52 protein-coding genes (1 of these 52 only partly in view) are annotated in these 55,905 nt (G+C 68.3%); 25 read left to right on the top strand and 27 right to left on the bottom strand.

The window, feature by feature from the left end; translation table 11 throughout:
- The 5 genes from AB0I81_RS60280 to AB0I81_RS60260 all read left to right on the top strand — a co-directional run.
- Nucleotides 1-1,913, top strand: partial view of a lantibiotic dehydratase family protein gene (locus AB0I81_RS60280; protein WP_360678760.1) — the 3' portion only. Its footprint begins 124 nt before the window's first position; 1,913 of the gene's 2,037 nt are visible here — the last part of the coding sequence; its start codon lies off the left edge, out of view; it ends in the stop codon at nt 1,911-1,913.
- On the top strand, nt 1,910-2,974 hold the full coding sequence (locus tag AB0I81_RS60275) for a lanthionine synthetase C family protein (protein ID WP_360678757.1): 1,065 nt from the start codon (nt 1,910-1,912) through the stop codon (nt 2,972-2,974). The genes AB0I81_RS60280 and AB0I81_RS60275 overlap by 4 nt, the downstream gene beginning before the upstream one ends.
- Before the next feature lie 40 nt (nt 2,975-3,014).
- Entirely contained in the window at nt 3,015-5,066 is a 2,052-nt protein-coding gene (gene fxlM / locus AB0I81_RS60270) for a methyltransferase, FxLD system (protein ID WP_360678755.1), read from the top strand.
- 20 nt (nt 5,067-5,086) lie between these two features.
- Complete coding sequence (locus tag AB0I81_RS60265; protein WP_360678752.1) at nt 5,087-6,208, top strand: hypothetical protein; 1,122 nt, start codon at nt 5,087-5,089, stop codon at nt 6,206-6,208.
- Between the two features lie 1,031 nt (nt 6,209-7,239).
- Nucleotides 7,240-8,037 carry a hypothetical protein gene (locus AB0I81_RS60260; protein WP_360678750.1) on the top strand — a complete coding sequence of 266 codons (798 nt, stop codon included), beginning with the start codon at nt 7,240-7,242 and terminating at the stop codon, nt 8,035-8,037.
- A 186-nt stretch (nt 8,038-8,223) separates the two neighbouring features.
- Here the strand turns inward: AB0I81_RS60260 and AB0I81_RS60255 are convergent, their stop codons facing one another.
- Complete coding sequence (locus tag AB0I81_RS60255) at nt 8,224-10,056, bottom strand: S9 family peptidase (protein WP_360678749.1); 1,833 nt, start codon at nt 10,054-10,056, stop codon at nt 8,224-8,226.
- Between the two features lie 17 nt (nt 10,057-10,073).
- The gene (locus AB0I81_RS60250; protein WP_360678747.1) at nt 10,074-11,075 is read right to left on the bottom strand and encodes a LuxR C-terminal-related transcriptional regulator; all 1,002 of its coding nucleotides are present in this window, start codon (nt 11,073-11,075) and stop codon (nt 10,074-10,076) included.
- Between the two features lie 261 nt (nt 11,076-11,336).
- Here AB0I81_RS60250 and AB0I81_RS60245 point away from each other — a divergent pair, with 261 nt between their 5' ends.
- Entirely contained in the window at nt 11,337-13,088 is a 1,752-nt protein-coding gene (locus AB0I81_RS60245; RefSeq protein ID WP_360678745.1) for a BTAD domain-containing putative transcriptional regulator, read from the top strand.
- Nucleotides 13,089-13,142: 54 nt separating this feature from the next.
- Here AB0I81_RS60245 and AB0I81_RS60240 read toward each other — a convergent pair whose 3' ends face one another.
- Nucleotides 13,143-13,535 carry a hypothetical protein gene (locus tag AB0I81_RS60240; RefSeq protein WP_360678743.1) on the bottom strand — a complete coding sequence of 131 codons (393 nt, stop codon included), beginning with the start codon at nt 13,533-13,535 and terminating at the stop codon, nt 13,143-13,145.
- A gap of 268 nt (nt 13,536-13,803) precedes the next feature.
- Between AB0I81_RS60240 and AB0I81_RS60235 the strand changes: the two genes are divergently transcribed.
- Nucleotides 13,804-15,345, top strand: coding sequence for an ATP-binding protein (locus tag AB0I81_RS60235; protein WP_360678741.1), 1,542 nt, complete (start codon nt 13,804-13,806; stop codon nt 15,343-15,345).
- A 714-nt stretch (nt 15,346-16,059) separates the two neighbouring features.
- Here the strand turns inward: AB0I81_RS60235 and AB0I81_RS60230 are convergent.
- The gene (locus AB0I81_RS60230) at nt 16,060-16,737 is read right to left on the bottom strand and encodes a hypothetical protein (protein ID WP_360678739.1); all 678 of its coding nucleotides are present in this window, start codon (nt 16,735-16,737) and stop codon (nt 16,060-16,062) included.
- A 415-nt stretch (nt 16,738-17,152) separates the two neighbouring features.
- Here AB0I81_RS60230 and AB0I81_RS60225 point away from each other — a divergent pair, with 415 nt between their 5' ends.
- From AB0I81_RS60225 to AB0I81_RS60200, 6 genes are all read left to right on the top strand, one after another.
- Nucleotides 17,153-18,319: a hypothetical protein gene (locus AB0I81_RS60225; RefSeq protein ID WP_360678737.1), complete on the top strand. Its 1,167-nt coding sequence runs from the start codon at nt 17,153-17,155 to the stop codon at nt 18,317-18,319.
- Nucleotides 18,320-18,600: 281 nt separating this feature from the next.
- Complete coding sequence (locus AB0I81_RS60220) at nt 18,601-19,605, top strand: DUF932 domain-containing protein (RefSeq protein WP_360678735.1); 1,005 nt, start codon at nt 18,601-18,603, stop codon at nt 19,603-19,605.
- A gap of 210 nt (nt 19,606-19,815) precedes the next feature.
- Entirely contained in the window at nt 19,816-20,274 is a 459-nt protein-coding gene (locus AB0I81_RS60215; RefSeq protein ID WP_360678733.1) for a hypothetical protein, read from the top strand.
- A gap of 172 nt (nt 20,275-20,446) precedes the next feature.
- Nucleotides 20,447-21,058: a hypothetical protein gene (locus tag AB0I81_RS60210; RefSeq protein WP_360678731.1), complete on the top strand. Its 612-nt coding sequence runs from the start codon at nt 20,447-20,449 to the stop codon at nt 21,056-21,058.
- Nucleotides 21,055-21,564: a hypothetical protein gene (locus AB0I81_RS60205; protein ID WP_360678729.1), complete on the top strand. Its 510-nt coding sequence runs from the start codon at nt 21,055-21,057 to the stop codon at nt 21,562-21,564. Before AB0I81_RS60210 ends, AB0I81_RS60205 begins: the two co-directional genes overlap by 4 nt.
- Complete coding sequence (locus AB0I81_RS60200) at nt 21,561-21,998, top strand: ParB N-terminal domain-containing protein (RefSeq protein ID WP_360678727.1); 438 nt, start codon at nt 21,561-21,563, stop codon at nt 21,996-21,998. Before AB0I81_RS60205 ends, AB0I81_RS60200 begins: the two co-directional genes overlap by 4 nt.
- A gap of 84 nt (nt 21,999-22,082) precedes the next feature.
- Here the strand turns inward: AB0I81_RS60200 and AB0I81_RS60195 are convergent, their stop codons facing one another.
- From AB0I81_RS60195 to AB0I81_RS60150, 10 genes are all read right to left on the bottom strand, one after another.
- The gene (locus AB0I81_RS60195) at nt 22,083-22,811 is read right to left on the bottom strand and encodes a hypothetical protein (protein ID WP_195902210.1); all 729 of its coding nucleotides are present in this window, start codon (nt 22,809-22,811) and stop codon (nt 22,083-22,085) included.
- Between the two features lie 270 nt (nt 22,812-23,081).
- Nucleotides 23,082-24,062 carry a C40 family peptidase gene (locus AB0I81_RS60190; protein WP_360678725.1) on the bottom strand — a complete coding sequence of 327 codons (981 nt, stop codon included), beginning with the start codon at nt 24,060-24,062 and terminating at the stop codon, nt 23,082-23,084.
- Nucleotides 24,059-25,093, bottom strand: coding sequence for a replication-relaxation family protein (locus AB0I81_RS60185; RefSeq protein ID WP_360678723.1), 1,035 nt, complete (start codon nt 25,091-25,093; stop codon nt 24,059-24,061). The genes AB0I81_RS60190 and AB0I81_RS60185 overlap by 4 nt, the downstream gene beginning before the upstream one ends.
- A gap of 43 nt (nt 25,094-25,136) precedes the next feature.
- Nucleotides 25,137-27,710: a type IV secretion system DNA-binding domain-containing protein gene (locus AB0I81_RS60180; protein ID WP_360678721.1), complete on the bottom strand. Its 2,574-nt coding sequence runs from the start codon at nt 27,708-27,710 to the stop codon at nt 25,137-25,139.
- The gene (locus AB0I81_RS60175) at nt 27,707-29,572 is read right to left on the bottom strand and encodes an ATP-binding protein (RefSeq protein WP_360678719.1); all 1,866 of its coding nucleotides are present in this window, start codon (nt 29,570-29,572) and stop codon (nt 27,707-27,709) included. The genes AB0I81_RS60180 and AB0I81_RS60175 overlap by 4 nt, the downstream gene beginning before the upstream one ends.
- A complete protein-coding gene (locus tag AB0I81_RS60170; RefSeq protein ID WP_360678717.1) occupies nt 29,569-30,525 on the bottom strand; it encodes a PrgI family protein in 957 nt (318 codons plus the stop codon). The genes AB0I81_RS60175 and AB0I81_RS60170 overlap by 4 nt, the downstream gene beginning before the upstream one ends.
- Nucleotides 30,522-32,060, bottom strand: a complete 1,539-nt coding sequence (locus tag AB0I81_RS60165; RefSeq protein WP_360678715.1) for a hypothetical protein — start codon at nt 32,058-32,060, stop codon at nt 30,522-30,524. Before AB0I81_RS60165 ends, AB0I81_RS60170 begins: the two co-directional genes overlap by 4 nt.
- A gap of 231 nt (nt 32,061-32,291) precedes the next feature.
- Nucleotides 32,292-32,720: a pilin gene (locus AB0I81_RS60160; RefSeq protein WP_360678713.1), complete on the bottom strand. Its 429-nt coding sequence runs from the start codon at nt 32,718-32,720 to the stop codon at nt 32,292-32,294.
- Nucleotides 32,721-33,031: 311 nt separating this feature from the next.
- Nucleotides 33,032-33,943 carry a hypothetical protein gene (locus AB0I81_RS60155; RefSeq protein WP_360678711.1) on the bottom strand — a complete coding sequence of 304 codons (912 nt, stop codon included), beginning with the start codon at nt 33,941-33,943 and terminating at the stop codon, nt 33,032-33,034.
- Nucleotides 33,944-34,311: 368 nt separating this feature from the next.
- Complete coding sequence (locus AB0I81_RS60150) at nt 34,312-34,725, bottom strand: hypothetical protein (RefSeq protein WP_360678709.1); 414 nt, start codon at nt 34,723-34,725, stop codon at nt 34,312-34,314.
- 482 nt (nt 34,726-35,207) lie between these two features.
- Between AB0I81_RS60150 and AB0I81_RS60145 the strand changes: the two genes are divergently transcribed.
- From AB0I81_RS60145 to AB0I81_RS60130, 4 genes are all read left to right on the top strand, one after another.
- Nucleotides 35,208-36,227: a hypothetical protein gene (locus AB0I81_RS60145; RefSeq protein WP_360678707.1), complete on the top strand. Its 1,020-nt coding sequence runs from the start codon at nt 35,208-35,210 to the stop codon at nt 36,225-36,227.
- A complete protein-coding gene (locus tag AB0I81_RS60140) occupies nt 36,227-37,126 on the top strand; it encodes a DNA methyltransferase (RefSeq protein WP_360678705.1) in 900 nt (299 codons plus the stop codon). The genes AB0I81_RS60145 and AB0I81_RS60140 overlap by 1 nt, the downstream gene beginning before the upstream one ends.
- A 301-nt stretch (nt 37,127-37,427) precedes the next feature.
- Nucleotides 37,428-37,709, top strand: coding sequence for a helix-turn-helix domain-containing protein (locus AB0I81_RS60135; RefSeq protein ID WP_360678703.1), 282 nt, complete (start codon nt 37,428-37,430; stop codon nt 37,707-37,709).
- A gap of 5 nt (nt 37,710-37,714) precedes the next feature.
- Nucleotides 37,715-39,394 (top strand): tyrosine-type recombinase/integrase, encoded by a 1,680-nt coding sequence (locus tag AB0I81_RS60130; RefSeq protein WP_360678701.1) that lies wholly within the window; start codon nt 37,715-37,717, stop codon nt 39,392-39,394.
- Nucleotides 39,395-39,937: 543 nt separating this feature from the next.
- Here the strand turns inward: AB0I81_RS60130 and AB0I81_RS60125 are convergent.
- From AB0I81_RS60125 to AB0I81_RS60095, 7 genes are all read right to left on the bottom strand, one after another.
- The gene (locus tag AB0I81_RS60125; RefSeq protein WP_360678699.1) at nt 39,938-40,243 is read right to left on the bottom strand and encodes a hypothetical protein; all 306 of its coding nucleotides are present in this window, start codon (nt 40,241-40,243) and stop codon (nt 39,938-39,940) included.
- Nucleotides 40,244-40,344: 101 nt separating this feature from the next.
- Nucleotides 40,345-40,536, bottom strand: a complete 192-nt coding sequence (locus AB0I81_RS60120) for a hypothetical protein (RefSeq protein ID WP_360678698.1) — start codon at nt 40,534-40,536, stop codon at nt 40,345-40,347.
- A 272-nt stretch (nt 40,537-40,808) separates the two neighbouring features.
- On the bottom strand, nt 40,809-41,324 hold the full coding sequence (locus AB0I81_RS60115; protein ID WP_360678696.1) for an ATP-binding protein: 516 nt from the start codon (nt 41,322-41,324) through the stop codon (nt 40,809-40,811).
- 39 nt (nt 41,325-41,363) lie between these two features.
- A complete protein-coding gene (locus AB0I81_RS60110) occupies nt 41,364-42,560 on the bottom strand; it encodes a methyltransferase domain-containing protein (protein WP_360678694.1) in 1,197 nt (398 codons plus the stop codon).
- Entirely contained in the window at nt 42,557-42,694 is a 138-nt protein-coding gene (locus AB0I81_RS60105) for a hypothetical protein (protein WP_360678692.1), read from the bottom strand. Before AB0I81_RS60105 ends, AB0I81_RS60110 begins: the two co-directional genes overlap by 4 nt.
- A gap of 360 nt (nt 42,695-43,054) precedes the next feature.
- Nucleotides 43,055-43,453: a hypothetical protein gene (locus tag AB0I81_RS60100; protein WP_360678690.1), complete on the bottom strand. Its 399-nt coding sequence runs from the start codon at nt 43,451-43,453 to the stop codon at nt 43,055-43,057.
- Between the two features lie 93 nt (nt 43,454-43,546).
- Nucleotides 43,547-43,855: a hypothetical protein gene (locus tag AB0I81_RS60095; RefSeq protein WP_360678688.1), complete on the bottom strand. Its 309-nt coding sequence runs from the start codon at nt 43,853-43,855 to the stop codon at nt 43,547-43,549.
- 210 nt (nt 43,856-44,065) lie between these two features.
- Between AB0I81_RS60095 and AB0I81_RS60090 the strand changes: the two genes are divergently transcribed.
- The 4 genes from AB0I81_RS60090 to AB0I81_RS60075 all read left to right on the top strand — a co-directional run bounded on the left by AB0I81_RS60090 (nt 44,066) and on the right by AB0I81_RS60075 (nt 47,166).
- Nucleotides 44,066-45,367 (top strand): helix-turn-helix transcriptional regulator, encoded by a 1,302-nt coding sequence (locus AB0I81_RS60090; RefSeq protein WP_360678686.1) that lies wholly within the window; start codon nt 44,066-44,068, stop codon nt 45,365-45,367.
- 84 nt (nt 45,368-45,451) lie between these two features.
- The gene (locus tag AB0I81_RS60085; RefSeq protein ID WP_360678684.1) at nt 45,452-45,733 is read left to right on the top strand and encodes a hypothetical protein; all 282 of its coding nucleotides are present in this window, start codon (nt 45,452-45,454) and stop codon (nt 45,731-45,733) included.
- A 56-nt stretch (nt 45,734-45,789) separates the two neighbouring features.
- Nucleotides 45,790-46,683 carry an IS982 family transposase gene (locus AB0I81_RS60080; RefSeq protein ID WP_360678682.1) on the top strand — a complete coding sequence of 298 codons (894 nt, stop codon included), beginning with the start codon at nt 45,790-45,792 and terminating at the stop codon, nt 46,681-46,683.
- Nucleotides 46,684-46,725: 42 nt separating this feature from the next.
- The gene (locus tag AB0I81_RS60075) at nt 46,726-47,166 is read left to right on the top strand and encodes a hypothetical protein (RefSeq protein ID WP_360678680.1); all 441 of its coding nucleotides are present in this window, start codon (nt 46,726-46,728) and stop codon (nt 47,164-47,166) included.
- A gap of 104 nt (nt 47,167-47,270) precedes the next feature.
- On the opposite strand, the gene AB0I81_RS60070 is transcribed toward AB0I81_RS60075, so the two are convergent.
- From AB0I81_RS60070 to AB0I81_RS60060, 3 genes are all read right to left on the bottom strand, one after another.
- Nucleotides 47,271-47,636, bottom strand: coding sequence for a hypothetical protein (locus AB0I81_RS60070; RefSeq protein WP_195893790.1), 366 nt, complete (start codon nt 47,634-47,636; stop codon nt 47,271-47,273).
- Between the two features lie 228 nt (nt 47,637-47,864).
- Entirely contained in the window at nt 47,865-48,233 is a 369-nt protein-coding gene (locus AB0I81_RS60065) for an STAS domain-containing protein (RefSeq protein WP_360678678.1), read from the bottom strand.
- Entirely contained in the window at nt 48,230-48,568 is a 339-nt protein-coding gene (locus tag AB0I81_RS60060) for an STAS domain-containing protein (protein ID WP_360678676.1), read from the bottom strand. Before AB0I81_RS60060 ends, AB0I81_RS60065 begins: the two co-directional genes overlap by 4 nt.
- Before the next feature lie 1,125 nt (nt 48,569-49,693).
- Here AB0I81_RS60060 and AB0I81_RS60055 point away from each other — a divergent pair.
- From AB0I81_RS60055 to AB0I81_RS60040, 4 genes are all read left to right on the top strand, one after another.
- Nucleotides 49,694-49,933: a hypothetical protein gene (locus AB0I81_RS60055; protein WP_360678674.1), complete on the top strand. Its 240-nt coding sequence runs from the start codon at nt 49,694-49,696 to the stop codon at nt 49,931-49,933.
- 243 nt (nt 49,934-50,176) lie between these two features.
- Nucleotides 50,177-50,422 (top strand): three-helix bundle dimerization domain-containing protein, encoded by a 246-nt coding sequence (locus AB0I81_RS60050; protein ID WP_360678672.1) that lies wholly within the window; start codon nt 50,177-50,179, stop codon nt 50,420-50,422.
- Between the two features lie 96 nt (nt 50,423-50,518).
- Nucleotides 50,519-50,878, top strand: a complete 360-nt coding sequence (locus AB0I81_RS60045) for a luciferase family protein (protein ID WP_360678670.1) — start codon at nt 50,519-50,521, stop codon at nt 50,876-50,878.
- A gap of 343 nt (nt 50,879-51,221) precedes the next feature.
- Nucleotides 51,222-51,449: a hypothetical protein gene (locus AB0I81_RS60040; RefSeq protein ID WP_360678668.1), complete on the top strand. Its 228-nt coding sequence runs from the start codon at nt 51,222-51,224 to the stop codon at nt 51,447-51,449.
- A gap of 194 nt (nt 51,450-51,643) precedes the next feature.
- Here AB0I81_RS60040 and AB0I81_RS60035 read toward each other — a convergent pair whose 3' ends face one another.
- The 3 genes from AB0I81_RS60035 to AB0I81_RS60025 are packed head-to-tail and all read right to left on the bottom strand — an operon-like array spanning nt 51,644 to nt 55,279.
- On the bottom strand, nt 51,644-52,417 hold the full coding sequence (locus tag AB0I81_RS60035) for a hypothetical protein (RefSeq protein ID WP_360678666.1): 774 nt from the start codon (nt 52,415-52,417) through the stop codon (nt 51,644-51,646).
- On the bottom strand, nt 52,404-53,960 hold the full coding sequence (locus AB0I81_RS60030; RefSeq protein ID WP_360678664.1) for a VWA domain-containing protein: 1,557 nt from the start codon (nt 53,958-53,960) through the stop codon (nt 52,404-52,406). The genes AB0I81_RS60035 and AB0I81_RS60030 overlap by 14 nt, the downstream gene beginning before the upstream one ends.
- On the bottom strand, nt 53,957-55,279 hold the full coding sequence (locus tag AB0I81_RS60025; protein ID WP_360678663.1) for a hypothetical protein: 1,323 nt from the start codon (nt 55,277-55,279) through the stop codon (nt 53,957-53,959). The genes AB0I81_RS60030 and AB0I81_RS60025 overlap by 4 nt, the downstream gene beginning before the upstream one ends.
- Nucleotides 55,280-55,905 lie beyond the last annotated feature (626 nt).

Raw genomic sequence — 55,905 nt, 5'->3', positions numbered from 1 at the left:
GGTCGTGGTTGTCCCCGGTGTGGGCGGACGAGCCCTTCCGGCAGGCGGTCACCAACGCCAGCCCGGATCTGGCCCGCCAGATCGGGGCCGTGCTCGACGGGCAGGTGGACAACCCCCGCCGGGCCCGCCGCGCCGCGCTCGCCGTCGCCCGCTACGCCCTGCGTTACGCGCACCGCTCCACACCGTTCGGCCTGTTCGCCGGTGTCGCCCTGGTCGAGTTCGGGGACACGTCCCTCGTACGCATCGGGGATGCGCACGAGGCCATCGCCCGGCCCGACCCCGCAGCCCTGGACTCAGCCATCACCGCCTGGGAGACCGGCGGGGAACGGATGGCCGACATCGAGGTGTGCGACAACAACCTCGCCCGCGTGCGCAACGGCCGCATCCATGTCCCAGCAGAGGGCGCGGACGAGTTCACCCTGGCCTCGACGCCGGCGGTAGAGATGGTGCTGCAGGCGGCCGGATCGCCGATTCCGCATGCGGCCTTGCTGGGAAAGCTGGCCGCCGAGTTCCCGGACGTCGAACCCTGTCGCCGGGCCGAGCTGGTCACTGAGCTGCTGCGTACGCGACTGCTGCGCTCCCGGCTACGTGCCAGCGCCACCGTCACCGACCCGGCCGCCGTCCTGCCGCCCGCGCTCCTCGCCACGTGCGCGCGCACCGCGGTGGACGTGCGGTTGGACGCCGAAGTACGGCTGCCTGAAACGGTGGCGGTCGAGCTGGAGACCGCGGCGACCGTGCTGGCCCGGCTCGCCACCCATCCCGCCGGTACTCCCGCCTGGCGGCGCTACGCCGAACGGTTCGTCGACCGCTTCGGTGAAGGGACCGAGGTGCCCGTGGAGCAGCTCACCGACCCCGTCCGCGGATTGGGGCTGCCGGATGGGTTCGGCCTGCTGTCGGAGCCGCCGAGGCCGATGTCGCGCCGTGACCGGCTGCTGCTGGACCTCGCCGGGACGGCTGCCGTGGAGGGTCATCGGGCGGTGATCTTGTCCGAAGTGACGGTCGAGGAGCTGGAAGTCGCCGCGGCCGAGCCGTTCACCGACCTCACGCCCGCGCCTCACTTCGAGCTGTGCGCCCAGGTGCAGGCTCGCTCGATCGCCGCTCTCGATGCGGGTGACTTCCGGCTGCGCATCCATACCGTCTCCCGCGCGGCCGGCGCCATGTCCGGACGGTTCTGGCATCTGCTCCCGGACCTGGCCGCTGGGTATGCCGCTCTGCCCACCGTCGCGCCTGGCGCGGCGCGGGCGCAGTTGTCGTTCCACCCCACCCGGGCCGAGGCCGACCTGCTGACGCGGGCACCACACGTCGTGCCGAAGCTGGTCAGCGTCGGTGAGTACCGAGACGGCGTGCAAGAGGACGTGCTGCATCCGCGCGATCTGGTCGTCGGCGCCCGTGGTCACCACCTGTATCTGGCGGTGGCCGCGACCGGGGAGCGCCTTGAGCTGCTGGCGCCCACCGCGATCAACTTCCTCTGGAACAACTACACGCCGCCGCTGGTCCGGTTCCTGGCGGAGATCAGCCGCGCCGCCACCGCGCAGGTGACGTGGTTCGACTGGGGCGCCGCGTGGACGTTGCCGTTCACCCCGGCCCTGCACTATCGGCGCACCGTCCTGGTGGCCGCCCGCTGGCAGCTACGCGCCCGGATGCTGCCCGAACGTACGGCGCATTCAGAGAAGTGGACCGAGCGACTTCATGCCTGGCGCGGCAGGGCCGGCGTGCCTGAGCGGGTGCTCCTGGCCGTCGATGACCAGCATCTGCCGCTGGACCTGACGCGGGAGATGGACGTGGACCTGCTGCGCGCCCACCTGGGCGCAACGCCGGTCGCGGTGTTGTTCGAGGCGCCACCGCTGGACGCCGATGGGTGGATCGGAGGGCGGGCGCACAGCCTTGTCGTCTCCCTGGAGTCGAGGCAATGAGCGCCGTCGCGACGCAGGCCCTGGCCGAGGGCGCGCTCGGAGCGGCGCTGCTCCACATCGAGCGCGCCGACCTCGCCGCCGCGCGCCCCCTGCTGCAGGAGGCGGTCGCCGGTGGCGTCAGTACCGGCTCCAACGCCAGCCTGTATCACGGAGCCCCGGCCCTGGAGTTCGTTCTCGGCCGTGCCGGGCGCATCGACTCCGAGGTACAGGCAGGGGTCGACCGCGTCGTGGCCGCCCGCCTGGCCGCCGCCCGCCGGCGACGGCTGGCCCGGCACCTGCCGACCCTCGCTGAATTCGACCTCATCCGCGGACTGACCGGGCTGGGCGTGCTCCTGCTGGCCCGCCCCGGCCCCGCACCGCTGCTCGAAGACATCCTGAGCCACCTGGTGTCGCTGGCGTGCCCGGTCGAAGCCGACGGCCGGATGCTGCCCGGGTGGTGGTCGCCGGACAGCCCCACACACGAGGTGGACGTCCCCGACGGCCACGGCAACAACGGCATCGCGCACGGCATCGCCGGACCGCTGTCGCTGCTGTCCCTGGCCGCCCGCAGAGGCATCCGCGTCGATGGCCAGAGCAGCGCCATCACCACATTCGCGACCTGGCTGGAGCAATTCGGCAGCTCCTACTGGATCACGCTCGACCAGCTCACCACCGGCGAGCCCGCGCAGGTGCCGTCGCTGCGGCCGTCCTGGTGCTACGGAGACCTGGGGATCGCCCGCGCCCTGCAGTTGGCCGCGCTCGCGCTCGGCGATCCTGCCCGTGCGCAGAAGGCTGAGGACATCGCCCTGGCGGCTCTTACTGACGCTGAACGTCTCGACCGGGTAAGCGATGCCTCCCTCTGCCATGGCTGGGCCGGAATCCTGACCGTTACCACCGCCCTCGCCGCCGACAGCGCCGCCCCCGGCCAGTACACGACGAGCATCCAGCACGCCCGCAGGCAACTGGCCGCAGGGATCAACGATCTGCCCAAGCCAGGGTTCCTGGAAGGAGCCGCCGGGGCGCAACTGGCGCTGGACGGCTCCAACGCCACCGGCTGGACCCGCGCCTTGTTGATCCACTGACCCCGCCGTACCTATACCGAGCAGGAGCAACACCGACGACATGGACAGGTACGAGGACAATCTCGCCCCACCGGCCGAGCCTGAATGGTGGCAGGCCACAATCCGCTTCCCCGGCAATGCCGGGGTGAGCCCCGAGGCGGCGACCAAGCTGTCGGCCGCACTGATCGGAATCGGACGGAGCTTTCACTTCCTGCGCAAGGAGGGAGGGCTGCGGCTGCGCACAGACCGCCCCATCACCGTTCTGCTCGACCAGCTCGTCGCCGACGAGGTAGCGGCCGGGTGGGTCGGCGGGATCTACGAGGCCGAGACCGACGCATTCGGCGGTCCGCAGGGCATGGCCATCGCCCACGCGGTGTTCTGCGCCGACAGCCCCGCCGCGCTGGCCGAGACCGGCAACCCCGACAGCAGAGAGCGGTGCATCCTGCTGCTGTCCTCGATGTACCGGGCGGCTGGGCTCGACCCGTTCGAGGTCGGTGACGTGTGGGCGAAGATCGGTGACCTGCGCCCGCCGATCGACCCGCCCGCCGAGACCCGCCGCGCGGCGGCGATCACCGCGATGCGGCTCCTCATGAACACCGACGCCGCCAAGCGGCCCCACCCGGAACAGGGCTGGGTCGAGCGCGTGACCGCGTTCGAGGACGCCGGCCGCCGCCTTGCCCGCCTCGCCAAGGCGGGGCATCTGAAGCGCGGTCTGCGCGCCGTCCTCGCCCACCACGCGATTTTCACGTTCAACCGGAACAACACGACGGCGGACGAGCAAGCCGCTGTGGCGTGGCTCGGCTGGCAGGCCGCCTTCGGAGACACCGAACCGGCATCCGTGTCTACCAGCCGGCCCTCACCAACACCCCTCGCCTTCACCAGGACGGAGACCGCCATCAGCACCACTGTCGACCCAACTAAGCTGCGCGAGGCCATGGTGGCCAGGTACATCGACTCCGGTCACCTGCGCACCCCAGAGATCATCGACGCCTTCCGCGCGGTCGAGCGCCACACATTCATCCCCGACGCCGAGGTCAAGGCCGCTTACGTCGACGACGCCGTGCCGATCAAGCACGACACCGACGGCGAGATGATCTCCTGCATCTCCGCGCCGTCCATCGTCGCCACCCAACTGGAGCAGGTAGGCGTCCGCCCCGGCCACAACATCCTGGAGGCCGGGGCAGCCACCGGCTACAACGCCGCACTCCTCGGCCACCTGGTCACTCCCACCGGCCACGTGTGGACGATCGACGTGGACACCGACCTTGTGGACACCGCTCGCACGCACCTGGCAACCGCCGGAGCCGAGAACGTGACCGCCGTGCTCGGCGACGGCGCGGCCGGACTGCCGGAGCATGCTCCCTTCGACCGCATCCAGTTCACTGTGGGTGCCGGCGACATCCCCACCATGGTGCTCGACCAGCTCGCCCCTGACGGGCGCCTGGTCATCCCGATGCGCATCCGCGGCAGCATCTCCCGGAGCTTCGCCTTCGAACGCGACGGCGACATCTGGAAGACCGTGTCGTGTGAGATGGCGACCTTCGTGCCGCTACGCAAGGGCATCTGCGACGACATCTACACGCGCGTACAGATCGCTGGGAAAGGCGATGTCCACCTGGAGACCTTCAGCGAGCAGGACGTCGACCGCGAGGCGATGCGGACCATCCTGGACACTCCCGCCCGCCCGGTCTATACCGGGGTGAAGTTCCGGCAAGGCGACCCGTGGCAGTGGGTCTATCTGTGGCTGGCGTGCGTCCTGCCGAACGGACTGTCGCGGATGCCCGGCCAGCGCGCCGGGTTCACCCCGCACTTCGCGTGGGGTTCGATGGCCGCGCTCGACGGCGACAGTCTGGCCTACCTGACCATTCGCGAAGGAACCGATACCGAAGGACGCTTCTGGGCCATCGGCGTCGTCGGCCACGGTCCACGCGCCGCCGTCCTCGCCGAGCAGGTCGCCACCGCGATCGAGGAGTGGGACCGAGACTACGGAAACCACGCTCCCGCCCCCGGCTTTCGCATGGCCACCGGCGACAACCGTGACCAGCTCAAGGCGGCCGACCCGCGCTTCGTCATCGACAAGCCCGCCAGCCGGCTCGTCATCGACTGGCCGTAGAAGGGACGAGAAGCGTCGTGATGAACCCCACGATCGCCGCCCGCATCCCGCTGGTCTGCCGTACCAAACCGCCTGGCAAGCCCCTGGCGGCGCGCATCGCCGATCTCACCGCGCTGACCATCGAACCCGCAGGCGCCGAACACCACGACCTGGTGGCCCGCGCCTGCGGGGTCCTCAACATCTCCGCGCTCATCGCCTCCGACGCCGGACTGCCCGACCTGGCCGCAGACCTGTGCTGGAAACAGCACAAGATCTTCGCCGAGAGCGGCAGCCTCGACCAGGAGATCGCGGTCATGTCATTGATGCCGCTGATCAACATCGCCCGGTTGCTGATCCGCGAAGGCGACGGCAAAGCTGCCTACGAGGTGCTCGACCCGCTCTACCGCGCCGCCCAACAGCGCGGCTCCACCATGGTCCACGGCCACGACGTCGATCTATCTCCCCTGATCGACAGCCATGACAGTCACCGCGCTGTCTGCACGGAGCTGTGGATAGCCCTGCTCATCGACGGGGCCCGAGCCCTCGCTCAACAAGGCCGCTGGAGCGAAGCCGCCGACGCCATGGCCGCCCACCGCGGCATCGGCGAACGGCTCCTCGACGGACGCCAACTCAAAATCATGGCACTGATGGAACAGGAACTCCCTGACGAGGCCGCCGCCATGATCGACGCCACCGTTCCCGCGGAACCGTGGGAGCACACCGTCGCGGCGCTGCTGCGCATCGCCTGCCGCCCACCCGGCACCACCACGTCACCGGAAGAACTGGATCATGTCGCCAAGAAGGCACTGCCGCTGATTAGCCAGCACGAACCGATGACGGCGGCTTTCCGGGCCCGACTCGGCCTGACCGCGCTCGACCTGACCACCAACCCATCGTCATCATCCGCCTCCCGTCTGGGCGCAGCGCTTGTCGAGGTGGCTTCCACCGACGCCTACGCCGCCCGCGACATCCTCGGCCATCAGGAGATGCGCTCCCACATGACCGACCAACAGCAGCACAACCTCAGCGCCGTGATCACCGCTGCGGGACTCGGAGTCGGGCGTCTCCCTCAGATGCACGAGTACGCTCTGGCCGCGGCTGTGAATCACGCCGAAAACCGGCTGCAGGCGCTGCTCAGCCAGGACGGCTCCGGGAACACATGATGCAATCTGTTGGCTTTCGGGTACTCGGATGCCGCCAGGTTCAAGAACCTAGAAGACTATGGCAGGCGATGTTGCGCACTCGAAACTCCCGCTTGTGAGCGGGGAACATCTCGTCGCACTGCATCTCCAACAGCGATGGCATCCCACCGCGTCCGGGCGACGTCGGGTGTTCAGAACGCGGGTGGCCAGGGGCGCGCTTTGGTCGAGGTTTCGGCCGGGAAGGGCGATGGTCAGCAGCAGAGATCGTCATCGCTGGTGGCTGTCGGAGTTCGTGGTGCGCGGGCGGCTCATCGACGTGCCTTCGGTTCCTGGCCGCGTTCGGCCCTTTAGCGCCGTCGCTGCCCTCATCCGTTTCACCGGTTCGCCGGTGCGAGGAAATGGTGGCGCCGGATGTGACGTTCGACCCGTGCGGCGGGGCGGCATGCGCGGAAGCTTGATCGCCGGGCATGTTCGGCAGAGCGCCTACGGAGCGAGGTGCAGAGTCCTGTCGGCCATCGAACACCCCAGCACCTCCCAGGGCTATCGCGGCAGCTAGGACGGCGGCGACTCCGCCCGCCGCCAGCACACTTTTGGTGCGCGCTCGTGCACGCGGTCGTTCAACCTGTTCGGGCATCTTCGGCTCCCCGGCACCTCTCGATCGTTACGGTGCGTAGCGTAGCTGCGGTCCTTCGGGTGGCAGCGGGTTTTTGATCTTGCATTGATGATTCATAGCGTTGGCATTCCAGGACGTCCACGGAAGGACCTCGATCGAGGCTTCTGGCAGTAGCGAGGCACGTGCAGGGCAGCGACAAACACTCCGATGGTCATTAAGCACGTTGGCCCGGCGGTCAGCGCGCAGGCTCGCGAGCTGTACGGAACGTCCGGTTCGGCCCGTTCGTCGTCATGGTGTGACCCTCTTCCCGGAGCTTGACGAACGGCTGCGCGAGGCGGCCGCCAGAATGCACCGCGCCGAGCATGTCCGGCGCCTGCGTGCGACCATCGCGTAACAGATCGACGGCGTCCGCAGCGGTCTGGAGAACCTGGAGTTCGAGTTGGCCGAGGAGGAGCGGGACGTCTCCCGGCTGGAGGGTGGGCTGTCTGCCGTCCTGGCCCGCATGCTGGGCAACCGCGACGAGCGGCTGGCGCGCGAGCGTGCCGAGGCGGTGGTGGCCAGGGAACGTGTGGACGGTCACCGCGCCCGGCTTACGCAGCTCGAAGCCGATGCCAGGGCGGCGGCCGCCGAGCTGGCCGTGCTCGACCCCGCGTCTCGGGAGTATGCCGGGTTGCTGGCCGAGAAGGAGCAGCAGCTCCTCCGCAGTGACGAGCCACGCGCCCGTGAGCTGGCCGATCTCGGCTCCGTGCTCGACCGGGTGAGCACCGAGGTGCGCGAGTGTGAGGAGGCCCGGCAGGCGGGGCAGGGTGCGGACGAGGCGCTCGGCGTCGTGCTGCGCTTCCTCGATTCCGCCAGGAACGCCTCCACCTTCGACGTGTTCGGCGGCGGGGCGCTGTTCGACGCCTTCGAGCACGACAAGCTGGCCAGTGCCGACAAGGCCGCCTGGCATGCGCAGCGGGCTCTGGACGTGTTCGCCCGCGAGCTGGCCGACACCGGGATCGCGGTCCGGCTGGTGATGCCCAAGGTGGACACGAGCTGGTTCGTGGACGCCTTCTTCGACAACATCATCTTCGACGTGCTCAAGCATCAGCGCATCGAGAAGACCCGGGCCGAGGTGCAGAAGCTGGCGCAGTGGGTGCGCGAGACCAGGGCGTACCTGAAGGCGCACCACGCCCAGTTGGTGGCCGAGCGCTCCCAACTGCTGACCAGGCGCAAGGAGCTTCTGCACCCCGCATAGCCACTCCTCCAGGAACCGGTCCTTCTGGAGGCCCTGGCGTGCGGGTGCGGGCGCCGGCTCGATCGCTTCCGAGCCGGGCGGTCCCGGGCCGCACGGTCCCCCGCTCGTCCGGCTACATCGTGTGGGATGGGCTCTCGGTGGTGCTCGTCCGGTCCTGTGGGTGGGCACCAGATCTAAGTGGGATTCTCAGCCCACCTGGAGTGGCTCGGGCCGGTCGGCAGTGGTGGCGATCAGATGGGTGTGGAGGAACGCGCTGATGGCTTCGTACGCGGTCAGCTCGTTGGCACGGTTGGTGAAGCCGTGTCCTTCATCGGGATAGATGTCGTAGCGGACCTGGACACCGCGTTCACGCAGTCGGGCGACGATCTGGTCGGATTCGGCCTGAGGCACACGTGGATCATGGGCTCCCTGCAGAACGAACAGAGGAGCGGTGATGTTGTCGGCGTAGGTGACGGGGCTGCGCTGTAGGAGGTGTTCGGCGCGGGTGTCGGGGTCGCCGAGCACAGTGGCGACGAAGGTCTTCCAGGTGGGAGGGGACGCCTTCGCCAGGGTGAGCAGGTTGCTCGGACCGCACATGGAGACGCCCGCAGCCCAGGGGTAGGGGAGGCGGGCCAGGCAGGACAGAGCGGCGAAGCCGCCGTAGGAGGATCCCATGACGGCCAGGCGGTTCGGGTCGATCCAGTCGAGGGTGTGCAGGTATTGGACGGCGTGATCCAGGTCGTCGAGGTCGATGCCGCCCCAGTCGCAGTAGATGAGCTTCTGGTGGGCGGTGCCGTAGCCGGTGGAGCCGGCGAAGTTGGGGGCCAGGATGGCGATGCCCTGATGGAGAAGATGCTGGTAGAGGCCGGAGCGGGCGTAGATGGGGCGCTCCTGGGATTCCGGGCCGCCGTGGATGAACAGCAGCACCGGGTGCGGGCCGGGGCCGTCCGGGCGGTAGAGCAGAGCATGGACGTCGCGTCCGTCGCGAGCCGGGTAAGTGATCAGCTCGGGGGCGACCGGGTCGATGACGTGCAGGGCCGGGGGGCGGGTGTCGGTGAGGTAATGGAACTCGTGCCGGGCCAGGTTCACGACCGCTATCTCCGCCGGCCGGGCCGCGGAATTGATCAGGATGATCGCGAAGGAGGCGTCGGGCGCCAGGGATAGCGCGGAGATGACGCCGGGCGGGATGGCGGGCAGCGGGATGGGGCTGCCGTTGCGGTCGGCGTGCAGGCGGGAGCTGCCGCCCTCGTTGACGGACCAGATGCGGACTCCCGTGGCGGCGTCGAGGACCTCGACATCCCAGTTCGGGCGCGCGATGGCCTGCAGGGAACGGGCTGCGAGGTCGTAGAAGGCGGCGGCGGTGAACTCGCTCCAGTGGTCAGTGAGCAGGTGGAAGCCGCTGGCGTCCGGCGCCCAGACGCCGGGCTCGAAGACACCCTCGCCCAAAGCGGACGTCAGGCAGACCGGCTCGGTGTCCGGGTCGCTCAGATCGGTGAGGTAAACGGCGATGTCGGTGTTGGACCGGAACCCGGTCGCCAGCAGCCAGCGGCCGTCAGGGGAGAGGCTGACGGCCTCGAAGGCGACCCCGTCAGGGGGCGTGAACCGGCGAAGCTCGCCGGTCTGCAGGTCGTGGACGATGAGGTCCTGGGCGGCGGGGTCGCGGTCGTTGGCTGTGTAGGCCAGGAAACGTCCAGTCGGGTCGAACGGCGAGGTGGCCAGGACACGCTGACAGTTCGGACCGGAGCTGACCTCGGTCAGGCCACTGCCATCCGAGGCGACGAGGTAGAGGCGGAACTGCTCGTCTCCGTTCTCGTCGGCGGTGAACACCAGCCGCTCGCCGCAGGGTGTCCAGGCGATCTGGCGGACGGTGCGGTCGTCGAAGCCGGCCACGCGACGCGGCTCGCCACCGACGACGGGAACCACCCACAGGTCGTAGTGCCCGGAGACGTGGCTGGAATAGGCCACTAGCTGACCGTCCGGAGACAACGAGAGGGTGGGCTGGAAGCGTTGCTGGGGAACAAAGTCCAAGTATTCGGGCATGGCAAGACCTTTCGGGTTCAGTCGATCCAGCTGCGGCGTACGGCTGCGGCTCCGGCGGCGAAGCGGGTCTCCACGCCGAGTTCATCGCGGATCGCGGTCCAATGTCGGCGCATGGTGTTGACGCTGATGTCCATCCGCCGGGCGATCGCCTCGTCGGACAGTCCCTGGTTAAGCAGCTTGAGCACCTGCAACTGCGCGGGCGTGAGGGGCGCGGCGGCCTTCGCGCTGCCAAATGGGATCGCCTTCTCCCAGAGCAGCTCGAAGTACTCCCGCAGCGCTCCCACGATGACGGGCGAGCGCACCAGCAGCGCCCCTCCCATGCCGGTCGGTGTCAAGGGAACAAGCGCCACTGTCTCGTCGGCGAGCTTCATCTTCATTCCGATGCGGGGCAGCAGCCGCGCCTGCTCTCCGGCTTCGACCGCGGCCTCGATCGTCTTGGCGCCGATCGGGTGCTCTGCGCAGCGGGTCTCGTAGATCGCCCGGCATTGCACCTGGCCCTCGAAGACCGGTAGCGGTACGTACCCGGTGGAGTCCTCGACGGGCGCCTCCAGGACGTAGTTATCCAGCGTGAGCCAGTCGTGCCGCGCGGCGTTGATGAGGGCGTAGGACAGGGAACTGATCTCGTCTCGGTCAGTGACGATATGCACGAGGCGGTCCATCGCCGAGTTCGAGGATGCCGCGGTCGGCGTCTGGTGGAACTCGCTCAGTCGCTTGTGTCCTGCCAGCAGCCGCTCCTGATCACTGACGAGACGGCGTGAAAGATCCGTCAGGACGCCCTGCAGCGCGAGTTCTGGGGGAGCAGGCACGAGACGCGGCGGCATCGCGGGGCCGTCCGGTCGGCGATGCGCCATCCCGCGAGCCGTCAGTTCGGTGACGTGCTCCTTGCTTCCCAGCAAGGACGCGGCGTCGTCCTCCGGGCAGCCGCCCTCCGTGAGCAGTATGGAGTACGACACGAAAATCTCATCCGGGACGACGCCTTCCAAAAGGCGCTGCGCTTTGACCTGATCCTGTCCGTCCACCGCCACCTCCGATCAGAGAGTAATGGTGGCGACGCTCTCTGTGACTGCCCTTCTTGTCGTGTCGGGTGATGGGTGGTTCCGCGCGATGGTGACTTCTCACGATCGCGTGCTCTGCGCAGGAGGCCCGCTGTTGTAGGGGTTCTCGCCGTCCTGGACTCCGCCTCCTCGGTCAGTAGGTGCCGTGGAGGGTTTCACCACCCCTGCTGCGAGGCCTCGCACGGTCTGATCAGTGCGAAGGCTCAAGAGCGGCAGGGAGGCACTATGCGGCGGCAGCTCGTCGGGGACGTGGTGAAGAAGCTGGGCGCAGTGGTTGCGGCGTCGGTGGTGTGGGCCGCGAACTCACCAGCCAGTGCGGTCGATGCAGCGCCTTACTGTCCTGCCGTGGGTCAGGTACCACAGCAGGTGTACGACATTAAGAAGGTGTGCGCGTTGGTGTATGGCGACCTGGTGGAAGGTCGAATGCCGGCCCTTTCGGATCTGCTGAAGTATCTGGCGCGGCCGCAGCGCAATCCGGCATATACCACGCTCACTTCTGAACCGCAGAAGGTGTCGAAGCCACGCGATGCGATTTCGACAGTGAAGCAGCCTAAGGCCGACCCAGCCCAAGTTCGCAGGCGGGATTCCGAACGGCGACCGCTTGTTCAGAGCAGCGGCGAAACTGGCCGGGCTCGGGCTCTGATCCGAGATCGTCAGACAAGGGCCCACCGTCAGCAACACCCGCACAAGGACGGTAGGAAGCCATCGTCCAAGACGGTTCCCCCATCACCAGCTCCATCGGAAGCGCCCTTGGCCTCGACCTCGACACCGTTTCCTGTGCCCGCAGCGGGTTCTCCTGCGCCCGATCTGGTCGCGGCGGTTAGACCGCGGGCGCGGTCTCGGTCTGAGGTGATGGGGCCGCTGAGTGGCGCGTTGGCATTCGGGCTCATGCTCATGGTCCTGACGACTGCGCTTATCGGTCGGCTGCGGCCTTGGTCGACGCAGGCCGGCGCGAGCTCGTTTGCTGCGCGTCTGCCTGGAGGTGCTGCTGGTCCACGCGGTATCGATGGCCGCAACGAAGAGGAAATCGAAGCATGCCCGGCGGTTGTCCTGTCATCCGCTGGGGTGCAGGCGCCTACGGTCACCTGCGGGATGGCGGAGTCGGTTGCCAAGCGCGACCGCGGTGAGCACATGGCGGCGACCCCGTCCCAGCCCGACCAGCCCGGCTTTCGCCCGGCGATTTCAGAGGCTGAGGTGCCCCTCGTATCAAGCCCTTCGGTCAAATTGGGGTCGGGTTTCGTAGCGGCGGCGGGTAAGGCGAAGGTCGAGGTGCTGGGGGTGCCGCGGCTGTCTTATGGCGGGGCCGAGGTCTGTTTCGGTCGTGCCGAGGCCCGGGAGTTGTTGGCGCTGCTTGCGGTGTCACGGGACGGGGTTTCGGCGGAGGGGATTGCCGAGACGCTGTGGCCAGGGGAGGTTGCCGGGCGCCGGTTGGATTCGGCGGTGCGGGAGATCAACCGGGCGCTGCGGCAGGCGATGGGTTGTGCGGCCGGCGTACGGTTCGTGCTCAAGTCCGGGGAGCGGCGGGTGCTGCCGGCGGCATCGTTCGATGCGGACTTCTGGCGGTTCGAGGACGCGTGCAAGCGGGCCTCGATCGCGGACGAGGACGCTGTGCGGGTGGCGGCGTTGCAAGAGGCGCTGGTCCTGTATCGGGGGCCGCTGCTGGCTGGGCGCGATGATCTGTGGGTGCTGCCGTTGCGGCAGGCCGCTCAACGGCAGGCGGCGGATGCCGCTGAGCGGATGGCCGAGCTGGTGCGGGCCGATGATCCAGGGCGGGCGGTGGACGTGCTGCGGTTGGCGGTCGAGTGCATCGATCCGTACAGCGAGACGTTGTGGTGTCTGCTGATGTCGGTTCAAGGCGAACTCGGGCGCCTGCCCGCGGTGCGGCGTTCGTTCGAGTTGTTGAGGGAGCGGTTGGCGGAGATCGACGCGGTGCCGAGTCCGCAGGCGCGGCAGGTGTATGAGCGGTTGGTGCGTTGACCAGCCGGTCCTGCGGGCGAAACCGGGCGACGGGCGGGCACTGGCCCGGCGGGGTCATGCGTCTGTTCGGCGTAGCGCGTCCCGGTCGCGCGGAGCATAGGTGGCCAGCATGGCGGCAGTGAGCAAGCAGGCAGGTCGGGTGCCGTAGATGCGGGCCAAGAGGTGCAGGGCGTAGAGGGAGGGGCGGCGGCCCGTCGTCGGCCAGTTCTCGTAGTCATAGAGGCGGGATTCGCGCAGTCCCGCTCCGGCGGTGTCGGCGAGCCGGTGGAAGGCGTTGACCGTCTGGGTTGCGGTGAGGCCGGCGGCGTGGCGGTAGAGGCGGAGTGGGGTGGCGGGATGATCGAGGGCGAGGATGGTGGCGATCTGGTCGATGGTGAAGCCGTGCTGGCGCAGGTAGCGGCTGCGGCGGCGGCAGTCGAGCAGCGTCTGGTATCCGATTCCGGACATGGGTCGACGTCCCCTTTCCTATAGCACGCGGGCGTCGCGTGATCCGGGGAACGGTAGGCGGGCTCTGGTGAGGGACTCCAGTCTCGGCGTGGGGTGGTCGATCGGGCGGCCACGTGAGCCGTCGTCGGGTGGTTCGGGGCATGGCCACAGATCGGGGCGGGGTAGACGTGGGATCGCGGGTTGGGGATGTGATTCGGGCGGGGAGGTGAGTGATCGTGCTGGTCGCTCCCGGACGTGCCGGGATCGTGACCGGAAGGGGCCAGCCAGCATGGATAACCGTACGCAGCACTTCTCAGGCGAGCCGAGCCGACTCCTCATGCCGCGGACGCACGGGCAGCCGCGTGGCGAGGAGTTCCCAGATCTGGCGCCAGGACTGGTGATGTCGACCTTCCGATCCCGGCCGGTATGGGGCGGCATGGCCTGGCGCCAGGCATTCCCGGGACGCGACGATCAGTCGGCCCCTGCGCGCCGCATGGTGGGCCGCTTGCTGGCGGACACCGGCCGGAGACACGACGCAGAGTGGGTGACGGCCGAGCTGATCGCCAACGCGCTGCAGCACTCGTGTTCGGGACAGGCACGGGGGTTCTTCGTGGTGGAGGTGCTGCGCGGCGCGGGCGTGGCCCGGATCGTGGTGTACGACCTGGGCGGGGGTTCAGTTCCGGACTTCTCCCGGACACCGGGTTCGGTGCTGGACCTGGCCGAGCATGGGCGGGGGCTGGCCGGGGTGGCTGCGCTGGCGGTCCGGTTCGGGGTGGCGGGCGATGCGAATACCGGGCATGCGGTGTGGGTCGAGCTGGCCCTCCCCGAGGAGGTGATTGCGGCGGCCTCGGCGGCAGAAGCGGGTGCTGTGGCCGGTGCTGGTGCGGAAGAGTCGGAGCCGGGCGGTGGGTTCGAGGCGATGCCGATGGCCTCCGGGACGCTCACCGAGGCAGCAGGACGCCTCGTTGCCCGTAGCGGCTTGTCGCCGGTGGGCTGTGAAGGAACCGCCAACGAGGAAGCGGGTGGCCGGACGGTGGGGGCGGGTGGAGCGGGCAACGCACTCTGCCCGGATTGCGGGGAAAGCGGTTGTTGGTCTGGCCCCTTCCGAGTGCTTGCGGAGGACGTACGGGGGCAGGCGGCGAGCCAGGTGTCGGCGTTCGGCCAGGAGCCGTGGGCACGGCAGGCCCTGGCCGGGCTGCGAGAGGACTGGCCGGGCTGGGCCTTTCTGGTGGTGCGGTGTCGGTGGATCGCGATGCGCGGCAAGCAGGCGGTGATCAGTGCGGCTGGGCCGCAGGAACTCCGCCAGGCCTTGCCCTCCGTCCCAGTAAAACCGGACGTGACCGCGCTGTTGCCAGGGTGCGGATCGGCTGTACCGGGCCTGGTCGAGGACGAGGCGTCAGAGTCCGGCTCGGTGCTGCCGATGGTGGCCGAGCTGTTGGTGATGGGATCTGATGCGAGGTGGGTGGGGGTTAGCGGGTCGCCGGGATCGGGTTCGACATGTACGGCGGGTATCGGTGGTGGTGGGGGCGCCGGTACGGGGCTGAGCGGCACGACGGCGGTGGTTGCGCCGCTGCCGGGGGCGTTGACCGCCGAACGGTCGGGGACGGGCACGTGGGCGATTGCTGCCGCTGACGTGGCGCGAGCGGGTCGGCGGCCGTACGGGTGGTCGTTGTGGCCGTGGGGCAAGCGTCGGGACCGTTCGTGTTCAGCGGCGCAGGTCGGGAAACAGGCTCGCACGACTGGCCGGGACGAGCCAGGGGGTGGACATGGCCACCGCCGGGTCCGGTCGAAGCCTGCCGCAGCGATGCTGCCCGCTGCTGTTGCCGCCTGAGCGTTGATGTGCCCGCGCGTGATGGGCCGGGGGCGCGGGCTTGACGCCTGGGGTGCAGGTGGGCGTTCATACCGGTTCGCTGTCCGGCGGCGAGCGATACTGAACGACAGGACCGGTAGGGGTTTACTCCGCGTCGGAAGCGAGGCGAACCGGCTCCTGCGACCGGACGGAGACGGCCTGTCGGCCTCGGTCATCCGGGCGCGCTATGAAGGTATGGGCGATAGCGAGGTTGTGTCAGATGGGGGCAGATCTCCCCACCGGAAATAGGGGTAGCGTTCCCTTGCGCGATTAAGGCCGCTACCCCGCGCAGATGGTGTTTTCGCAGGTCTTCCCGGTTTCGGACAGTGCGCTGGGCGGCCCGACTCGTCTAAGGACGAGTCCTTTGAATATGTGTGCGCGTGTGTGAAGTGGCTGACCGTGCTGCGGCTGGCCCCGCTCACCTTGTATCCCATGGCTCCTTCGACTACCAGCCCCCTGGCCGGCTCGCGGCTTGGCCGCGAGCCGGCCAGTTTGTGGAGCGTGTGACGGGTGTGGTGTGGGCCGGTGCGCCGTCGGGGGGATGCGGGGGATGGCGCGGTCGCGGTCGCTGACAGTTGGCTGACCGGCCCGGGGACGCCTACGACCCCGGTGCCGCCGTAGGGCGGTGCCAGGGCCGGTGGGTTGTCCAGGGGCGGGGTTACGCGGTGGCGGGTGTGTAGGTTCCCTCAGGTGTGTTCATGTCGTCCGGCGCGGTGGGGGCGGGGGATGAATGGCGACGTGGGTGGCGATCAGTTCGGCGACGTCGGCGGGCGGGGTGTCAGCAGGGATGTCGGTGACGGGATAGGTGTCATCGGGGCCGGTGCGGCCAAGGTAGGTCCATTCGATCGTGAGCGGCGCGGGGGCGGGGGTCAGCGCGATGATCAGTCGGACGAGGTGGTGGTCAGGCGAGCGGTACAGCTGGTTGAAGGTGTCGTGTTGCCGGACTTCGTTGCGGTAGTACCGGTTGCCCTGCATGCGGCGTTGGTAGCCGTGTTGAGTCAGGGCGCGGGTGTAAGGCAGCGTGAGGGGCATGTACGCGGCGATGTCGGCGCGGTCGTGGTAGTAGTCGCCGAGAATGTCGGTCATGTGGGTGGCGATCATGTAGAAGTCGGGCGGTGCGCCCGGCGTGCATGCCGGGCAAGTGGAGGCGTCTTCGCCGGGGTCGCAATCGCCTCCGAGGGTGAACATCTCCTCGTAGGTGCAGATTTCGAGGAGGCTGCCGTCGTCGCCGCGTTCGGGGCGGACGATGACGGGTTGCCCGTGGCGGTCGTCCCACATGATCGCCCATCCGGGGCCGTAGTTGGCTAGCGCGCGGGCGTGTCCGGGGCTGACCATGCGGCGGCGGGTGGCGGTGCGGCGGTTGGCGCGTGTCATGCGGTGTGCCTTTCGATTTCCCCGGCGGGTTATTCCGGGTGCCGTGTCGGCGGTGTTTGCCGCCTAATTCAATGGACGCTCGATCCCCGTATGTTTGTCAACCGGGATGCGCATTCATCTCACAGATTCTTTCGTATCGCATTCCGGCATTCGGGCATCGTTCGCCGTCGTCCATTGCAATAGGTGAAGAGCTGGACGCGGATCGAATGTCAAGCTGATCGCGGAAGTTTCTCATGAGGTGTTTTCGCAGATCGGCGGTTGGTTTTGTTAGGGCAGCCTCTCCAGCCGTTGCGGTGACTAAATTTGTTGGCCGGTCGACTTGCTGTCCGCGTTATGGGCGAGGGATGGTCGTGACGCAAACGAAAAGCACCGGCCCGGACGGGGCCGGTATAGCGACCGGAAAGGGCGTCACGAAATGGCTATTCACATCGCGGAAATGACCGCTACCGACACCGCCCCCGCTGACGCGGAAACCGCCGTCACCATTCCTTCCGATACCGGGCCTGTGACGGCCCCTGACGGCCCCGACGCCGCAGCCCCGGACACCGACAACACCCCGGACGCGGACGGGCGTGTGGCGGCGGTGTGGGCGGCGCTGAACGCCGAGCCGGGTTCGTCGGCCACGGTGATCGGGGCGGCGGCCGGGCTGAGCCGGATGGTCGCGGGCAAGATCCTCAACCAGCTCGAGACCGAAGGGCAGGCCCGCCGGGAACCGGGGGTGAACGACGGTCAGACGCGGGGCCGCGCCGCTGACCGATGGTTCCCGATCACGGTCGACACCCCCGTGCCGACCGCCGACGCCTCGGCCCCGACGGATGTCACGCCCGACGAGCCGACCACTTCGGACGCCGACACCGAGAGCGCAGCAGATGAGGAGGTGTTCACCGCCGCCGACCTTCCCCCGGCGGACGAGCTGATCGACGAGGAAGTCCTGACGGGCGAAGAGAACCGCGAACCTGAGGGGCTGAGCGCCGATGGGACGACCGGCGAGGTGCCGCATCGAGCGGATGGCGAATCCGCCGCAGCTCCTAGCTCCGCCCCGTCCGAGGCGAAGCCGGTGACCGATGATCCGGCATGGGCATGCGTTCGGGCGGAACTGACAGAGCTGGTGGATCTGTTCAGCGGAGCGATCATGGCCAAGGATCAGGGGAATGCCGTGATGGCGTTGGGATGCCTGGAAATGGCCATGACAAAGGCCGCCTCGGCACACCGGAACGCGCGGGCGGTGCTGACCGGCACCACCACCGCCCCGGCCCGTCCGGCTGCGGCCCGTCCGGGTGCCGCAAGCGGCGCGGGTACGGGAAACGGGGTCCGGACGGGTGTGCTGCGGGACATGGTGCACGCGCACCTGCTCGAGTTCCCGGACAAGGACTTCACCCCGTACGAGATCGGGCGGGCGCTGGACCGTTCGTCCGGTGCGGTGGCCAACGCCCTGGACCGCCTGGTCAACCTCGGAGACGCGGTGCTGTCCTGTGAGCGGCCCCGCCGCTACGCCCTCGCCCCCACCACCGACCCCGCTCACGGCGCGTCAGCACACGCTGACGCCGGGGGCAGCGCGGGGGATGGCAACTACGACGGTTGAGCCGGGGCCGGGCGGGCCGACCTGACCGGCCCGCCCGCCGGACCGGTAGCCGGGCGGGACCCCTCCACCGACCCGCCCATGGCCGCACCCCCGCACGCACCCCGACCCGCCATATACAGCACCACCAGCGGCCCCGGCCTGCCGCTCAGGCGGCAACACCGGTCCCATAAGCACCGGCACACGGCCCGCGCAGCCGGAGCCGGACCCCACAACACCAATCGGTCATCGCGTCTGTTTCGCATGCCCGCACGTCAGCACAACGCATCAGAGAGGGAACTGTCATGGCTCACGAAATCGAGGTCTTCGCCAACGGTTCGGCCGGGTTCGCCGCCGCCGGTAAGCCGGGCTGGCACGGGCTCGGCTACACCGCCCCCGGCCCGATGACCGCCGAGGACCTGCTGGTCAATGCCCAGCTGGCCGGATGGAACGTGCGAAAGGTGCCGGTCGGTCAGGTCACCGACCCCGTCACGGGCCTGCCGGTCGTCACGGAGGAGGACTTCCTCGTGGTGCGCACCAACCCTGTCACCGGAGCGCCGGAACGGCTCGGCCGTGTCGGCCGGGACTACCAAGTCCTGCAGAACGAGGACGTCACCGGGTTTCTGCAGACCCTGGTGGACGAGTCGGGGGCGATCTTCGACACCGGCGGGTCGCTGAACGGCGGACGCCGGGTGTTCGTCACCATGCGGCTGCCCGAGCCGCTCATGGTCGGCGGGTTCGATCAGGTCGACCTGTACCTGGCGGCGTTCTCCCGGCATGACGGGTGGGGGTCGTTCGTCACCGTGGCGACCCCGGTCCGGGTCGTCTGTGCGAACACCGAACGGGCCGCGCTCGCCAATCACGCCTCAAAGTTCACCGTCCGGCACACGGGCAATGTAGCCGGGCGCATCGCCGAGGCGCGGGAGGCGCTGAAGCTGACCTGGAAGCACGGCGAAGCGTTCGCGGCCGAGGCCGAGAAGCTGCTCGCGGTGCCGATGGAGGTCAAGGAGTTCCGGCAGTTCGCCAACCGGCTGCATCCCCTTCCGGCCGACGCGAAGGAGCTGGCCAAGCGTAATCACGATCTGACCATGCGGGAGTTGGAGTACCTGTTCACCACCGCGCCGACGCAGGAGCCGATCCGGAACACGCGGTGGGCGGCGTACAACGCGGTGACCGAGCGGCTGGATCACAAGAGTCCGGTGTTCGGCAGCCGCGACGTGGCCACCGTCCGGGCGGAGCGGGCCCTTCTGGACGACCACGACAACGCCAAGCTCAAGGCCCGCGCGTTCCGGTTGCTAGCCACCGCCTAACCAACGGCCATTACAGCCCCGGCGTCCGGTACCGCCCCCGCGTGGGGCCGTACCGGACCCACACAGGCCAATCCCCGGTCGGCCACACCGGCCGCTCGCTCCGGCGCCCCGGGATTGCCCGAGCGGCGGGGCCGAGCCCCGCCCAGGGCCTCGACCCGGCCGATACCGGCCCCGCGTACGTCATCCACCGCTACCCCGAAGGAGATCATCATGGGACGACTCGAAGACCTGGCCCTCCACTACGCCACCGCCGCCCGCCGGGAACTCGGCGAGGCCCTCAACCGCATCGCCTCCCTCGATGACGAGGGCACGCTGTACGACAGGGACCTCGGCCGGATCGCCTACGCCTACCAGCGGCTCACCTGGTGGCAGCAGGTCACCGACCTCACCCACGGCCGCGAAGAGCCGATCGACGGCGCGATCGCGCTGCTGGCCGTGCGACAACGCGCGCAGGACCTGCTGATCAACGCCCGTCCAGTGCACAACGGCGGCTTGTTCGCCCTGGCCATGGCCGAGTCCCGCCGAGGCGGTGCACGCGCCTTCCTCGACGCGACCGAGAAGCTCGCCGAGGCGCTGGCCTTCCCCGCCGATCACGACACCCGCCCGGCCGACGCCACCCGGCCGACCACCACGACCGAGCAGGCCCCGCCCACGGAATCTCGCCCGTGACGGCGTGTACGGGGGTGCGTCCCACCGGCCCGCGCCCCGGCCGTCTCATGGTCCGCCTCACCGCCCGCGCCCTGCTCGGGGCCGCGTGATGCCCCGGCCGTCAGCCGTACGGCCACCTCACGGCCCTCGCCCCGCACCGGTCCCTGTCACCCGACGATAAGGACAACGCCCGATGAACCACCGATACCAGCCCGACCCTCCGCCTGGGGAACCGAGCAGCACCCCTCCCGCCCGGGACAGCGCCACATCCCCAAATGAGACGGCGCGGCTCTCGTGCGAGCAGCTGACCGCCGAGAAGATCACCGCAGTCCGCCACACCTTCTACACGGCGGCAGCACGCGCGATCTTCACCTTGCAGAACGGGCAGCGGCTCACCGGTGAGCAGTCGTTCGCCGCCGCCCACGCCCAGGCAGCACGCACCTGGTGGGATCTCGTGGACGAGGAGATCACGGGCAAGAGCTTGACCTGCGATCACGCGCTACGACGAGTGCGCTCCTGGGCCCGCCACTACCTCACCGGCGAGCCTCCAGCCGCCCGGCCGGGAACTCTGTTCGATCACGCCCTCGCCCACGCCGCCCGTATTGCCGCCCGCGACTTCCTCACCGACAGCGGCCACCTCCTCACCCAGCACCTCATCCACCAGGCAGCCACCCCGCCCACGGCCGCACCGGTCACCACGGACCTGCCTGCACCGACTGGCGGTAAGGCCATGACAGGCCAGCCGACCGTGCCAGCGCATCCCGGCGCTGGCGACACCCTCCAGAGGAAGGAAACCCTGTCATGACCGACCCTCAGCGGCATGCCGCCACCGGCGCACCGCCCGAAGGAGTCCCGGCCTCACTGCACGCGATCACCGAGCAGGTTCACCACAACTGTCAGCAGCACCTCGACGACATCGTCCGGTGTCTTGGCCGGGGCGAGCGGCTGAGCGCCGAGCAGATCTACGGCACCCTGCGCGCGCAGACCCTTAGTACCTGGTGGCGGCTGGTGACCCGGCATATCAAGCGCACCGACGGCGGAGAGTCCCGCCCGGCCCAGTCCGTCGCCAGGTTCGTCTCCTGGATCACCCCCTACCTCGACGACCCCACCCCACCAGACCCCCGCCAGGCCATCGGAACACGCGGGCAGGACAACGAGCTGGAGCTCGCTCTGGTCCACCTCGACCACAGCCTCGCTCTCATCCGGCAAGGCGCCGCCCGTATCTTCCTCGCCCAAGCCGAGACACTCGGGCCGGCCTGCCCGGCGGAGCAGTCTCCGACTGCCTCGCCCGGACAGGAGGCCACGGCATGACCTACCGCACCCCCACCGGCGAACCCTCTCCCGCCATCCCGGAGATCTCGACGGCGAGCAGCCACAAACCGAGCGAGCTGGACGGATCGGGCGTGGAGTTCTTCCAGATGATGGCGTGGCGATGGAACATCACCGCCGCAAAGAAGATCACCCGGGGCCGGATGCCAGAAGGTCGGATCCAGCCGAGGGAATGGGGAGCCATGCTTCGATTGATCTCCATCGACACCGCGCATGCGGCCCAGGTGGATCTGTCCGAGCCGCTGATCGTGGCCCAGGTCCCGAACGGCGGCATGCTGATCATCGACGGCTGGCACCGCCTCTACAAGGCCGTGACCACAGGCGTTCAAGAGCTGCTCGCGGTGGTGCTCACTGCGGAAGAGGAACTCGCCTGTCGGATGCATGGCGGTGAGAAGGGGCAGGGATACATCCGCTAGCGCCTGATCCGGTGGCGTAGGAGGCATGCCCCGTCCAGCACAAGGTTGGTGTGCTGGACGGGGCATACCCGCTGCACCACCGGATCACATCAGTCTGTCAGAGTCCCTTTCCGCGACCCGAAGATGCCCTCTTGCTTTGATCAGCGCGATCTTCTCCATCACGGCTTCGAACGTTGGGTTCTGGAGGACGTAGGGGGTTGGCCCGAAGTCGAGCGCGCTGACATACGCAGTGGGGTTCTCCGGTACCGACTCGGGCTTGATCACCTTGACAAGAGGCCCCCCGCCGTCGGGGGCGTTGGCCGGGCGGGGATAGAGGGTGTGGCCAATGAGCCGGAGCACGGACTCGATAGGCAGCAGGTAGTCGATGAGGCTGGTCTCGTCGTCGTCTGACAGGGTGGGATCTTGAGGGCGGTTGCGATTGTGCAGGTCGACCTGCCCGGCCTGAGCGAGGTGGTCGTGAAGCCGTCCTTCCAGCCACCCGGCCTCGCTGCTGTTGAGCGTCTCATCCTCGTTGGATTCGTAGCGGATGAGCAGCGCCCGGTACCAGTGATCGCGATCCTTGAGCTGCTTCAGCACGCGGTGGCGCAGACCGGGGTTGGTGGCCTTGCCGACGTAGGCTCCCCACCGTCCCTGCGCGTCGGGGCGGTCGAGCAGGATGTAGGCGCCGGGGACGTTCCAGCCTCGGTCGAGGCGGTTGGCGTGGTCGCGGTCGAGCAGGAGCATGCCGGCGACCTTGTGCTTGGCGCGGATCTTGATCGGGTTGTTGAGGTCGTAGGAGAGGCTGACGACGAGCTGGGACGGGGCGAACCGCATCGCGCACACGAGGCCCCTCCTCACCTGCAAGTTCATCGAGATCTTCCCGCACAGTATCGAGCAAATTTCTCTCCGTGACCACGGGGTTCTGCTAAGCGCACGAGCAGCTCACCTGTCGGATAGGCATCACGGTAGTGCTGGAGGCCGACCTGGCTGGCGCTATGACAGCCTGGCCAGGCCGTCAGTCTGTGCGAACCGCTGTGGATAACGGTCCGATGCGGACGCGTGAGCGGATGCCGTACGCGTCTACGTGGTGGCCGTGGCCTGCGATCAGCGTGGATCGGATTGGCCGGTGGCGGCGTGGGCGGGCGGCCGGGTGAAACCGATCAAGTCCTGCCGCTGATAGCTGTCGATCTTTACCACGGTACGCCGGTTGGGGGCGTGGATCATCTGGCCGCCTCCTAGGACCAGGCCGACATGTCCGGGGCCGTCTGCTTCCATGCGAAAGAAGACGAGGTCGCCTGGTTCCTCTTGCCCGGCTGGGATGGGCGGGCCGTGGCGCCACTGGTCGGCGGCGACGCGGGGGATGGTGATTCCGGCTGCTTGGTAGGCGCGCATGGTCAGCCCGGAGCAGTCGAAGGCGGCCGGTCCCTCAGCGCCCCACAGGTACGGTTTGCCCAGTTGGGCGTGGGCGTAGGCGAGTACGGCGGCGACCTGCTCGCCGGGGATGATCGGGACGCAGGTGCCGGTGAGGGCGTCGACGGTGTGTTGGGCGAAGGGCTCCCATTGGGCGTAGGCGTCGGGGCGGCCGGAGCGTTGGACGGCTTGGGCGGCTCGGGTGACCGGGAGCTGCTCCCAGCGAGGCACCTTGACGAGGCGATCGTAGAACGTGCTGGTGGCGTAGCGGGGATCGAGGATTTGCGCGGGTGTTCCCCAGCCTTGCGAGGGGCGTTGTTGAAACAGGCCCAGGCTGTCGAGATGACCGTAGTGCACGTTGCGTAGCCGGGATTCTTGCAGGGCGGTGGCGATCGCGATGACGGCTGCCCGAGCGGGCAGGCCGCGCTCGGTCGCGACCTGGACGATGAGGGCGGCGTGCATCTGCTGCTCGCTGTCCAAGGTGAGCGTGGAGGCCACGCCGGTCGATGTACTGGCCGCGACCGGCCCGCCCGTCATGCTGCTCGTTGTCGCAGGCGTGATCACGCAGGCCAGGCCGCCGGGTGTGCCGGAGCCGGTGAGGATGCTGGTGGCGGCTGCGATGAACGCGCAGATGATGAGCAGCAGGAGGGCGGCGCCGGCCGCGGCGGCCTTCATCTGCTCTCGGTCTCGTCCTCGGCGAAGATGCGGTCGAGGAGCGCGTCCTCGTGGTCGTCGGCGCTGGCTGGTTGCTCGGGGCTTTGGCCGAGGGCGAGGTGAGGCCAGCCCCGGTCGAGGTTGGCCAGCCGCAACCGTGTCTGCCCCGCCTCGGCGGGGACGGGTAGCCAGACGGGCCCGGCGGGGCCGTCGCTGTGAGTGGTGTGGACGGTGGTGGCGATCGGAAGGTCATGGTCGGTGAGAAGTCTGCGCAGGTTGGCTTCGCGGGTGGGGTTGGGCAGCCAGAACAGGACCGGGGTCGTGATGCGGGTGGCGTCGGTGAGGGCGCGGTAGTCGTGGAGTTTGTCGGCGACGCGTTTGAGGGTCTCGGCGCCGGTGTCGTGTTCGAGGAAGAAGTCGATCTGGTGGCCGTTCTCCGACCAGCAGCCGTAGGCGTCCGGGCGGGCCAGGTCGCTCCATTGCGTGGCGCACTGTCTTTCTGACAACCAGGCCCTCAAGACGGCGTGCGAGGTGTGGCGGGCACGGCTGTGCAGGTAGGAGAAGAAGTCGTTGACGCCGACCTGGTGGGCCAGGCGTGAGGAGACGGCGACCGGGATGTCGGGGTTGTAGCCCAGTTCCTTGACGGTGATTCCCTGCCGGGCGGCCAGAGCGGCGGCTCCGGCTTTGCCGAGGGCCCAGTGGATGGGGGCCGAGCCCGCGCCATATCCGGCCCAGGGCCGGAACCGGGTGACGGCGTTGAGCTGCAACAGGATGGTCATGCGGGCGCGGGTGGCCTGGGCGATGGTGAAGAACATCCGCTGCAGCTGGTGGGTGGTCAAGACGCGGTGGCGGTGCAGGTGATCGAGAATCTCGTAGTCGCGCTCGGTCAACCTGGCGGAGAGCAGCATCAACGCGGTGTGATCGAGCCGGGGCTGGGCTGCCGGGATGGGCTGGATGGTGAATCGAGGCAGCTTGCGAGCTGCCGCTCGGCGGGTGGCGGGCTGCTTGGCCGGCTGGCAAGTGTGGGAGCAGCCGCAGGGCTTGTCGGACATGGCGAACCTCCGTGATGTGGTCGAACTAGGGCGTGGGATCGGGTCAGGAGCGGCTGGAGGCTGAAGGTGCGCCGGAGTCACCCTCGCGAGAGGCACGGCCAGCAGCTCTACCTGCGGCTGGTTCAGGCGTCTGACCTGCTCGCCGGGCAACCGCCGGTCCCGTGAACCGCTGGCGAGATGCCTGGCGGATCTGTGCCTCCCGGCCCTCGACCAGGGAGGGCAGGGGACGGGTACGCAGGGTGAAGGCGGAGGTCTGCTGGCCGTCAATGACGAGGCGAGCGGCGGCTTGGTAGGCGCCGAGATGGGTGAGGTCGTGCGGGCTGATCAACGGAGCAGTGTGGTGCTTAAGGTCGTTCGCGTCTTTGGGCGAGGCGTTGAAGTAGATCTTGTTCCGGGCATCTGCTGAGAGGGCTTCGCGCAGGTCGGCGGGAAGCTGGTCGAGGTGCTGATGGGCCAGCACCAGGGAAAGGCGGTAGCCGCGTGCCTCGGCGAGCACGTCGTTGATGTGGCCGGGCAAGTGCAGGAAGTTGTGGCACTCATCGATCACGAGCGAGGCATCCGGCCTGTCTGACTCGGCCAGGGCGGAGCGGCGGGTGGCGGCTTGCCAGGTGTGGGCGAGCAGGATGGAGCCGAACAGCCGTGCGGCGTCGTCGCCCAAGATGCCCTTTGGGAGCCTGGCCAGGACCAGGCCGCCTCGGTCGAGGAGCCGGCCGATGGGCACGGTGGTGTCCGGGCTGGCCAGGGCTTGCCGGACGAACGGGCGGAGCAGGACGGCGCGGAGCTTGTTCATCACCGGTCCGATGACCGTGGCCTGTCCGGCGGGGGTGAGGGCTTCGTAGGAGTCCCAGAACCCGGCCAGCAGCTCGTCGCGCAGCTCGGCCGTAGTCCGGGCACGGAACGCCGCATCGGTGAGCAGCCGGGGCACATCGGCCAGGGTCGCCTTGCGGCCCAGGACGCTGGTCAAGGTCAAGCAGGTGGAGCGGAGCAGGTCATCCACCCGCGGCCCCCAGGCGGAGGAGAAGCAGCGGTGAAAGATGGACACGACGGAGTCGACGGCGAAGGCCGGATCATGCCCGGCGAGGATGTTGATCGAGGGCGGTGGGCCCGCGTCTTGCGGGTCGAACACGACCGTCTTGCCGACGGCCCGCTGCGGGAGCCGATTGAGGATGTCGGTGACCAGATCTCCCTTCGGATCGATGACCAGGACGCCTCGTCCCGCTGCCGCGTCAGCCAGGACCATGTTGGCGAGCAGGGTGGATTTGCCGACGCCGGTGCCGCCCAGGACGTGCGTGTGATGCCGTGCGTCGGCCACCGGTAGTGCTACGGGGCGCGGTGGGCCGCTGTCGGCGTCCCCGAGGACACGGGCGGTTCCGCCCACCGTGGTGCTGGGTACGGCCGGAGACGGCGCTACCGGGCGGGCTCCGGCGCGGGTGATGCCGGGCGCGTCGATGTCCCACGGTAGGTGGGCGAGCGCGGCCAGCTCGGCCACCGACAGCAGATAACCGGAGTCCAGGCGGCGCGAGCTGACTACGTGTCGGGCGCGCCAGAGACGGGCTCGACGCAGGTACTGGTGGCTGCCGGTGTACAAGGCGAAGACGCCGGCCAGGGTGTGCGCGTGGCCGCGCAGCCACCGGCGCTCCAGATCAGAGGAGCCCTTGCCGTCATGGGTGACGGTTGCCGGGGTGCCCAAGGTAAGAGGCTCGCGGGTGGTGGTGGCGACGGCGTAGCGGATGGCGACGGTGTAGCGCGGCTGGGCGGCCTTGGCCAAGATGGTGCGGACCTGTTCGGCGCGTTCGGGGAAGTCACGGGCCAAGTCCCCGGTGCGGTGGTGGTGGCGGGTGCTGGTGGGCAGGGGGAGGATCTCGTCGAAGACGCGGCCGAGGTAGTGGCGGCTGCCTCCGCCGCGCAGGTGGGCGGCGGCCTGGTAGGCGTGCCGCAGTCGGCGGCCGGTGGTCGGCCGGGCCAGTACCTGGACGACGGCGTGCTCGCCTTCGCGGAGTCCGCCCATCGCCTCGAGCAGGGAGCGGATGGGGTCGTGGTCGTGGTCGGTGGTGAGCGGGAAGTGCTCGGGCGCACCCAGGACCAGACGCCCGCCCGCGACCTCGGCTTCTGCCGGTAGGGGTGAGGCGGCGGGGCTGGTGGTGGTGGTCGCGCCCGGCCAGGCGGCTTGGACGGCTTTCTCGACAATGCCTGCCGGGATGGTGCCGGGCACCCACAAGCGGATGCGTACTCCGGCGTCGCTGCCGTGGTACTCCCAGACCAGGTGCGGCTGGCCGGCGAAGGCTCGTTTCCATGCGGGGCGCAGCAGGCCGACGAGTTGGCGCCACAACACCAGCGCGCCTTCGGGGTCGCTGTGGGGCGGGCTAGAGATCTCGATCAGCCGGGCCTCGGGCGTCATGCGGGCGTGCTGCAGCCAGCCGAGCAGAAAGCGCATCGTGGCGGCCAGAGCCCACACCACCGCCATAGCCGCACCGAGACGGGGGCCGTAGGTGAGGGCGAGTTCGGGCAGGCGGACGGGCAACTCGGCCAGGAAATCCAGGGTTTCCTGAACATCGCGGTCGTTGATGCCGCACAGCAGGCACGTTCCGTTCGGGCTGGGTGCCGGGTTGGTGGTCATAGCGGGTCGCTCTCCTCGTTGCCGTTCTGGTCGGTGGTGGTTATCTCGGTGAAACTGGGTGGGCCGGGTGGTTGCGCGGCGTCCGCTTGGCGCGGGCGGTGCTGGTCGTGCCGGTCGAGTTCGGCGAGGGACTTCGGGTCGGTTGTGGCCAGAGCAGCCTCAGAAGGCGAAGCGACAATGCTCAGGGCGGCCCGGCGGGCGGGGCCCGCAACCAGGAGCGCTTCTCCGCGTTCGGCGGTGAGCAAAAACTGGCGCTCGCCATCGGTCAGGTCGAAGGCGTCCCCGACCGCGCCGATGGCCTGCGGCGCTTGGCGCAGCAGAATCTGGCTGGCGGCGTTGGCCACGATCGCCTGCCCGAGCTCGGAGCCGAGCAGGTCGGCGGCGTCTTGGGTGACGACGGCGAGTCCGGCCCAGTGCTTCCTGGCTGCTTTGGCCATCCGGAACAGGAAGCGGGCGCCTTCGGGCTCCTTCATCAGCAGCCAGGCTTCGTCCACGACGACGAGGCGCTTTTTGCGGTCGCGTGGGTTGGCTACCCGCCGCCAGATCGCGTCCAGCGCGAGCAGGGTGCCGACGGCTTTCATCTCCTCTGGCAGGTCCCGCAGGGAGAAGACGGTCAGATGTCCGGCTGGGTGGGTGGTGGTGGGGCCGTCGAACAGCTCCCGGTAGGAGCCAGTCACGTACGGAGCGAGCTGCGCGGCCAGCTCCGCCCCTACCTGAGCGGCCGCGTTGGCGGTAAGAGTGGTGACCAGATCGGCGAGGAGCGGCGCGGGCCTGCTCCAGGTGCCGGGGTCGCGGGTGATCCCGGCCGCCGCGTACGTGGCGAGGATCGCGCTGTCCAGGGCCGCTCGCGTCTGAGGGGTGAGCGGGGTGCCGCCGAGCATGGTGGCGATCAGGGTCTGCAGGAACATCGCCCGCCGGGCCAGCACGTCATCGCGTGGGCTGTGGCTGGGGGGCAGGTCGAACGGGTTCCACCGCACTCCGGAGGCGCCGAGCCGCAGGCAGGTGCCGCCGACCGCGTGCGCCAGGCGGGCGTATTCGTCTTCGGGGTCGACGACGGCGACCTCGACGCCTTGGTAGAGCAGGCGCAGGGTTTCGAGTTTGGTGAAGAAGCTCTTGCCGGCGCCGGAGCGGGCGAGGACGACGGAGTTGTGGTTGTCCTGGGCGAAGCGGTCCCACACCACCACGCCGGTACCGGTGGCGCTCAGCCCGTACAGCACTCCGCTCTCGCCGACGCTCGTGGTGAGGTCAGGTGAGGTGAAGGGGAAGGCGGCGGCCAGCGCGGTGGTGTCGAACGTCCGCGTGGCGTGCAGGGAGTCGACCGCGAGCGGCAGGCTGGTGGTCCAGCCTTGCAAAGCGCGGAACGTCGCCGGTTGGGCATCCAGTAGCAGGGACGATGCCAGCGCCCGGACCCGCTCCACCTCGGCGGCCAGCTCGTGCTCCGTTGGGGCGGTGATGGTCAGGTAGAGGCCGACCTTGAACAATCGGCCGTGGCCTCGGGCGAGCTGGTCGGCCAGGTGGGTGGCGTCGTCGGCGGCGGCTTCGGCGGCGAAGTCGGCGAGCCTGCCATGCTGGGCGTCGGCGCGGCTGGCCGATTCCAGTCTGGCGAGCTGGCGGCGCAGCCGCATCGCCGCTACGGCTTGTGGGATCGGCTCGATGTGCAGGGACACATCCAGGTGGCCGGGGTAGGTGAGCAGCGGCTCCAGCCATCCCGCGCCGACCTCGCGCGGGTAGCCGGTCACCGCGAACGACGCGCAGACCGCGTCGGGCAAGGTCAGAGTCCGGGCGCCGACGTGCACGGAGCCGGGATTGAGGAGAGGGCTGGGCTGGTGGTCGCGGTTGCGGTGGTGCCAGCGTAGCTTCACGATGTGCTCCCGGTGGTTGAGGTGATCACTTCGTCTGGGAGGGCTTGGCCGAGTGGGTGCTGGCTGCCGGGGTCGAGGCATGCGGCCAGCGCTTGACTGGCGCCGTCGGCGTCGAGCACGCGGGTGCTGATGCCGAGCGCGGCCAGGCTGCGTTCGGCTTCGGCGGCGCGTCGCAGGACGACGGCGGCGCTGGCGTCCCGGCGTACGGTTCGTCGTGCTCGGCTGGTGGTGGGGTGGTCGCGAAGCACGACGAGCACCTGCCGCATCAGCAGCTCCCGCGAGTCGTTCAACTCGGCCAGGTAAGCGGCGTGTTCGCGGGCGGCGTCGGCCAGCGCGGCGTGTGGCAGCGCCTCTGCCTGGTGTTCAACGGTCGCGATCAGGTCGGTCAGGTCGGCGGGCCGGGCCCGAGCGAGGATCTGCACGGGTGCTTCCAGAGAGTTCAGCCACCGGCCGAACGCTCCGACCAGGGCGGCTTGTTCGCTGGTGGTGCGCAGGTGGAAGGACAAGGTGCTGGTCTCGACGAGGACGGCGACGCCGCCGTCGGACAGTTCGAGGGCGCCGTCGGTGCGGATCGCCCGGACCGGCAGCCGCAGCGGCGCGGGCAGCTTTCCGCGCAACCGGCACCAGCTCGGCGGTTCGACGACTCCCTCAGGCGCGCACACCAGTCGCTTGTGCGTGCGGGCATGGAGCAGGGCGGCCAGAGCGAAGCGGTCCAGGCTGAGTCCATCCCGTCGGCCGAGCGCGATGGTCAGGCCCAGCGCCACGAGCGGCAGGACGATCGCGGCGAGGATGACGATGGGCAGGAGCTGGTGGAACAGGTAGTAGATGGCGGCGGCGATCCCGCCGGTCAGGGTGACGATGAGGATCTGCCGGAAGCTCAGCCCATAGACGATCTTGTCCGGGGTGGAAAAATCAGCGGGAATGGTCGTGATCAACGGTTCGGACTCGTTCATCGGCCGTCCTGCCTGCGGGCTCGGCTTGGTGGCGGATCAAGGCGAAGTTGGAGTTGCCGGGGCCGTGGCGGTCGGGTGGGCATGCCGGGCAGCATCGGCTGGGACCACGGGGGTTTCGGGCGGATCCATGGGCCGGTCGGTTGTGCCGGGGCGGCTGGTGCGGGTGGGCGGGGCACGCGGGTGACCGGGAATGGCAACGCCAGCTGACGTCCCTGTGTGGTGGCCGATCCTGTACGCCGCGACTTCGGGCCAGCCGTCGTGGGCGGGAGGTTGAGGGGTAGCTGAAGCTGCTGGTGACCGCGCGGTCCATGCGGGGTGGGCGTGTTCACAGGTGGTGCTCCTTGGCTGGGTGTAGGTCTGCCCGTGGGCTGCGCTCCCGGTGGTCCGCCGCTCGGCCGGGTAGGGCGGCGTCGTCCCCCGCCTGCGGGGCCGGGCGGCCGACGGCGCGTGGACGGCGTGCGTGTGCCGGTGCGGGCAGCTCTGCCACCCTTGGCCAGGGCGGTTTTGGCCAGGCCGACGGTCTTGTAGAGGATCACGGCCTTGATCAGGCGCTTGAGCAGCTGGGGCTGGGCGGGCTGCCAGACGGAGCGGGCGACCCAGCTGGGAATCTTGATCAGGATGAACAGCAGGCCGATCAGCACCAGCGCGTCAACGGCGCGCACGACAGTGGGTTTCACGGCGGCCAGAGCCGGACCGCCGGACGGGGCTGCGAAGGTGTCGGTGGAGTCGGTGAAGTACACCTTGAACGCGAGGATGAGTACGAGCGCCTGCAGCACCTGCATGATCAGGACGCCGGTGAAGGCGCGCCACCACAGCCGGGCGATGTGCTCGGTCTGCGGCAGCGCGTGGCACAGCAGCGCGAGCGGCGCCGCGATCATCAGGAAGAGCAGCAGCGTGATCCGGACGACCGCGATGAAGGCCAGGATCAAGCCCATGACCACCGCCAGCCCGATCATCCAGATGAAGAACATTTGCGGGGCCTGGAGCTGGCCGATCGGGTTGATGAGCTTGTTGGCGATCAGGTCGCCGGCTCGCTGCCCGTCGACGCCGTCTTCGAGTAGCGCGGCGACCAGGCCGTTGGCCAGCTCGATGGCGTACTGGCAGAGGGTGAGTGAGAAGTTGAGCGTGATGGCGGCGACCACCGTCCGGGGTGCGATCTCGGCGGCGGTGGTGGAGGTCTGCACGCTTCCGTACGCCATGACGATCACTCCGCCGGCCAGGACGAACAAGGCGAGCAGTGCGTTGGCCACCATCCGTACGTGCGCGGACAGCTCCTGTACCCGCTCGATCATGTCCGGCGGCGGCGCGGACAGCAGCAGCGTGCCGACGGTTTGGAAGGCGGGCTGGATCGCCTCGGTGACGATGGAGCCGAACCAGCCGTTCAGCGCCCGGTTGATCTTGCAGCCGAAGTCCAGCCAGCCGCATTCCTCCGCGCCGCCGTCCGGCTGCGGCGCCGGCTCGGCGGCAGGCTCAGGCTCTGCTGCCGGGGTAGTGGATCTGGTGCTCGGATGTGGGTGCGGTGGTGGCGTGAGCATTGGCCCCGTCGGCGTGGACGGAGTCGATCTCGGAGCAGGTGTGGCGGGCGGTGTGGGCTGCGGGTTCGCCGTTGGCGAGGGCGCTGGTGGCGGGTCTGGTTCGGCGGCGGCTTGGGTGGCGGTGACAGTGAGCGTGATGGCGATGATGGCGAGGAGCTGAGCCAGGTGGCGCTGGATGGCCCGGGACGTGTTCGCCGTGGGTGGGCGGGGTGGCGGGTGGCGGGTCACGGGTCAGGAACCCACGATGCCCTTGAGCACGCTGACCAGCAGCGGGGCCAGGACGGCGATGCCGTAGCCGAGGGCGGCGTAGCGCAGGGTCTTCTTGGCCGACTCGACCTCGCCGGGGTCGCCGCCGGCCAGGATGTAGCGCACCCCGCCGACGGTCAGGAACAGGGTGGCCAGGGCGACGAGCAGGCCGACGATGACGTTGCGCAGGTTGTCGATCACGCCGTTTAGCGAGGCGGGCGCCGCAGCCAGTAGTTGGTCGGTGGGCAGGGCGGGGACGGTCTTTGAGGCGTCGGTGGCGGTGACGGCGTTGGCGATGGCGTACTCGAGCAGGATGCCCAGGACGATGCCGCCGAGGATGGTCATGGCGATGAGCAGGATCTTGAGGCTGTGGGTTTGGGCTGAGGCGGTGGTGCGGCGCTGGCGCGGTGTCATGTGGTGTCTCCCCGAGAGTGGTGCCGGTGTGAGTCGGATGGCGGCTGGTGGGTGAGAGGGCGGCGCGGAGGTGCCGGACCGGCTGCGGGGCCGGGTGGGCGTCCTCCTTGCGGTGCGAGTGGTGTGTGGTGGGCTGGGCCGGGTGACAGGGACCGGTGACCAGGGACGGGCCCGGCTGCCGGGTCCGGGCGCCCTCCGCGCTGCCTTCTCAGTGGTTAAAAGACCTGGGTGAAAGGCCGAGTTAGGACATGAGGGCCAGCGGATTTGGCGCGATCTTTGCTGGCCGCGAGCTGTCGGCGCTGGTGCGATCGCTACAGGCCACAGGACAGCTCGCCGTTCTGGAGTGCCTGGTAGAGCGCGGTTTCGGCGCGCTGGCGGCGCTTGAGCGCGGTGCAGTAGAGCAGGCCACGGCGGCGGCAGTAGGCGCTCAGCGGGACGCCTTCGAGCCGGGTGCAGGCGATCAACTCCGCCTCCAGGACGGTGATGATGTCCTGGGCGACGGCTTGGGCGAGAAGCTGGTCGGGGTGGCCGGTCGGGTAGGTGAAAGCCTCCTGGGTGTTGTCGGCGCGGTCGGTGAGGTCAGGGTCGGCCAGCAGAGCGGGCTGGTCGGCGGCGTGGGCGCGCACGACGGCGATGCGGGTCAGCCGCGACAGCCGCAGCAGCGTGTGCGACCAGGTCAGATTCACCCGGTAGAGAGCTTCCACGAAGGCGGTCAGCACGTCGGCTTCCAGGTCCTCGCGGCAGGTCCGCTCGGCCGGGATGGTGCCGGCGAGCGCGCCAAGGAGGCGGCGCAGCATCGGGATGGCCAGGGTGACGGCGGCGACCATCCATGCCCCTCGCTGGGTGCGGGCCCGCTCGATGAGATGCCGCCACGCGTGATCACGGGTGGCCCGCGAGCAGGACGGATGCAGCAGCATCCCCCGCAGCTCGTGGAGCGGGATCGGCCGGGCTGGCAGCCCGTGCCCGAGCCGCGCACCGTCCAGCGAGAGCGGGTCGGGGCCGCGCATGAGCAGGTTGAAGGCGCGCTCGGCCACGTCCAGTGGCAGCGACCCGGCCAGGCTCAGATGGTCATCGTCGGACGGCTGGCTGGGCCGCGCGTCGTCGATGTCGGTGTCGAGGTCGAGGCCGGACAGCGCGTCGGCCGGGGTCGGACGGGTGATGGTCGTGATGGTGATGGCCGCGTCGGTGCTGTCGGTGGCGAGGCGGATCGAAGGATGAGACATGGCGACGCTCCCGAGAAGGCGTGGTCGGTTCGGACGTCGCTATGCCGCCACAGTGCCCGGACAGCAACCGGGCAGTAGCCGGGCAGAAAATGATCAGACATCGGGCACAGCAAAGATCACCCCAGCTTCCGGTCATGCTCCGAAACCATGGATGACCTGCGAGAACGCCGGAGAGTTGGGTTTGTGGCCGTCGGGGAGCAGAAGGTGTGATCTACGTCGTCGCACCTGGAAAGGCGTCTTGACCTGCGGTAATGCGGTCGCGTTGAAAGTCTCGGGTCAAGTTCGCGTCAACCGTGGATGCGGACCCCAGGCCTGCGTCGGACTCCTGATCGCCGCCGCGGCAGAACTCGGCCCTGCGGCTGGGTCGCTCAGAGACTCTTTCCAGGGTCGGTTGGGCAGGTGGGAGAGGTGTCGGGCGCGCTGGTGCGGCGCATGCGGGCCTCGGCTTGTGCGCGGGTGATGACGGCGGAGACAGCCTCGGCGGCACGGCGGGCTGCCAGATCCCGGATCTCTTGGGGTGGGTCGCGGTCATCGATGATGACCAGCGTCTCGTCATCGGCGAGGTGGGTTCGGACCTGCCAGCCGAGTCGGCGGCCGGCCGTCCGTGCGGCTCGTCGTACTTCGGCCGCATCCCCCAGCTCGGTCACCGCGTCGCGGGTGAGAACGAGCTGGCCGTAGAAGCCGTGGTACTCCGGCTTGAGACGGGCGGACATCATCGCCTTGACCTGGTCGACGAGCTTGGCGAAGCGGCGTTCGGCCAGTTCGTCTTTCCGGCTCGGCATGCTGATCACCTCCCGGTGGACACGGCCCGGGGTGTCCTCTTCTCACAGTAGGCCGCACCGGCGAACAGCGACGGGGAAACCGTGCTGCAGCCGGTGACGGACGTTGCCCGGAAGCTGCCCGGAAGTTGCCCCGAACCGCTGTGACCTGCGAAAACGTTCTCCTCTCGGCGGTGTTTCGGACGAAGAGGCGTCTATCTTGGCCACCAGCCGAGGGCGAAGCGGACGACGTCGGCGGGATGTGGAAGCGCGTCTTTCCCGATGCGCGGCAGGCTGCGCGGATGATGTGGTGAGGGCCTGCCGGCACGGCCGCCCACAACCTGTGGATGAGCAGCCGGACGCGCCCGAGAGGCGGCATCCGGTGAGTGAAACCACGGATGGCCTTGCCGAAGCTTTGCCTGACGGCTTGTCCTAACTCGGGGTCTGCGGCAGGTATTTGGAACAGTGACAGGGATCGGTGGCCGGGCACTTCGGGCCACACCCACATGACCGAATTCACCACCACCTCAACCGCTTCCACATCCACCAACTCCTACGTCGCTGCCGGGCCCGCCGCGCCCGGCTCCACATCCACCGCATCGATTGCCTCGCCCGTGGCCTCCGGGCCGGACGTCCCGCTTCGTGAGCCCGGCCTTGGGCTGGCTCGGGAGGTTCAGGGTGCCGTCCGCGGTCACCTACCGCTGTCGGTGTGGCTGGCCGCAGCCGATACCGAAGCGGTTGCGACCTGCCCGGCGGGTTGCTGCCATCCGGTCAGCGGCCCGCTGGCCCGGAACCTCATCGCGGCGTGCGCCCGGCTGGGCGAGACCGTGGTCCACCTCGGCGCGAGCGATCATCAGCTCGTGTCGGCCGCGCTGACGGCGGGCTGCCTGCCGGTGGCCGTGTTCACCGACGCGGCCCTGGCGGGCGTGTCGTGGGCTTGTCTGGCCCGTATTCATCCCCAGCACGACTTGGAGGTCACCGAGCTTCGCGTCCCCGATCGGGGTGATGAGTCTTCGGTGCTGGCCGATCTCGCAGCCGGTGCGGGGCTGGTCGTGGCCGAGCAGACCTGCCGGCAGCCGCTGGGCCGGCCTGCCGGACGGCCAGGTTCTGAGGCAGGAGCCGTGGTCTTCGACGTCGCGTGTGCGGCGGGGCTGGTCCAGCCGGGTGGGCATCTGGTGGTGGTCACCGGCCTGCACCGGGAACACGAGGTGGCCGATCCGGTGCCGGAGATCATTGCCCGGGCCCGCGCGGCGGGGCTGGTGTATCTGCAGCACATCATCGCCCTGCGGCATCCCGCGCGGGGCGAACAGACCGGCCCGGCTCTGTCCCGCCGGAGCCAGGTCGCGATCGAGGAGCCGCCAGAGTGCGCCGGGTTGCCGGCGAGCGTTCGCGTGCACAGCGACCTGGTCATCTTCACCAAGCCCAGGTTGGCCGCAGGCTCAGACATCACGACGGCTCCGGCCGCCCCACGCGCCAGCGATTCCGGCAGAGCTGAGGCTTCGGCGAAGGCCGGGGGTGAGCGGTGATGACCGGGGCGACGACGTCGGTGTGGGCGACCGGGCAGCGGCCGTCGCGGGTGCAGCGCAGAGGCCGGTATGTGCCGGAGTCGATGCGGCATCCGGGCAAGATGCTGCCCTCGATCGCCGCCCGAGTGATCGCCACCTACACCGAGCCGGGGGAGCTGGTGGTCGATCCGATGTGCGGGATCGGCACCACCCTGGTCGAGGCCGCCCATCTGGGCAGGCACGCCGCGGGTGTGGAGTTCGAGGAGCGGTGGGCGCGCCTGGCGGTCGCCAACCTCGGCCACGCCAAGAAGCAGGGGGCTCCCGGCTTCGGGCAGGTGGTGGCCGGGGACTCCCGGCACATCGCCCGGCTGCTGCCCGACCTGGTCGGGCGGGCCGCGCTGGTGCTCACCTCGCCCCCGTACGGGGCGGCCACGCACGGGCACATCCGTTCCACTCGCGACACCGGCGAGCCGGGCGTACGCAAGTGGAACCAGCACTACTCCACCGACCGCGCCAACCTTGCCCACCAGCAGCTCCCGGCGTTGCTGGAGGGGTTCGGCCGCATCCTGGCCGGGTGCGTGGAGCTATTGCGGCCGGGCGGCGGGGTGGCGGCGATCACCGTGCGGCCCTACCGGGTGCGTGGCGAGCTGGTCGATCTGCCCGGCCACGTCCACCAGTTGGCCGAGGAGGTCGGGCTGGTGTTCGCCGATCGGATCGTGTGCCTGCTGTGCGGGCTGGGCGAGGGCCGGCTGCTGAACCGGGCCTCGTTCTTCCAGCTACACGAGGCGCGTAAGGCGTGGGCGCGCGGCACGCCGATTCACGCCGTCGCTCATGAGGACCTGCTCGTGTTCCGCCGACCTGGGACGCCCACGGGTTCACAGAACCTGAAGGACCTTCGAGGCGAGCGCGAGCTGCAGTAACGCCGATCATTCCCGGCGTCCTGGCCCGCATTCGGGCCAGGCGCTGGGGTGCGGCGTGAACCTGCGGATTTTGCTTGACGCGGGCCGTGGAGGTGGGCGTCGATACCGCCGTCACCAGCCCGGCCGCATCCGAACCCCGTGCAGTGGTGCTGTGGCCGCCCGTCCATGAACGGCCGGTCCCGCCCCACCCCGGATACCGGACGGGGCCGGGCCGGGGGCGCAGCGCCCACCACAGCCCGCTAGCAACACGTGGCCCCAAGGGCCCGAACGCCCTGTTCCTCAACGCTCACGGAGGTGCTGCATGACCAGCCCAACCCCAACAGGCCACCCGACACAGCAGACGGAGCCGGAGGTGATCGGCCTGCTCGCGGCCGGGCGGTTGCTCGGCCTGAGCCGCACCACGACCTACCGCCTCGCCAAGGCGGGTGAGTTTCCGTGCCGGGTGCTGCGGATCGGCGGTCGGTATGCGGTGCCGGTACGCGGCCTGCGGGCGCTGCTCGACCACACGATCCCCGACCACACCAACCTCGACCACACCAACGAGGGCGGCACCAACAGCCGCCCGACACCCCAGGAAGGATGACCACGATGACGAAAGCCCCGAACACGACAGCGGGGAAGGAGTTGAACGTTGCCAAGGGCACCACGTTCAAGATCTGTACGTGCATCGACCCGGTGACCGGCAAGAACATCAGCAAGACCTGTCCCAAACTACGCCGCACTTCTGGGGACGGTCGCGGCCGGTGGAGCACCACCCACGGCACCTGGGGCTACCAGCTCGAACTCCCCGCAAACGCCGACGGCAAGCGGCGTAACCCACTGCGGCGCAGCGGGTTCGCCACGCTGGAGGATGCCGAGGCCGAGCTGGACCACGCTCGCGGCCTGCTCGCCCTCGACGCCGAACCGGCGGTGCGACGGCAGATCACCAAGCTGATGCTGTCGGTGCTCAAGGACACCAAGAGCCTGCCCGATACCGAGGAGGTGCGGCGTAAGGTCCGCACCCGCCAGGACCTGAACCGGCACATCACGGTGGCCGAATGGCTGGAGGAGTTCCTCAAGCGCAAGCGGTCGATCGAAGCGACCACCAAACGCTCCTACGAATCTCACGTGCGGCTCTACCTCAACCCCTACCTGGGGGAGATCCGGTTGGACCGGCTACGCGTCTCCGACCTCGCGGGCATGTTCGATGCGATCGAGGAGTTCAACGACATCATTGCCGCCGAACGCGCCAGTGGCGACCCATCCCGGGTGGCGTCGGTCCGCTACCGGCGTCCGGTCGGGCCGACGACTCTGCACCGGATCCGGGCGACGTTGCGGCACGCGTTGAACATCGCGATCAGCCAGGACCGGCTGCTGGACTTCAACCCGGCTGCCGTGGTCGAGCTGGCTCCCGCCGTACGGCCCAAGCCGGTCATCTGGACGGAGGAGAAGGTCATCCAGTGGCGCAAAGATCATGCCGGGCACGTGGATCGGCTCAAGCGGGCCCGCGAGGGAAAGCGGGTAGACCCGATCGCCGCCTACATCGGCGCGCCCCGGCCGTCGCCGGTGATGGTGTGGACGCCCGAGCAGACCTCGGCGTTCCTCGCCTATGCCCCGAAGGATCGACTGTTCGCCCTGTACCGGCTGATCGCGGTACGCGGGCTGCGGCGCGGTGAGGGGGTCGGCGTGCGCTGGCCGGACGTCATCTTCGAAAAGAGCCGGATCGGCGTGCATTGGCAGATCACCCAGCTCGGCTGGGATCCGATCCAGGGCACCCCGAAGACCGATGCCAGCGACCGTGAGATCGCCGTCGACGCCGAGACGATGGCGATCCTGAAGCAGCACAAGAAGCGCCAGGCTCAAGAGCGGCTGGCGGCGGGCGAGGACTGGGTGGACAGCGGGTTCGTCTTCATCGACGAAATCGGCCGCCCGCTGCACCCGCAGCAGGTGACCGATCGCTTCTACTGGCTGTGCTACCAGGCAGGTCTGCCGCCGATCCGGCTCCACGATCTCCGACATGGCGCGGCCACCGCGATGCTCGCCGCCGGGGTGGACATCAAGATCGTGCAGGAGACCCTCGGGCACACCTCCTCGGCCTTCACCCGTGACACCTACACCAGCGTCTACCCCGAAGCCGCTGCTGCGGCGGCCGAGGCCACCGCGGCTCTTCTGGCGGGACCTGCCGTGCACCTGTCGGGGCGGGTGCCGCCCCAGCGAAGCACCGCCCGGCCTGGAACAAGCGGAAAGGGGGAGACCGGCGGGTCGGTGATCCCGATGCCGACCAGTTAGTCGCCAAGAGGCTAGGGCGAGAAGTTGGCCGGAGGCCGGTCAGCCGTGCGGCTGACCGGCCTCTCGCGCGTCAGAGTCGTATCTGCAGGGTTTGAGACCGGCAGTGGCACACGCTTGAGACGGGGTGCGGCTGTCTGGATGTCTGTGGGTGGGGCGGTCCCTTACATCGCGGCCCTTGGTTTCCGCGATTGTCCCCAAAGCGAGGAACCGCCCCCGGCAACGACCAGGCGTCCGGGGGGAACGCCGTGATCATCACCGCGCGGGTGACCGGCCGGGCTTCTTGAAACCGGCCTGTCACCAGGTCCTGAGAACGCGTTGAGCGGGACCGCGTTCTCCCCAGCGTGTGCCCGAGAGATTATCGGCGCTGCTACCTACCTCGGTCCGTCGCTCCAGGCGGTGATGGCGAATGACCGGGACCGTGCACCCGAGCGCAGCGGCGTGGGGCGCCGGGCCTTTGGTTGATGTCCGTGCCGGGTGCCAGCGGGCGGGCGCTGTACGCCGATCACGGGTTTCGGCCGTGTCGCTGAGCGGGACTGAGTGGGGTTACGCGGCGTTCGGGGCGGTTGTGGCCAGGACGTGGCCGATGCGCTCGGCTGCCGTGGCCAGGTGGGTGACCTCGGTGATGGGCTGGTCCCATGACCACCAGAACAGCCATTGGCCATGGTCCGGCGCGGCGGAGATGAGCTCGGACAGCGCGGTGGCTTTGGGATTGATCACGCGCAGGCGCGGGAGCCGGTCGTCCTGGGTAAGCAGGCGAGCGTGCAAGCCGAGGCTCTGCAGTGCCGCCTGCAGGTTGTTGAGGTGAGTGGCGGCTTCGGTGGCCGCAGCGGGGGCGATGGGGTTGGGCATGGCTGGCTCCGGAAGGTGGTGGATGGCTGCTGGGGAAGGGGAGGGCGTGGTTGTTTACGGGGTGAGCGGGGAAAGCGGCGGCGGGGGTGTTCGGGATGGTGCTAGTTACGGTGGGCGGCTTGCCGCGCTCGGTAGCCCACCCGCAGGGCGGCCACGAGGCAGGCGATCAGCAGGCCCACGACCAGGGCCGTACTGACCGGCTTGGCCCTGCTGGCCGGGGCCAGCAGGACGAAGGTGACGTAGCCAGCGGTCAGCAGCAGCGCCAGCACACCGATGATCGTCGAACGGGACACAACGAAGAACTCCATACACGGGGAGACGGGATTCGGGGGAAGCTGCTTGTGGTGCGTGGGCACAGGGCCGAGTAGCGAGCGGCCATGAACAGCCCGGCGCCGGACTTTTCAGCGGCGCCATCGCGCAACGGCTGCTTAGGCGCTTGGGCCGAGGATGAGCACTGTGATGATCATTCGCCTGGAAATGCCGGGGCGGCGGTGAACACGAGAGTGAGTGTGAGCAGACGGTGCCGGCTCACAGCGACTCTCCGGGAGCGGGGCAGAGCAGCCGGTTAGTCCGGAGCACTGAACAACTCCTCCAGTTGCGCCGGGGTGGGCTGGCGGTCGAGGTGGCACCAGACCAGACGCAGCCCTTGTGGCGGTGTCTGGCAGTTCCCCCATCGTCCGCGCGACAGACGTTGGACAATCGCCAGCCCGCGGCCATGCTCGGAGTACGGATTCGCGGTCTGCGGTGGAATGTCCGGCGGGGCCGTGGACACCGATCCGGGATCAGTTACCGCCAGCCGGAGGAAGTCCGGCGCCTGCGCCAGCTCGAGCATGATCGCATCAGCACCGTCCCCGGTGCTGACAGCGTCGGAATATCGGACGGCATTCGTGACCAGCTCCGATGCCGCCAAGGCCACGATCTCCCGAGCCGGATGGTCAGCGCCGAGCCACCCGCTGACCGCTTCACGCGCCAGGCGCGGAGCGCGGTCACTGAGCGCGAGCCGAACAGCGCCCAGCTCATGAAGTGCGTGAAGATCGACCCGTGCCGGTGGAGAGTAGATCACCGTATCCGCCTCGCTCATCCTCGATCGTCAGCCCATGTCCTTCTCATGACAGGTCGGTCAGCCGTGGCAGGTGTGCTGATCCGTACAGGCTCCGGCGCTGCTCAGCACCCGTTCCGGCGTATCCAGCCAGATCGACTGGCCGCCGGGTGCGACGGTGATGCCGTAACGCTGCCAGTGCGGCTCGCCCCAGCTCACCCAGCGGGCATAGGCCCGCAGCACCTCATCCCACACCGGCCGCTCGCCCACCTGCTGCACCCCGTGATCCGCACTGCCGGGCCGCCACGTGACCACCGCCCAGGAACGGGTGTCGTCGGGATCGCTGACCCACGTGCGCACGTACGGGCCGTCCTCATCGGCGCCCTCGCTGGTGTGCGACCGCAGACCGGTCAGCGCGCCGATGGCCAGATCCACGCCCGCGCCCAGCTGGTCCAGCGCCCGCGGATCGAGCGCCGAGCGGTAGTGCCGCCGCTCCTGCCCCGGCGGCGGCTCCTCGCCTGCCTCGGGACGCTGGGAGCGCATCATCATGTAGCCGGCGTAGCCGACCACCCGCCCGACCGCGGTCCCGTCCTCCTGTACCTCCAGGCGGAGCGCGTGGCTGGTGCCGTAACCGGGATGCCACGGCAGCACGATCACGCCACCGGGGCGGCACTGTTCCACCCACGCGTACGGGATGTCCCGCACGCCGCAGGTGACGTGCACCCGATCGTAGGGTTCCCCGTCGCTGCAGCCGAGCGCGCCGTCTCCGACCAGCAGCCGCGCTCGAACCCCGGCAGCGGCAAGGTTCTTCGCCGCCTGCCCGGCCACCTGCGGGTCCACCTCGACGGAGGTCACCTCCCCGTGATCCCCGACGAGATGTGACAGCAGCGCCGCCGTCCACCCGGTACCGGTGCCCACTTCGAGGATCCGGTGGCCGGGGCCTGGCTGCAGGTGGTTGAGCAGGTCGGCCACCGTGGACGGCGCGGATGCCGAGGAGGTGGAATCGCCCCGCAGACCGCGCAATTCGGTGGCGCCGTCGTTGAGCTGGGTGACGATGATGCTGCGCGAGTAGACGGTGTCCCACCAGGTGCCGGGGTCGGCGTCGCGGTCTATCAGGTACGGCGCGCCCTCCTCTTCGACGACCAGGCCCACGGGCGGGATGAACAGGTGGCGCGGCACCGCACGCACCGCCTCCCGGATCGGCTCGCCGATGTCACCGGCCTCATCAGGGTCCAGAGCTGCGATGAGCCGGTCGAGGCGTTCGGGGGTCGCGCTCACTTCTTGCCCTTCCCGCCCTTGGCGTGGCCGCCCTGGGCCTCTTGATGCTGGTCGTTGGTGCTGCTGGTGCCGCCCTCCGCACCGGTGACCTCTTTGTCTTTGGGGCTCTTGGGATCTTCGTGCTTTCCGCCCATGCTGTCTTCCCTCTTTCTGTAGTGGTGGCTGTTGGGGTGAGCCACGGTCTTGGATGGGGTGTCGCCCGCGAGGCTGTTGAGGCGGGCCCCGGCGTCCGGCCGGTGGTTGCCGCACCGGACCTGTTGTGACGTCGTGTTGTGCTGGTGTTCGGCTCATCACAGGCGTTGGCTTGCCTCGGCTCGGCCGTCGCACAGCTAGGGCCTGCCCTTCGTGGAAGGGGCGTTCCTCGGTGGACAACGGTCACGTCCGGTGGCGCGGCGGCGGAAGGGCATACGGGGTGTGTGGGCCGCATCGCCGCCGCGCCGGTCAAGTACCGGGGCAGATCTTCAGCATGCCCCGGCACGAGGCATAGGCCAGCGTCAGAGAGTCGTGCCGAGCTTGCGCCAGTCGTTGCCGGGCCTGCGGATCTCGCCCGGGTGCTCCTGGTCGCGGACGCTGACGGCGTCGTGGTCGTCGATCGGGGCGTAGGCCAGGCCCGTTCCCTTGATCGCCTCGTGCCGGTCGTCGTCCACATCGATGTCGTAGAGACCCTCGATCGGCTGCTCGAGGTCGGATTCCCGGCCGAGCAACGCACCCAGCCTGCGGAAGTCGTCACCGGGCCGGCGGATCTCGACCTGCGGCCGGTCCTTGTCGCGAACGGCGTAGTCGTCGCCGTCCCCGATCGCCGCGTACTCGATCCCCGTGCCGTCGAGCAGCGTGAACTTCGCCTCTTCCACGGCTACCGCCCACAGGTCGGGCTGAAGCGATCTGGCTGTCATGGGGTTCTCCCTCGGGTTGGTTCTTCATGGCGCCGGGGCACGAGGCCCGGCCTGGTGCCCGGCCGGCCGCCCGCCCGGCACGGGCCGGAGGCTTCATCGGTGCGGACCGGCCAGGCGCTGGATGATCGCCACCTGATCGGCCAGGTCCGCCATGAGATCGATGAGGTTGCGGCACTCCACGATCCGCCGCACCCCGGCGGTCACCTCCTCCAGCGTGAGCCGCCACGAGGGCTCGGCCCTCCAGACCAGCCCCGCTGCTGTGAGGGTGTAGGCGATCTGCCACGGGTGGAAGGTGTTGCGCAGCACGACGAGTTGACGATCTCGCACGTCGAGCCGTAGCCATGCCGCGATCTCGCTGGCATGGGCGGTGGGCTCGACGGGAGCGCGCAACAACTCGAACATTTCAGGATCTCCATCGCATCTGGCATGGCGCGGCGTATTCGTTCCGAGAATGCGCGAGCATGATTCGCGGGACGTTTACGCCGTTCAGCAGTAGCGTGGCCAGCACGGGCAGGCGCGGTCCATACAAGAAGCGCTGACTTACTGCCACTGCCTGCCACCACGGGCCAGTGGCAGGCAGTGGCAAAGACGCCGGGCATGGCGGAGGCGAGAATGAACGAGGAGACGTTTGCCCAGATCCTGTGCCGTCTGCGGGGAGAGCGAACCCATGAGGCGCTAGCGAAGGCGGCGGGCATATCACGCAGCTATGTGCAAAAGCTAGAAAGCGGACAGGGGACTCCAAGCCGTAAAGTGTTGCTGGCACTGGAAGCCGCCACCAATGCGCAAGGTGCGCTTATTGAGGCATCTGAGAGAATCACGGCGAAATCCGCTTCAAACACGGGGTTTCTTCCCTCTATCGCCGCTATGAGCCACATGCGTACTCTGGACATGAACGACTATTACGAGGAGGACGCCACGGAACGCCGCCGCCTTCTGCAAATGGCCGCCGGGCTAGGAGTGGTTGGCCCTGCAGAAGCACTACGCCAGCTCATCGACCTCAGCATCCCCGCCTCGCGATCGGCCGAGGAGTGGGAACTCGCGTGCGCGGACCACCTGCACGCCATCCGCCACCGCCCACCCGCTGAGGCCCAGACGGATGTCCATATCGACCTCGCTGTTGTTCTGCGCCAAGTCCAGAGGACCGCCGCGCAGTTCGGCGTCGATCACGCCCAGACAAGAGGCTTGTATCGGCCGCTCGCGGCCTTGTCGACGCTGCACGCCAACGTGCTCACCCGGCTGGGCGACCACGGGGCAGCGATCCGCTGGTGGCGCACCGCCCGCCATGCCGCCGACGCCTCCGGCGACCTGCACCTGCAGCTCGGCGTACGGGCCACGGAGGCAGGGCACGGAATCGAAGGCGGCCAGCGCGATCCGGCAACGGTGCTGAGGATGCTGAACAGCGCCCAACCACTCGTTGACCAAGCCCCGAACTCCTACGGGGCCGCGCTGATCTCCTACACCCGCTCCAGAGCTCTGTCCATGATCGGCCGCAACGACGAAGCACGCGCCACACTGGAACGCGTCAGCGACAGGCCCGCCACCGAACGTCTCCCGGTCGGCATCATGGCCGACTACTGGCGCACAAGCCAGCTTCCTTACGCCAAGGTCTGGGTCTACAGCGCGACGGGTGATGAGTCCCGCGCGATGGAGGCGCGCGAGGCCGTTATCGCGTCCCATCCCGACTATCAGTACCCGGCCATCGCGCGTTTGCTGACAGCGCGGTGCACGGTGGTTCGCGGTGGTGTCGATGAAGGGCTACAGGCGGCGGCTGACGTCTTGGAGCCGTTGCCGTTGACGCATCGGACGTCTTCGGTCATGCAGGCCGGGCGGATGGTGTTGCAGGCTGTACCGGTGGGGTCACGAGATCGGCCCGTGGTGAAGGACGTACGATCGCTGCTGGCCATCGAAGCCTGACCGGCGGTGGCGTCGCGAAGCCCGTTTCCAGACCGCCTGGGCAGATCTCATGCCGGGAAGATCGCCGCCGATTATGGTGCTGGCATGCTGGTGCGGTTGCTGTGGAAGCCTCTGCCCGAGTCGTGGCCCGAGGCGGAGGCTCCCCGTCCGGCAGGGCTACGAGCCGTGATCGCCTTGGTCCGGGAGGTAGCTGCGGGCGTGCCGCAGCACGACGACGTTGAGCGGCGAGTGCGGCGGGCCGCGACACAGGCGATCGTACGTGACGCTTTCCAACAGACGGTGGCGGAGCAAGACAGCGAGCATCGTGGCCCGGCCGAGTTCGCCGACGCCTGGAGAGTTCGTCTGGCCGATCTTCTAGACGAGTAAGTCCTATGTTCTGGGCCAGTGATCAGACATGAGGAGAGGGCGTTCAAGATCATGTTGTGACGCAAGACCTGAACACCCTCCTGACCGCACTGTACGTGAAGATCGACGATGAGCTGAAGGGACCGCGATGGACGGGCCGGCCCCCGGCGCTGACCGATTCCGAGCTGGTGTGTGTCGCGGTCGCTCAGTCGCTGCTCGGGTTCACCTCCGAGGCGCACTGGCTGCGCTACGCCCGCAAGCACCTGACGGGCCTGTTCCCTTACCTGCCGCAGCAATCCGGCTACAACAAACGGCTGCGTGCCGCGCTGGGCCTGATCAAGCGAGTCATCCGGATGCTCGCGAAATCGAGCGACTTCTGGCTCGACGACTGCTGGATCGTGGACTCCACCCCGATACCCTGCGGCATGTCCCGGCCCACCGTGAAACGCTCGGACCTGGCCGGGTGGGCGGGCTACGGCTACTGCGCCAGCCACTCGCGGTTCTCCTGGGGACTAAAGCTGTACCTGGTGTGCACCCCAGCCGGAATGCCGATCCTGTGGGCCCTGGCCGACCCGAAGATCGGCGAACGCGAGGTACTGGCCGCGATGCTCGAAGTCGAGGCGAGCGTGGCGGCAGAACACGACGGCATTTTGCTGATCTGCGACAAGGGGTTCGCCGGCAAGGACTTCGAGACGCTGCTGGGCGAATACGGGATCACCATGCTGCGGCCGTCCCGCAAAAACGAGAAGGCCCGCTACGGCGAGTCGATGCTCAAGAAAGTCCGGCAACTGATCGAGTCGGTCAACGACACCCTCAAGGGCCAGCTTGACCTGGAAGACCACGGTGGCCGGTCCTTCGACGGCGTCGCCGTCCGCGTCGCCCAGCGCGTCCTGGCGATGGCCGCCGCGATCTGGCACAACAACGCAACCAACGCACCGATCACCCGGTCACTGACCGCCTACGACCACTGACCGGAGATCGGACTTACTCGTCTAGCGCGGAAGAGCGTCGAGTTGCCGGGCTGGGGCGACATCATCGTCGCCGAGCTGGATGCCAACCTGGGGTGGAGCCTGTACGCCGCGGCCAGCCGCGCCCGAGCGGAAACCATCGCGCGGGCCGCTGCGACGCCTAGCCGCCTTCGCAGGGCAGATGACGGGTCAACCTCATCGTTTGATTTCTCAATCGCCGCCGATGGGGCAGCTTCGCTTGGTCGCGTCCAGTACACGATCTGTGAACCCTGCTGCATCGGCCTGCTGAGAAAGATCAGCTTTTCGCCCGAGTGGCACTGCTGCGGGTTGGGCACGCTGGCCCTGCGCGAGTTGGAGACCCGCCACCCGACCCTGACCTGGTACACCACCGGGCAGTACGCGCATGCCCGGGGCTTTTACGACCGCTACCGTGACGGCAGCAGCAGCCCGTGGACGGCGAGCCAGCACCCCTGTCCGCACTTTTGACTGCTCGATTCGGTGTGAGTCGGTGGGCCATACTCTGGCGGAAGCGTCCACCTCATCCTCACGGTCAATCGGTGCTCGTGGCCGCCGTGCGGGAGAAAGAGGGCTTATCCCAGGTAGCCGGAGCGGGATACCCATACGGAGGGACGGCAGGTGCCGAAGGTACGTCCCTGGCACAATTTGAAGACGGTGATACGGCTGATCATGGTGGAGTCGGTCCCGCAGCCCCAACGGGCTCCGTTGGTGTCAACAACGGTCCATTTCTGCAGGTAGTTGGTCGCGTACTCGACCCGCACAGCCTGCCCGTCATCATGCAGATCGCACACTTCGATGTGCTGACGATCGGCCGAGACGGTGACCGATCCCCAGCCCGCGTCATCCTGCCAACCACCTGCCGGCTGGGCAGAAGCGGGTGAAGGGGCGACAGCGATGATGGCGAAGGCGACAGCCGCCAGGGAAAGGCGAGTGGACATGAGCGAACCGTTCCGGTGAAGAGGCTAGGCGACGGTGTCACTCTGGACCTCACGATGCGCTCAGATCTCGCACGTCAGCCGGGCCGGCGACATACTTTGATCAACACTTGGTCGCCACCTCAACAACTGCGTGAAGCCTGTGGCGGACCTGGTCTTCCAGCTACTGTGGCGCCGACTCCCTTGTGCTCAGGCGGTGTGCTGTGAGCATCGGCGGTTCACGGTAAGTGCTCATGCCGGTTCGGCCATTCCGGTCCCGCTCATACTCTCGATCGCGGTCAGCGCCTGCTCCACGTGTTCGTGGGTCCGGATGGCGACCATGGCGCCGGTGATCTCCAGGATCCGGGCCACCCGTGGTTGCAGCCCGGCCAGGTGGACGGCGGCGCCGCGGGCTTGGGCGAGCACCGCGGCGGCGAGCAGCACGGCCAGGCCGGAGCTGTCCAGGAAGGACAGGTTGCCGGCATCGATGATCAGATGGTCGTCCAGGCTGCGGCGTACCAGGTCGAGGTAGGTTTCCAGTTCACGCGAGGTGGTGACGTCCACCTCACCGGCGATCGTGATCACGCACGCGCCGGACTGGTAGCGGTGGGTCAGTTTCATAGCAGCCTCCGCAGGTGCGGCGACGGTGCAGGGGGGCGGAGCAGGGCCGTGATAGCGGCCTGTGCGCTGGGGTGGATGTCGAGCGCATCCCATACTTCGGTGATCTGCAGCAGGCGGCCGGGCAGATCCTGTACGGCGGCCAGGTGTAAGGAGCCGCCTTGCCGGCGTACGTCGCCGTGCACGCGGAGCAGGACATGCAGGCCGGTGCTGTCCATGAAGGTGAGCTCGCCCAAGTCGAGGACAACGGGTCGGCCGGGCTGCCGCATCCGGTCGATGTAGGTTTCCAGGTCGTCAGTGTTGGTGGCGTCCAGCTCGCCGGCCACGATGATGACCACGCCTAGAGTGAATGGCTGGCAGTCAAGGCTCAAGGGCGACATGAGGGCCTCGCCGAAGTTCGGGGCGTAGAAGGCGGAGCGATGGTGATCATCACCGTCTTGGGGAGTCGGCCGGGTGATGGGGCGGCCACATGCCGTCACCGTCGAGCCTAAAGCTGAACTCGGATGCAGGAAAGCCAGATCGTCACATGGTCTTGAGGTAGTCACGTGTAGCGCAATCGAGTACGTGCACTGGGCCACTTCCCGCCTGCTGAAGGGCCGCACCGTCGGCCCCGTCCTCCTGGCCGACCGGTCTGCCTCCACCTTAGGACCTCGCACGCCCGCGGCCGCCGACCTCTGCCCCAGCATCGGCCGCAGGCGGCTGTCCTACCTCCGCGCCGAGCACCTGTTCAAGACCGCCTCCGCTGCACTCGGCCCGCACGGCGACGGCTGGGCGCTGCACCAGCTGCGCCACGGCACTGCAGCACCTCGCCCAGGCCGGCCACACCGCGCCCGAGCTGCTGGCCAAGAGCCGCCATCAGCACCTGGCCAGGCTCGGCCGCTACGTTCGCCTGGGCGAGGAGACCTCTGCCCGCATCACCGCTGAGCACGATCGGGCGGCACGCCGACGCTCCCCCTGACGGCCTCCCGGTTCTGTCCACGAACTGGCCGCCGAGCAGGGGCGAACCACCTTCGCGTGTACCTCATGTCACTGTCGTTAACGACCAGGACGGAAGTCCCAGAGTTCGCGCGAACTGAAGGGTCCTCAGGATGAACCCAAGGGCTTTTCGCGCTGTATGGACGGTTCTGACCCTTGGGTTCGCGAGAACTGGCGGGACCTTGCTTCTCGGCAAATCCCAGAAGCACTCGGGCGTTTTCGGCGTAACGGATCGCGGTCTTGGGGTCGAGGCCGAACACCGATGCCGGGTGCAGCGGATCGGCTCCGTGGGCCAAGGCCTCTTCGAGTCGCAGGTCCGCGCGAAGCCGTTCCAGGGTCGCGGCCCGGCCGCGGAGATTCTTGTCGCCCCACAGGATGCTGACGGGATGAGCGCCCATCGCACTCTTCTGATTGATGATCAGATGCGGGTTCGCCGTGTCTGGGCAGCGGCTGCCCATGGGGGAGCCAGTCGAGCAGGACCCTGGTGCGTGAGCGCATCGATCGGGCGGAACTTGCCAGCGATGGTGAATCGCCGGTTGCCCAGGTCGACGTCGTTCAGTCGCAGCTCGCGGATCGATTTGGTGTCGCTCAACCTCGCCGGCGTGCTGTACATCGAGGTGCCGGACTCCTCGACGCTCGTTCAAGACGCGTGGTCGATCATCGACGGGCTGCGCGGTGCGATGACAAACGGCCCGTCCATGAAGAACGACGGATCCACCGGATCCTGACCGGTGCACTCGGTTGCCCGGCCTCACCAATAACACCCCGTCGTCGGCGAAAGCCATACCGGTTGCCCACCGTCGTCGTTCGTGCCTGTCGAAGCGGCGCCCTTCGACCGCTACCCGTCGCCCTTGAGCGAAACTGCTTCAACTCTCTACCAAAATCGGCTGGCGGCACCGATGGTGGAGTTGTGCATGGTGGGCACTCGCCGGAGGGAACGTGCTACCGACGCGGGCGAAAGGAAATGAGGCATGGCTGATGAGACATCTGAGGTTTTTGAGGAGCAGGCGCGTTCGCAGCTGAAGGATGAGCTCACGGGCGCGTTCGCCGACAGATGCACACCAGAGCAGGTACTCGCGGCGATCGACCGCGCCTGGCACAGGTTCGACCATGTACCGGTCAGGGACTTCGTCCCCCTGCTCGCCGCCAAGGTCGCCCGGGAAGAGCTGCACCGCCTGATCGCCGAGCCCTCTCCACCCGGTGCGTCGCCCGGTTGATGGTCGCAGCATGGTCGTGCCGCCGCAGCGGACCGGTCCATGCCGAGGTAACGGTTGTGGAACGGACGATGACAGCACGGTGCTGCGTGCAGCAGCATGACAGATGTGGCAGGGGCGTCCCTTATCCGCAGGCCGGCGTCACGACGGGGGTTCTACGCGGCCTGGGCGATAGCCGAGTTACGAGGCTGGCCTGCGCTGTCGGTGAATATGAGCGGCGATGACATCTCTGTCGCCGTCGCCGGCATCGAGGTTCTCCAGTTGATCGACGATGATCGGGTGCGGTTGTGTTTGACGAGGCCGGTTATCGATCGGATCGGATCGAGCCTGCGCTCCTGCGGTCAGGTGAGCGTCTGCCCCGACGGTGCCTGGGTGATCCTGCGGCTACACCCCGAATCCGATCTTCAGCTGTTGTTCGGTCTGATGAGTGTGGCGATCGAGGCTCACGATCACCGGTGAGCGACGTCACGTCCGGCACCGGGACCGGAGGTGGTGTTGCGGTCAGCTTGCCGGATGCGGGGCGGTCGGCGGTCGAACTTCGATCTTGTGGTGGGGTTCCCAGCGGGCTGGGTCTACGAACCAGATTTGGTACCGCCTTCGAACGAGCATGGGTGCCGCTGCCCTGGCGCGGCTTCCGCTTCAGTGAGGTCTGGTACCACCCTCTGTTCTTCCTGCCGTTTCCGCTTGAAGCCCTGCGAGGAGCCTCAGCGGTACCAGAACTCGCTGGTGGCCAAGAAGCTTAGAGATCCCCAACTGGGGCACCCTTGCCTGGGACCTGGGTAAGAAAACCGGCAAATCCATCATGATCGACTACGCCGAAGGTCTCGTCCACCGCCAGGGCAACCGGAAGTGCGGCCAACGCGTGGCGGGCTCCCCGTACAACAGCTGGAGCACCAAGAGGTACGGCAGGCCCACGTGCACCCTGCTGGACTTCTACAAGCTGCTCCGGCAGGGCCGCGTCGCGGTCCGCCTGGTCTACGACCCCAACGGCCCGATCGCGGTGAAGGTCACCGAGCTGCGCCTGCCGTGAGGGCTAGGTGGATGGCCACTTCGGCCAGAGCGACTGCTCGATGGTGATGCGCAGCGACCGAACCCGCCCTCTGGTGGCATGGTAGATCGCCGCGGCGACGCCGACCAGTCCGATCTCCCGATGCTCCCGGTGTCGATAGGGCCGGTTGGATCCAGTTCGCCGCCGGTCGGCCGGGACCGCAGGATGCCGGATATTCACTGGAAGATCGAGATCGGGTCCAGCGCGAGTTCGGCGCTCGCACTGTTCCAGGTACGCAACCTGCCCAAACAGGTGGCCGGAACCTCGTCCTCCTTCGAGAAGCTGTCGACCCGGGACTCATCACGCACCCAGGCCTTGTCGCAGGTGATCTTCATTTGCGCGAGCGGCTCGCCGGTGCCGTAGCGGGCGCACAGAACGACGTGATCGCCGTCCCTTCGGACCGTGAAGAGACCGGAGACCGAGATGTAGACCCTGCCGATGGCGGTCAACGGTACGCCTTGGGCCTCGGTGCCCCGCAGCTTGTCGGCAAGGCCTGCGGTCAGGACGAGCTGCCCGGTAGCGAGGTCGGCGTCCACCACCATGTCCTTTTCCTGCAGCGTGTCCATGATCAGGCGGATTGTCTTCATGGGCCTGTCAGGCTCCTGGTACTCCCTGCGCATCTGCGTGCTCGTGTCGCGCCCGGCCCCCGCGTCGCCAAAGGGGAGGACCTTGCCGAACAGCTTGATGCCGTTGGAGACAATTTTTTCGTAAGACACGAGCGCGGCCTCCCTCCGGATGCCGAGGATGTCCGCGACCTCCTCGACCCGCGCCTCATGGAGAAAGATGCATATGCCGGGAACGGGCTGATTCTCCCGGCGCCGCCTGCGGCGAGCGGCCGCCCAGCGTCCCAGCACATACTGGAGCACCACGGCGAAGCAGGCCACCGTCAGGAGCCAGACGACCATCCACGGCCACTGCATGCTCCACCACTGACCGTTAATGACACCCACGGATCTCCTTGAAAGCGTCAGATAATGAGGAAAGGTCGGCGTCAACCATGCGGCCCCCGGTTGCGTCCGCGGCCTTCTCCAGGGCGACCGCATCGGCATCGCCGAAGTGGACGGGGAAGGTGCGCACTTTGCGCGCATCCGCGCCCAGCTCGCGGTGGCGGCGCAGAAATTCCTCGTACGAGATGCCCGCGTTGTTTTCGCCGTCCGTCATCAGCACGATGGATACGGGCTGTTCGGGCGCCTTCCGGACGGCGGCCGCGGCGATGCGGTAGCCGCGTTCGAGGGCCGACCAGATGGCGGTGGAATCGTCGAATGAGTCGGCGGCCGCGACCTTTCTGAGGGCGCGCAGATCGCCGTCGTCGCGCACGGTCACCGTGCGTTCCTGAAGAACCCGGTGGCCGAACCGTATGACGGTAATTTGCTCGCCCCGGTAGAAGCGGGCGAACTTGCCGGTGGACATGGGGTCGGCGCCGCTGAGTCCGGCGAATGCAGTGCGCAGGCCGGCGATTTGCGCGCCGCGCATGGAGCCGGAGAAGTCGAGCAGAAACACCACCTGGTCGGGGGTGCTCGCGGGATCCCCGTAATCGGCGATCAGTCGCTTCACGATGGAGAGCCTGTCAGGGTAGGACAGGGCGTTGCCGATCGCCGAGCGTAGGGGACCGGCCGGTGTGACGTCCTGGTTGACCGGGCGGCGCCAGGTGCTCTGCATCAGCTTGCGCTGCACGTCGGCCTGCAGCAGCCAGTCGGTCACCTTCCGGTAGGCGGTCCGCTCGCTGGGGTCGAGCAGGAGCAGCGGGAAGTCGGAAAGCACCATGCCGTCCTCTGGGTAGACGATCTGAAGGGGCTCACGCAGTTTGTTGGCGTTGAGGGACAGCAGGTCGGACTCGTGGGCGATCAGTGCGTTGGCCTCGCTCTGATGGCCCGTATATGTCGCGATGAGTTCCGGTGAGCTGGCGCCGGTGAGGGTCTGGCCGGAGCGGAAGCCGCGCATCCAGTTGCAGGAGACGTCCTGTTCGCGCAGGGCGCTGCCGGTTCTGGCGGCAGCGGTGGCGACGCCGACGAGGGCCGCGCGCCCGGTCTCATTGCTGTGTGGATCGGCTATCCCGAACCGTATGGTGCCGTCGGTGGCCGCGTCCGCGATGTCCGCCCACGACAGGCGCTCGCTGGGCGTCTTGGCCCGCAGGGTGTCGGCAACCTCCCGGGTGAGGCCGACCACCACGGGCGAGCGCATGATCGGGGTCGACTCGGGTCGGGTCATCTGTTCACCCGACTCCTGCAGCCGCAGCAGGAACGAGCGGTCGGACGCGGGCCATGCCAGGTCATACGACAAACTCCGGGCGCCGGACAGATCGGCCTCCGCCCGGTAGTCCACGTCCAGCTTGACGCCGGTGTCGTCCTTCAGCTGGCTCAGCAGCGGTTCCACGTCGACGAGTTCGGGGCTGGCGAGGACCCGCAGGGTGACGTCCTCATCGCCCTGAGTGCAGGAGGTGAGGACCGCGAGCAGCGTTAGACAGGCGATGAGGGTGCGTACGTACCGATTCATTCGGCGTCCTGCCCGGCCGCCTCGCATGAGCCCACGGATTTGATCATCTGCTCCAGGACGTCCAGGTTGGGTTCCGACACCTTGATCTCGTCATGGTTCGGATTCGGCACCTGTATCCCCTGCTTCCTCATGTAATTGTTGAGCGGGTTGCTGGTGCCGTCCTCTTCGGAGAAGCTGACGCGGAAACCCAGCTCGATGGCGCGCTGGCGCAGTTCGGAGTCCTTCTTGACGAGGTCGACCAGCCGGTCCCCCTTGCTGCTCAGGGAGATGAGCTGCGGCTCGGTGAGGGCATGGGGAGTGGGGTAGAGCAGGACCCGATTTGTGTCCGGCCGGTGGCGTTTCTGTTCGTACTCGATCTGGTAGGCCAGGTACTGATGCTCGTACTTCAGGACAATGGGTGCCATGTTCTCGCCATCGTGGGAGAAGTAGCCTTCGTCCTGTTCGGCGGCCTCCAGGCCCTGGATATTGATCAGGGGTTTGATCTTTTCGGCGACCTGCCCAGCCTCGCGCATCTCTTCGGCCTTGCTGGCTTTGCCCGCGCCGGGTGGCTTGTTGCCGTTCGCCACAAAGGCGAGAATGCTCAGGTAGGTGGCCGCGGAGTTGGATTCGCAGACGCTGGAGGTGCGGACCATGACCCGGCCGCTGTTGCTGCGCCCGGGATGCTTGTCGAAGCCGAGCCCGTTCCAGGTGTCCGCACCCTCAGCTCTGCCGTAACTGTAGCTGTCCGGTAGATTGTCGAGTAGCTGGATGAATTTTTGCATGTCGAGGTCGTAGTAAAGCGTCTCGCCGCCGCTCTCCGCAGGCTGCCGGGTGGCCACGCCCCTCTCCACCAGGGTCTCGGCGTAGGCCCGGAACGTGCCGAGCACGAGCGGCGTGACGAAGGGGGACATCGAATTCGGCGGGGGGCCCTGCCGTTTGCGGATCAGCTGCCGGATCAGCTCTGACGCAGGCTGGCCGGACGGAAAGACCACGTCCAAGCCTTCCAGGGACTGCATGGCGATGCTGCGGGAGCCGAGCCGCCGGATGACGACAACTAGGCCGTGCTTCAGCAGCAGCCGCTGTACCTCGGGGTCTTCGAAGTAGTCGGACTTAGAGCCCATCCTGGCCTCGATCACGGTGATGCTCTCGAACGGGCGTAGCGCGTTGCCGGTGGCGAGCAGAGCGATCAGCCCGATCAGGGCCAGCGGAAGAGCGACGATGACGTGGATCGGTACGCGTGAGCGGGGGCGATCCACGTCGCGGATGCGCAGTCGGGGTTCCTGTGCGGTGCGTAATCCGTCAGATTCGGATGTGCTGTGCGGCTTGTCTGCTTCGGACACCAGCTTCTCCTGTGCAATCCGGGAGAATCGATGATTATTTGGGGCATCTGCCCCGGGTGGGCCGGTTCCGGCGGAACGTGAGAGGGGCCCGCCGCTCGGGTGCCTCTCACCTCGGCTTTCAGCCACTGGGTTTGATTCAGAACTCAGGAGCGACCCGGGAAGATGCGTCTCCTCCATCGAGCACAAATCAGGCCGGATCGGTCATCGCGTTCGCTGCGGACATCCTAGCCACCGTCCTCGCTCTGTAGATTCTGACGTATCGACTACGCATGAATCGCGGGAACGACACTATGCAGTTCCTCCACGACTCGGTCGGGCGACTCTGCGCCTGCCGAAAATTTCATCCATGGAGGTCACGGCTCTGCGAAGGCTTCGCGTGGCATGCGCGAATTCCGGCCACCCAGAAGATGGAACCGAGTGCGGCATGATGACCGGCCGTGCTCCTCCGCCTGGCCTACCTCACCATCACCAACGCATTCGCCGCGCTGCGATTGCTGCCTATGAGCGATCGGGACAAGGACGTGGAGATTCGTGTGCCACGAACGCTGTTGGAGGTTGCGATGTAGAAGGTCGTGCTTTCTGAAGGCGGTGCTGTGCTGGTGATGGAGGTTGGCCCTCCGAGATCG

Origin of the sequence: Nonomuraea sp. NPDC050404 (genome assembly GCF_040655495.1) — a bacterium.
Lineage (GTDB): Bacteria > Actinomycetota > Actinomycetes > Streptosporangiales > Streptosporangiaceae > Nonomuraea.
This window is presented reverse-complemented; position numbering and strand designations above follow the sequence as displayed.

What these genes read in the sequence shown, in the direction of transcription:
- AB0I81_RS60275 (WP_360678757.1), top strand. Translation starts at nt 1,910, where the DNA reads ATGAGCGCCGTCGCGACGCAGGCCCTGGCCGAGGGCGCGCTCGGAGCG.
- fxlM (WP_360678755.1), top strand. Translation starts at nt 3,015, where the DNA reads ATGGACAGGTACGAGGACAATCTCGCCCCACCGGCCGAGCCTGAATGG.
- AB0I81_RS60265 (WP_360678752.1), top strand. Translation starts at nt 5,087, where the DNA reads ATGAACCCCACGATCGCCGCCCGCATCCCGCTGGTCTGCCGTACCAAA.
- AB0I81_RS60255 (WP_360678749.1), bottom strand. Translation starts at nt 10,056, where the DNA reads ATGCCCGAATACTTGGACTTTGTTCCCCAGCAACGCTTCCAGCCCACC.
- AB0I81_RS60245 (WP_360678745.1), top strand. Translation starts at nt 11,337, where the DNA reads ATGCGGCGGCAGCTCGTCGGGGACGTGGTGAAGAAGCTGGGCGCAGTG.
- AB0I81_RS60240 (WP_360678743.1), bottom strand. Translation starts at nt 13,535, where the DNA reads ATGTCCGGAATCGGATACCAGACGCTGCTCGACTGCCGCCGCCGCAGC.
- AB0I81_RS60235 (WP_360678741.1), top strand. Translation starts at nt 13,804, where the DNA reads ATGGATAACCGTACGCAGCACTTCTCAGGCGAGCCGAGCCGACTCCTC.
- AB0I81_RS60230 (WP_360678739.1), bottom strand. Translation starts at nt 16,737, where the DNA reads ATGACACGCGCCAACCGCCGCACCGCCACCCGCCGCCGCATGGTCAGC.
- AB0I81_RS60225 (WP_360678737.1), top strand. Translation starts at nt 17,153, where the DNA reads ATGGCTATTCACATCGCGGAAATGACCGCTACCGACACCGCCCCCGCT.
- AB0I81_RS60220 (WP_360678735.1), top strand. Translation starts at nt 18,601, where the DNA reads ATGGCTCACGAAATCGAGGTCTTCGCCAACGGTTCGGCCGGGTTCGCC.
- AB0I81_RS60215 (WP_360678733.1), top strand. Translation starts at nt 19,816, where the DNA reads ATGGGACGACTCGAAGACCTGGCCCTCCACTACGCCACCGCCGCCCGC.
- AB0I81_RS60210 (WP_360678731.1), top strand. Translation starts at nt 20,447, where the DNA reads ATGAACCACCGATACCAGCCCGACCCTCCGCCTGGGGAACCGAGCAGC.
- AB0I81_RS60205 (WP_360678729.1), top strand. Translation starts at nt 21,055, where the DNA reads ATGACCGACCCTCAGCGGCATGCCGCCACCGGCGCACCGCCCGAAGGA.
- AB0I81_RS60200 (WP_360678727.1), top strand. Translation starts at nt 21,561, where the DNA reads ATGACCTACCGCACCCCCACCGGCGAACCCTCTCCCGCCATCCCGGAG.
- AB0I81_RS60195 (WP_195902210.1), bottom strand. Translation starts at nt 22,811, where the DNA reads ATGCGGTTCGCCCCGTCCCAGCTCGTCGTCAGCCTCTCCTACGACCTC.
- AB0I81_RS60190 (WP_360678725.1), bottom strand. Translation starts at nt 24,062, where the DNA reads ATGAAGGCCGCCGCGGCCGGCGCCGCCCTCCTGCTGCTCATCATCTGC.
- AB0I81_RS60185 (WP_360678723.1), bottom strand. Translation starts at nt 25,093, where the DNA reads ATGTCCGACAAGCCCTGCGGCTGCTCCCACACTTGCCAGCCGGCCAAG.
- AB0I81_RS60180 (WP_360678721.1), bottom strand. Translation starts at nt 27,710, where the DNA reads ATGACCACCAACCCGGCACCCAGCCCGAACGGAACGTGCCTGCTGTGC.
- AB0I81_RS60170 (WP_360678717.1), bottom strand. Translation starts at nt 30,525, where the DNA reads ATGAACGAGTCCGAACCGTTGATCACGACCATTCCCGCTGATTTTTCC.
- AB0I81_RS60165 (WP_360678715.1), bottom strand. Translation starts at nt 32,060, where the DNA reads ATGCTCACGCCACCACCGCACCCACATCCGAGCACCAGATCCACTACC.
- AB0I81_RS60160 (WP_360678713.1), bottom strand. Translation starts at nt 32,720, where the DNA reads ATGACACCGCGCCAGCGCCGCACCACCGCCTCAGCCCAAACCCACAGC.
- AB0I81_RS60155 (WP_360678711.1), bottom strand. Translation starts at nt 33,943, where the DNA reads ATGTCTCATCCTTCGATCCGCCTCGCCACCGACAGCACCGACGCGGCC.
- AB0I81_RS60150 (WP_360678709.1), bottom strand. Translation starts at nt 34,725, where the DNA reads ATGCCGAGCCGGAAAGACGAACTGGCCGAACGCCGCTTCGCCAAGCTC.
- AB0I81_RS60145 (WP_360678707.1), top strand. Translation starts at nt 35,208, where the DNA reads ATGACCGAATTCACCACCACCTCAACCGCTTCCACATCCACCAACTCC.
- AB0I81_RS60140 (WP_360678705.1), top strand. Translation starts at nt 36,227, where the DNA reads ATGACCGGGGCGACGACGTCGGTGTGGGCGACCGGGCAGCGGCCGTCG.
- AB0I81_RS60135 (WP_360678703.1), top strand. Translation starts at nt 37,428, where the DNA reads ATGACCAGCCCAACCCCAACAGGCCACCCGACACAGCAGACGGAGCCG.
- AB0I81_RS60130 (WP_360678701.1), top strand. Translation starts at nt 37,715, where the DNA reads ATGACGAAAGCCCCGAACACGACAGCGGGGAAGGAGTTGAACGTTGCC.
- AB0I81_RS60125 (WP_360678699.1), bottom strand. Translation starts at nt 40,243, where the DNA reads ATGCCCAACCCCATCGCCCCCGCTGCGGCCACCGAAGCCGCCACTCAC.
- AB0I81_RS60115 (WP_360678696.1), bottom strand. Translation starts at nt 41,324, where the DNA reads ATGAGCGAGGCGGATACGGTGATCTACTCTCCACCGGCACGGGTCGAT.
- AB0I81_RS60105 (WP_360678692.1), bottom strand. Translation starts at nt 42,694, where the DNA reads ATGGGCGGAAAGCACGAAGATCCCAAGAGCCCCAAAGACAAAGAGGTC.
- AB0I81_RS60100 (WP_360678690.1), bottom strand. Translation starts at nt 43,453, where the DNA reads ATGACAGCCAGATCGCTTCAGCCCGACCTGTGGGCGGTAGCCGTGGAA.
- AB0I81_RS60095 (WP_360678688.1), bottom strand. Translation starts at nt 43,855, where the DNA reads ATGTTCGAGTTGTTGCGCGCTCCCGTCGAGCCCACCGCCCATGCCAGC.
- AB0I81_RS60090 (WP_360678686.1), top strand. Translation starts at nt 44,066, where the DNA reads ATGAACGAGGAGACGTTTGCCCAGATCCTGTGCCGTCTGCGGGGAGAG.
- AB0I81_RS60085 (WP_360678684.1), top strand. Translation starts at nt 45,452, where the DNA reads ATGCTGGTGCGGTTGCTGTGGAAGCCTCTGCCCGAGTCGTGGCCCGAG.
- AB0I81_RS60070 (WP_195893790.1), bottom strand. Translation starts at nt 47,636, where the DNA reads ATGTCCACTCGCCTTTCCCTGGCGGCTGTCGCCTTCGCCATCATCGCT.
- AB0I81_RS60065 (WP_360678678.1), bottom strand. Translation starts at nt 48,233, where the DNA reads ATGAAACTGACCCACCGCTACCAGTCCGGCGCGTGCGTGATCACGATC.
- AB0I81_RS60050 (WP_360678672.1), top strand. Translation starts at nt 50,177, where the DNA reads ATGGCTGATGAGACATCTGAGGTTTTTGAGGAGCAGGCGCGTTCGCAG.
- AB0I81_RS60045 (WP_360678670.1), top strand. Translation starts at nt 50,519, where the DNA reads ATGACAGATGTGGCAGGGGCGTCCCTTATCCGCAGGCCGGCGTCACGA.
- AB0I81_RS60040 (WP_360678668.1), top strand. Translation starts at nt 51,222, where the DNA reads ATGATCGACTACGCCGAAGGTCTCGTCCACCGCCAGGGCAACCGGAAG.
- AB0I81_RS60030 (WP_360678664.1), bottom strand. Translation starts at nt 53,960, where the DNA reads ATGAATCGGTACGTACGCACCCTCATCGCCTGTCTAACGCTGCTCGCG.